Origin of the sequence: Spectribacter hydrogenoxidans (genome assembly GCF_031846275.1) — a bacterium.
In the GTDB taxonomy this organism is placed as follows: Bacteria; Pseudomonadota; Gammaproteobacteria; order Nevskiales; family Salinisphaeraceae; genus Spectribacter; species Spectribacter hydrogenoxidans.
In genome coordinates, this window is record NZ_JAVRIB010000006.1 from 108901 (window position 1) to 165065 (window position 56165).

Genomic DNA, 56165 nt, shown 5'->3' on the forward strand with positions numbered 1-56165 from the left:
CCGACGGTAGGCATCGACGATGGCCCGCCACTGCTCGGGCAGATGCGTACCGTTGGGCCGGTAGCACCAGTCGTTGCAGATCACGGCGAGATCGAACAGCCAGTGGTCGTAACAAGCGTAATAGAAGTCGATCAGTCCGGAGACGTGGCGGTCCTCGAACAGCACGTTGTCGCGGAACAGGTCGGCATGGATCACGCCGCAGGGCAGCGGGGCGTAGTCGAAGGCCTGCTGGAAGGCGATCTCGTCGTCCAGCAGGGCCTTGTCCCCGGCGCTCAGGTGGCCGGCCAGCGTGTCGCGGGTGGCTTCGATCCAGCCCAGCCCGCGGCTGTTGGCCTGGCGGTCGGGGAAGGACTCGCCGGCCCGGTGCAGTTCCGCCACGGTGGCGCCGAGGGCGGCGCAGTGGGCCGGATCGGGCGACACCAGGCTGCGGCCCCGCAATCGGTAGACCAGAGCGGCCGGGCGCCCCGCCAGGTGTGACAGGAAGCCGCCGTCACGCCGGGCCACCGGATGCGCGCCGGGCACGCCCAGGCCCGCGAGGTGGTCCATCAGATTGAGGTAGAAGGGTAGTTCCCCGGGTTCGAGGGCCTCGAACAGCGTCAGCACCCAGCGCCCGAGGGTGGTGTCGACGAAGTAGTTGGTGTTGGTGATGCCTTCGGAAATGCCCTCGAAATATTCCAGTTCGCCGATGGCGTAGTCGCTCAGCAGGCGGTCGATGTCCTCGGAGGTCAGGCGGGTGTAGACCGACATCAGGCGTTGCCGCGCGCCAGCCGCCGGGCGAACACGCGCATCTCCTTGGCCGCCTGGTGGTCACCCCGCGCCTCGGCCACGGCAATGCCCTGCTCGAAAGCGTCTGCCGCCTCGTCACTGCGGCCGGCGTCGGCCAGCGCGCGGCCCAGGCATTTCCAGGCCGCGGAGTAATCCGAGTCGAGTGTCACCGCCTTTTGCAGATGGGTGACGGCGGCATCGGCGTCTCCCTCCTTCACACAGAGTTCGCCGAGGGAAAAGCGCAGCAGGGCGGTGTCCTGCCCGCCTTCCAGCATTGCCTCGAGTTTCGCCCGCATGCCCATGGGGCCGGGATTGTAACGTAGCCGCGCGCCGCCGGTGCCGGCTAGCGCCGCCAGAACGCGGGGGTGAGGATGACCAGCAGCGGCAGGATTTCAAGGCGCCCCATCAGCATCGCCAGGCTGAGCGCCCACTTGCCGATGTCCGGCACGGTGGCCATGTTCGACGCCACTTCGCCGAGGCCGGGACCCAGGTTGTTGAGGCAGGCGGCCACCGCGGAAAAAGCGCTGATCTCGTCCATACCGATGGCCATCAGGATCATGAACACCACCGCGTACACGCCCATGTAAATGCTGAAATAGCCCCACACGGCCTGAATGACCGGATCCGGAATCACGCGGCCGCCGAGCTTCACCGGCATTTCCGCGCTGGGATGCACCTGTCGGTTGACCTCCCGCACGCCCTGCTTGATCAGCAGCATGAAGCGGGCGACCTTGATACCGCTGGTTGTGGACCCGCCGCAACCGCCGACGATGCTGCCCAGAATCAGCATCATGGGGATGAAGCTGGGCCAAAGCGTGAAATCCGCGGTGGTGAAGCCGGTGGTGGTGCCGATCGACATCACCTGGAACGCCGACTTGATCAACGCGTTACCCGGCTGGGTATAGGTGCCGGCGGCCAGTAATGCCAGGGTACAGGCGATGGTCACGCCAAGAGCAAGCAGCGCCCAGCCGCGGAATTCCGGATCGCGCAGATAATGCATGGGGCTGGCACTGCGCCAGGCAACGAAATGCAGGGCGAAGTTCACCGCGCCGATGAACATGAATACCACGGCGATGCCCTCGATCAGCGCGCTGTCGAAATAGCCCATGGAAGCGTCGTGGGTGGAAAAGCCCGCGGTGGAGACGGTGGTGAAGGCGTGGCTGACAGCGTCGAACGCGGTCATCCCGGCCAGCCAGAAAAACAGGGCGCACAACAGGGTGAGGCCCACGTAGATCATCCACAGTGCCCGGGCGGTCTCGCGGATGCGTGGCGTCAGCTTGGAATCCTTGATCGGGCCGGGAGTTTCTGCCCGGTAGAGCTGCATGCCGCCGACCCCCAGCATGGGCAGCACCGCGACCGCCAGCACGATCACCCCCATGCCACCGAGCCACTGCAGCAGTTGGCGCCAGATCAGGATGCCCCGGGGCAGGCCATCCAGGCCGATGATTACGGTGGCGCCGGTGGTGGTCAGTCCCGATACCGACTCGTACACCGCGTCGGTGATCGATAATGCGGGCATGCTGGACAGGTGCAGCGGAATCGCCCCGAACAGCGACAGAACCATCCAGAACAGCACCACCACCAGGAAGCCATCACGCAGTTTCAGTTCGCGCCGGACCGCGCGTACCGGCAGCCACGTGACGATGCCGGCTGCCAGGGTCACACAAAAGCTTATGAAGAAGGTGTCCGCCTCGCCGTCGCGATAGAGCAGGGAAACCAGCGCCGGGATCAGCATGGTGGTGGAGAACAGCATCAGCAGGATGCCGACCAGCCGCTGGGCAACCGCCATGGGGTGATTCATGGTCGGCAACGCCGATGGATGTGTTGGCCGCGGCCCATACGCTCAGATGAACGACACGCCGACCTGGAACAGCCGCTCCAGTGCCGCGGTGTTCTTCTTCTCCACAATGAACATGATCACGTGGTCACCGGATTCGATCACGGTGTCGTGGTGGGCAATGATCACTTCCTCCCCGCGGGCGATGGCACCAATAGTGGTGCCGGCGGGCAGGCGGATCTCGTCGATGCGCCGGCCGACCACGCGGGAGTTGCTCGGGTCACCATGGGCCACCGCCTCGATGGCTTCGGCGGCCCCGCGGCGCAGGCTGTGGACCTGGACCACATCACCCCGGCGCACGTGCGACAGCAGTGCGGATACCGTGGACTGCTGCGGCGAAATCGCGATGTCGATGGCCCCGCCCTCCACCAGATCCACGTAGGCCAGGCGGTTGATCAGGCTCATGGCCTTGCGAGCGCCCAGGCGCTTGGCCAGCATCGAGGACAGGATGTTGGCCTCGTCATCATTGGTGACCGCGCAGAACACGTCCACGCTTTCGATGTTTTCCTCCAGCAACAGGCCCTCGTTGGCCGCGTCGCCCACCAGCACGATGGCCTTCTTCACCTGCTCGGACAGGGCCCGGGCGCGTTCTCGGTCGCGTTCGATCAGCTTGACCTGGCAGTGGTCCTCCAGCGCCAGCGCCAGCCGCAGACCGATGTTGCCGCCACCGGCCAGCACCACCCGCTTGACCGGCCGATCCTGCTTGCGCAGTTCGCTGATCACCTTCTTGATGTGTTTCTTGGCGGCCACGAAGAACACTTCGTCATCGGCTTCGATGACCGTGTCGCCTTCGGGAATGATGGGTTTGCCGCGCCGGTAGATGGCCGCCACGCGGGTATCCACCCCGGGGATGTGTTCACGGATGGTGCGCAGTTCCTGGCCCACCAGCGGTCCGCCGTAATAGGCTTTCACGCCGACTGCCCGGACCCGGCCACTGGCGAAGTCCACGACCTGCAGCGCGCCGGGATACTGGATCAGGCGGCTGATGTAGTCGCATACCAGCTGTTCCGGACTGATGTGCATGTCCACCGGCAGCGCGTCCTGCTGGAACAGCCGCTTTTCCTTGAGGTATTCCGAGGCCCGGATGCGGGCGATCTTGGTCGGGGTGTGAAACAGGGTGTAGGCGATCTGGCAGGCCACCATGTTGATCTCGTCGGATTCGGTGACCGCGATGATCATGTCCGCGTCTTCTGCGCCGGCGGCCTGCAGCACCTCCGGGTGCGCCGCGAATCCCTGAACCGCGCGGATATCAAGCCGGTCCTGCAGTTCGGCGAGCAGATTCGCCTGGGTATCGACGATGGTCACGTCGTTGGCCTCGTCGGCCAGATTCTCGGCCAGTGTGGCGCCCACCTGGCCGGCCCCCAGAATGATGATCTTCATAGCCGCCGAACAGTAGACCTGCGCCGGTCTGCTTGCAAGGACGCCGGGCCTGCGCAAAACGGCGCGGGAACGGCGTAGAATGCGGGCCGGCGAGTCCGACGGCCAGTGGCATGCGTATATGCAGGGGAAAGCAATCGATGAGCGTGGCGAGCGACTGGCTGGATGACGTTGCCTGGAACATGGATGGTCTGGCGCCGGCGGTGGTGCAGGATGCGGCCGGCGGCCGGGTGTTGATGATGGCGTGGATGAACCGCGACTCGCTCACCGAGAGCCTGCAGACCGGGTTTGCCACGTTCTGGTCACGCTCGCGCGGCAGGCTGTGGCGGAAAGGCGAATCGTCCGGTCATCGGCAACGCGTCGTTGACATCCGACTGGACTGCGACGGCGACACGCTGCTGCTGCAGGTCGAACAGGTTGGCGGCATCGCGTGTCATACCGGACGCGAAAGCTGCTTTTATCGACAGCTGACCGATGGCGTCTGGCAGGACGCCGACCCGGTCATCCGCGATCCGGAAGACATTTATGGCTGACAAGGAACACCTGCTGGGCGCCCTTAGTGAGGTGCTCGCCGAGCGGCGCGGTGCCGACCCGGATGCCTCGTATACCGCCCGTCTGCTGGCAGACGGAACGGCCGCGATTCTTGCTAAGATCGAGGAAGAGTCCGGCGAGGTTATCGACGCGGCCGGGGCGGACGACGACGCCCACCTGATTCACGAAATTGCGGATCTGTGGTTCCACACCCTGGTCCTGCTGACACACCGGCGGTTGTCCGCCGACGACGTGCTGGCCGAACTGGGCAGACGCTTCGGCATGTCCGGGCTGGCCGAAAAGGCCGCACGCCAACGACAGGGTTAACGAGGTAGACATTATGGGTATTGGCGGTATCAGCATCTGGCAGCTGCTTATCGTGCTGGCCATCGTGGTGATGGTTTTCGGCACCAAGCGGCTGCGCAACATGGGCGGCGATCTGGGCTCGGCGATCAAGGGCTTCCGCTCCGCGATGAAGGATGGCGGCGAGAAGGACGGTGACGAAGAAGACCAGGACGCCCGCAAGCGTGATGAAGACCCCCAGGTCATCGACCAGTTGGGCGAGACCCGGGCAAACACGGACCCGACCGAAGAGGCGGATAAGCGCCAGGATAAGGCCAAGAAATCCTGATTCGGTCACCGGCGCATCGCCGGTGACACCCTACCTGCAGGCCTGATCGAATGTTCGACATGGGGTTCTGGGAGCTGGTCGTGCTCGGCGTGATCGGTTTGATCGTGCTCGGGCCGGAGCGGCTGCCCACCGTCGCCAGAACGCTTGGCCGCTGGACCGGCCGGGCGCGCTCCTACATGCGCACGCTCAGCACCGAACTGGAGCGCGAGGTCAATACCAAGGATCTGCGACGCACCTTCGAGCAGACCCGATCCGAGATCGACAAGACCCGGAGCGAGTTCGACCAGGGCCGGCGTCAGCTGGAGTCCGAGGTGCGCGGTGACGAGGACCAGGGCAGCACCACGGCTTCGCCGGCGTCGTCCACGGAAGATCCGCCGTCGCAAGAGGCCGCCATGGAAACGCCGGCTGACAAGCCAGCGGGCCGGCGCCTGGAGCGGCAGACCCGGGACGACGAGTCATGAGCGCGGCTCCCGACAAAGAACAGACACTGTTTTCCCACCTGCTGGAGCTGCGTGACCGTCTGCTGCGCGCAGTGATCATGGTGGTACTGGTGTTCATCCCGCTGGCGATCTTTTCGTCGGAGCTGTTCACTTGGCTTTCCGGCCCGTTGCTGGCGCACATGCCGGCAGGTTCCAGTCTGATTGCCACCGAAGTTGCTGCCCCGTTTCTGGCGCCGTTCAAGCTGTCGATCCTGCTGGCGGTGGTGATTTCGCTGCCGTGGATCCTCTATCAGATCTGGGCGTTCGTGGCCCCCGGCCTGTACATGAACGAGCGGCGGCTAGTGGTGCCGCTGCTGGCGACCAGCACCAGCCTGTTCTATCTGGGCATGGCATTCGCCTACTACGTCGTGTTCCCGGTGGTGTTCGGGTTCTTCGTCAGCGTGGCCCCGGAAGGGGTGGCGGTGATGACCGATATCAGCCGGTATCTGGATTTCGTGCTCGGCATGTTCATGGCTTTCGGGATCGCCTTCGAGGTGCCCGTGGCCCTTTTCCTGCTGGTATGGGCGGGCTTTACCACCCCCGCTGATCTGGCCAGCTACCGGCCTTATGTCCTGGTGGGGGCGTTCGCCATCGCCATGCTGCTGACCCCGCCGGACATGATTTCCCAGACCCTGCTGGCGGTACCGATCTTTATCCTCTATGAAGCCGGCATCTGGGGCGCCCGCCTTTTCGTGCCCGGTATCCGCGAAGTCGAGGCACAGAAGGCCGAGCAGAAGCGCGACGAGTAAGCCGCGCACCACGATCCCGGGTTCAGGATTGGTTCAGGCGCCCCGGGACAGAGTGATCCCGTCCGGTGAATACCGGCAACGTTCGATCAACCTCTTCCCCAAGGAGAATGCGATATGCGACTCATTACCGTGACAATGCTTGGCCTGGGCCTCATGAGCGGCCAGGCGATGGCCGATCTGAACTCGCGCACCGGCGCTGGCGCCGGCGTGGGCCTCGGACTTGGTGTGGGCAACCTGGTGCAGCTGGACGCCAACGCTGGTGCCCGGGTCGACCAGGAACTGGAGACCCGTCGTGAAGATCGCCGGGCTGCGCCGCAGGGCCGAGTGAATGCCGAGGCGCAGGCTGCCGGCCAGGCCCGGACGGGCACGCCCCAGCGTGGCGGGCTACTGAACGGGCTCCTCGGCCTCTGATCCGATTCGATGGTTCGTCGAGGCGCGCCGGGTGGCTTGTCCGCCCGGCGCTTTTTTTGCGCAGGAGGCCGGACACAAAAAAGCCCGGCCAGTGGCCGGGCTGGTAATCTCGACATTGGCGCGGATCAGGGGGTTTACTGACCGCCGCCCGGGCCACCGCCCTGGGCAGGCGCCATCGCCTGAAGTTCGCCGCGAAGCTCCTTCATGCGGGCTAGCAGATCGTCTGTCTTGGGATTCTGTTCGCGCATGGCCTCAAGGGTGGCGTCATTGAGCTCCTCGGCCTTGGCCTGGATTTCCGGCTTCTGCATCACCTTCTGCTGTGCCTGGCGCATCTCCTGCTGCTCGGCGCGCAGCTTGCCGATTAGCTCCTTGCGGCGGTCGTCCGCCACGTCTTCGCCGCGCAGTTCGGTGCCCATCTTCTTGATGGAGTCGCGCTTGGCCTCGACGTCATAACCCTCGCTCTTCATTTCGCTGACAACGCGATTGCGGAAGGTTTCCTGCTGTTCGGTGATATCCGGATTCTCGGCTACCGCCTTCTTGCGGATACCCTGCAGCTCGCTGGAAACTTGGCGATATTCCTTGATCACCGACTGCATTTCCGCCTGCTGGGCGGGAGACGCGCCGGCGGGCGCCTGCTGGGCGCTGGCCAGGCCGGATATGGTGGCGCCGGCACCCAGCAGGGTAGCCGCGGCCATGGTGGTCATCTTTCGCATATTCATGGTTAACGTCCTTGAATGAAAAGTGGGCGTTGGGCCTCGGACAGCCTTTCAGGCTATCAGTGCCCCGATGGGGGATCAAAAATGTGTGGCCGAGGCCAGTCGGTCAGCCGCACGGATCGGTTCGGGCAGTCGGTATCGATGCAGACAGGCCATGACCCGGTCAATCGCGGTACGCATATCCAGCCGATGGCCCGGCGACACGAATACTGGTGCGACCCGATTGCGGGTTCGCAGCACGGCACCGATGGCCTCATCGCCGTCACGCAAGGTGGACCAGCTGCCTCGTTCCGCCGGTACTGGCGCGTGCTCGCCAATCAGCCGGGTCTTGCCGACGCCGATGGTGGGCAGATCGGTGGCCAGGCCGATATGGCAGGCCACCCCCATCCGGCGGGGATGGGCGTAGCCATGACCGTCGCAGAGCAGCAGGTCCGGCGGCTGGCTCAAGCCCGCCAGGGCATCCAGAATCGCCGGGACTTCGCGGAACGACAGCAGCCCGGGCACGTACGGAAACCGGGTCGGCTGTCGCACGATCTGTTGTTCCAGCACCGTCAGATCGCCAGCGTCGCATACCACCACTGCTGCGCGGGTGACTCGGCCGCCGTCCTCGAAACCGACATCCGCGCCACCGACGGTGGCGATGTCGGGGAGCCGGTTTTCCAGCCGGATGTGGCCACGCAACTCCCGCTGGAGCTGCACCGCCTGTTTGGGGTTGAGGTCCCAGCGACGTGCGGCAGCCAGCCCCGGCGCGGGCTGGCTCAGAAGCGGTCCCGGGCCCGGGAAATGGCGTGTTTCAGGCTGTCCCAGGCGTGTTCGGCACCCTGACGGATATCGTCGAAGGCGGCCTCGCTGGCGTCCCGTGCCTTGGTCAACTGACTTTCGGCCTTGTCGCGCTGTTCGCGCAAGTCCTTCATGTAATCCTCGTACTGATACCGGACATCATCCGAGGCCTGTCCGGCCTTTTCCTTGAGCCGGTCGATTTCCGCGTTGACCTCGTCGATCTTGCTCTTGATGCGGTTGATCCATTCATCACGTGTGGACATTGCGGTGCGTCCTGTTGTTGAGTGACGCTCGGACGCTGTGGGGCAGCCGCGCGGTTTTCAAGTTTCCGGCGGTGCGTCCCGGGCCTCGACCAGGGCGGCCATCGCGGTCAGAGTCTCGCGGCTGACGTGGTGCTCGATGCCCTCGGCGTCCTGCCGGGCGGCCTGCTCGGGCACGCCGATGGCGCGCAGGAAGCGCAGCACCACCAGATGGCGGCGGCGCGAGGTTTCGGCCATGCGGCGGCCGCGGTCGGTGAGGAAGATGGCGCGGTAGGGTTCGCTGTGAACCAGATCGCGTTCACCCAGCCGGCGGATCATCTTGCCCACCGTGGCCTGGGTAACCGCCATGCGCTGGGCCAGTTCGACGGCACGGGCCTCGCCCTTGGCGTCGATCAGGTCGGCGATCAGTTCCACGTAATCCTCGATCAGCTCGGTCTCGTGGGCCTTGCGTACATGGGCGTGCTGACGGGCGTGGGCCTCCGGGGAGAGCATTTCGCCCGGGCTGTCCGGCGAACTGACGTGTTCCAGCGAGTGCGGCACGGATTTTTCAGCCATGGAAACGGGGCTCGCGAAGACCGTCGCTACCGCGACAATGACCGCCAGTTTGCCATAGCGGACCGTTGTCAGCCGGCCCCGGCCCGTAGCTGACGCAGGACCGGGGCGGTGTCCGGGCGCAGGCCGCGCCAGCGATGGAAGGATTCCGCCGCCTGTTCCACCAGCATGCCGAGGCCGTCACAGGTGGCGGCCGCACCCTGGCGGCGGGCCCAGTCCTGGAAGGCGTCCGAGGCCGCCCCGTAGACCATGTCATAGGCCGTGGCGTCGGCTGCCAGCAGGTTAGGCGGCAATTCCGGCAGAGCGCCCGCCAGCCCGGCCGAGGTGGCGTTGACCAGCAGATGCACCGGTTCGATCCTGGCCAGTCCGGGAAACCCGATACCCCGGACCGGGCCCTGTGTGGCAAAACGCGCGGCCATGGCAACCGCCTTGTCGGGAGTCCGGTTGGCGATGATCAGACTGGCCGGTTCGGCCGCCAGCAGCGGGCCGATTACCCCCTGGGCGGCACCGCCGGCGCCCAGGATCAGCAGGCGGCGACCGACCAGCGGCAGGCCGCGATTTTGCTGCAGGTCCCGCAACAGGCCGGCGCCGTCGGTGTTGTCGCCCTCGATCCGGCCCGCCTCATGCGCGATCAGGGTATTGACGGCCCCGGCCGCATGGGCCCGGTCGCTGAGCCGGTCGGCGAAATCGGCGGCGTCCAGCTTGAACGGCACGGTGACGTTGAGACCGCGCCCGCCCGCCTCGAAGAAGGCCCGGGCGGTGGCGGCAAAGGCGTCGGGTTCGGCCGGCAGGCGGTCGTACTGCATGGCTTGGCTGGTCTGGGCCGCGAACGCGGCATGAATATCCGGTGACAGTGAATGGGCTACCGGATTGCCGATTACCGCGTAGCGGTCGGTCATGGCGCGCCGGCGTCGGCCAGCCACTGGGCCGCGTCGACCGCGAAGTAGGTCAGCACGCCGTCGGCGCCGGCCCGCTTGAAGGCGGTCAGGCACTCCAGCACGGCCTTGCGCTCTTCCAGCCAGCCGTTGGCAGCCGCGGCCTTGAGCATGGCGTATTCGCCGGAGACCTGATACGCGAAGGTGGGCACGCCGAACGTGGTTTTCACGCGATGCACGATGTCCAGATAGGGCAGGCCGGGCTTGACCATCACCATGTCGGCGCCTTCGTCCAGGTCGAGGGCTACCTCGCGCAGTGCTTCGTCGCCGTTGCTTACCGGCATCTGATAGGTGTGCTTGTCGCCGCCGCCCAGATTGCCGGCCGAGCCCACCGCTTCCCGGAAAGGGCCGTACAGGTCCGATGCGTATTTCGCGGCATAGGACAGGATCAGCGTGTTGACGTGGCCGTCGGTCTCCAGCGCGTCGCGGATAGCGCCGATGCGGCCGTCCATCATGTCGGACGGGGATACCATGTCGGCGCCGGCCGCGGCATGGGCGCGGGCCTGGGCCACCAGTTGTGCCACCGTGGGGTCGTTGACCACGTAACCGCTTTCGTCCAGCAGGCCGTCCTGGCCGTGGCTGGTGTATGGGTCGAGTGCGACGTCGGTGATCACGCCCAGCTCGGGGAAGGCCCGCTTGAGCCGGCGGATGGCCTCGGGCACCAGACCGTCGGGATTGGCGGCCTCGGCGCCGTCCGGCGTCTTGCGGGCCGGGTCGATCACCGGGAACAGCACCAGCGCCGGCACGCCGGCGGCCACCGCGCGTTCCGCCTCCGACAGCAGGCCGTCGAGCGTATGTCGCCGTACACCCGGCATGGCGGCCACGTCGACCGGTTCGCCCTCGGTAATAAACACGGGGTAGATCAGGTCATCTGTGGTCAGGCCCTGTTCGCGGGTGAGGCGACGGGCAAAGGCGCTGGCGCGGGTGCGCCGGAGACGGGTCTGCGGGTAGCGTCCGGGAAAGGCCTGGACCATATTGCTTGCTCCTGCGGCGGGCGCGGCGCGAGTATATCAAGGGCGGGTCGGAAACCCGTCCGGTGACAATCGAGGCTTTGATGCGAGATACCCAACCGCTGTTTCAGCAGACCAATTTCCCGGCCCTGCGGCGTACCCGGCTCGAGACGCTGCAGATGAACCTGGGCTACCTGTGCAATCTGGCCTGTACCCACTGTCACGTGGCGGCCGGGCCCCGGCGCACCGAGTTGATGGACCGCGAGACCATGGATGTGGCGCTGGCATTCATCCGCCGCCAGTCCATCGGCACGCTGGACGTGACCGGCGGCTCGCCCGAGATGAACCCGCATTTCGAGTACCTGATGCGCGAGGCCAGCGCACTGGGTACCCACCTGATGGACCGTTGCAATCCCACCATCATCGAGGAGCCGGGCTACGAATGGGTGCCGGACCTGCTGGCCGAACTGCAGGTGGAGGTGGTTGCCTCGCTGCCCTGCTACACCTCCGACAATGTCGATCAGCAACGCGGCAAGGGCGTGTTCGAGGCCAGCATCAAGGCTCTTCGGAAGCTCAACGAGCGCGGTTACGGCCATCCCGGCTCCGGGCTGCAACTGAATCTGGTCTACAACCCCGCCGGCCCCACGCTGCCGCCGCCGCAGGAACAGCTTCAGGCGGATTACAAACAGTTTCTGGGCGACGAGTTCGGTATCGTGTTCAACCAGCTGTTCACGCTGGCCAATATGCCGATCAAGCGTTTCGGCAGCATCCTGCTGTCCAGGGGGCAGTTCAGCGATTACATGGCGCTGTTGCACGAATCCCACCGCGCCGAGAATGCGCGCAACGTGATGTGCCGCAGTCTGGTAAGCGTCGACTATCGCGGATACGTCTACGATTGCGACTTCAACCAGATGCTGGACATGCCGCTGGGCGCGACGAACCGGCCGCGCACCCATCTGCGCGATTTGCTTGACACTGGCTTCGACGGCAAGCCGATCGCTGTGGCCGACCACTGCTACGGTTGCACCGCGGGGCAGGGTTCATCGTGCGGCGGGGCCCTGAACTGATCACCGGCGCGTGACTGCCAACAAAGGAAGACGACCATGAGCACAGCCAGCGTTGTCGAGCGTTACACCCAAGGGGCGCAGGCCCGGGAAGAGGCTTTATGCTGCCCGGTGGACTACGACCGTAGCCTGCTGGAAATGCTGCCGCTCGAGATCGTCGAGCGCGACTACGGCTGCGGCGATCCCTCGCGGTACGTGCAGACAGGGGATACCGTGCTGGATCTGGGTTCCGGTGGCGGCAAGATCTGCTACATGGCAGCCCAGCTGGTGGGCGAGCAGGGCCATGTCATCGGCGTCGACATGAACGACGAGATGCTGGCTCTGGCCCGCCGCCATCAGGCTGACATGGCCCGGAAGCTGGGCGGTGACCGGGTGACCTTCCACAAGGGCCGTATTCAGGATCTCGCGCTCGATCTGGCCGACACCGAGGCCTTTCTCGCCGATCGGAGGGTGGCCGACACCAATGATCTGCTGGCGCTGGAAGCTCATCAGGACCAGCAGCGCCTGTCCCGGCCGCTGATTGCCGATGCCAGCGTCGATCTGGTCATCTCCAACTGCGTGCTCAATCTGGTGGCTGAGCGCGACCGCCGGCAGATGATCGACGAGATCTTCCGGGTACTGCGTCCGGGCGGCCGGGTGGCCATTTCCGATATCGTGGCCGACCGGCCGATCCCCGAGGCGTTGAAGCGGGACCCGCAGCTCTGGAGTGGCTGTATCTCCGGTGCATTCCACGAAGCGGCTTTTCTGGAGGCGTTCGCGGCAGCCGGGTTCCATGGTGTGGCTTATGACAAGTGGCAGAACGAGCCCTGGCAGGTGGTTGACGGCATCGAGTTCCGCTCGGTCACGCTGGTGGCTACCAGGGGCTCGACGCAGGCCGAGCGCGACGCCGGCCAGGCGGTGCTCTATCGCGGCCCCTACCAGGCCGTCACCGACGAGCGCGGCCACACCTTTCCCCGCGGGCGGCGGCTGGCGGTCAGCGACCGCGATTTCGAGCGGCTGACCGGCGGCGCCTACGGCGAGGATTTCGTCGGCATCATGCCGGGTCAGCCGCAGGATGCGCCCTGGACGCTGGTTCACGGCATCGCGCGCCCGCCCGGTCCGGCCGGCAGTGATGGTCATACGGATGGCAAATCGGGGCGCGGCTGCTGTTAAGCTACGCTCCCATGACGGACTCCACTGCCGCCCTGAGCCGGTTCCATGGCTGACAACGCACAGCTAGCACAATGGCTGCAAGCGGTTGGCCGTGGTGACGAACAGGCCTTTCAGAGCCTGTATCGGGCGACTTCCGCGCATCTCTATTCCCTGCTGCTCCGTATGTTGCGCAACGAGGAGCGGGCACAGGATGCGTTGCAGGACACCTTCGTCAAGGTATGGAAGAAATCGCATACCTACTCCCCGGATCGGGGGTCACCGCTGACCTGGCTGTTGTCGGTGGCCCGCTACAGGGCACTGGACATGCTTCGGCGCCAGCGGCCGGAAACCGGCATGCCGGAAGATCCGGACATCGAGGCGCTACTGCTGGTGGACGAGAACTCGCCCGGACCACAGGACGAGAACGTCACCGAGGAGGCGCTGGCGGCGGTGCGGACATGCTTGGGCACATTACAGGCGGATCAGCGTCGTAGTGTCATTCTGGCCTACTACGAAGGGCTGACCCATCAGGAATTGGCGGCACGCCTCGGGGCGCCGCTGGGAACCGTCAAGAGCTGGGTACGACGCGGGCTGATGCGCCTGCGCGAATGCCTGGTGGAAAACCGTTAGATGAGCGATCACGAGCCACAACCCGAGGATACGCGCGCCGCCGAGTACGTGCTGGGCACACTCGACGCCGAGCAGCGTGTGGCCGTCGACATGGCTCTGCAGGCCGGCGACGAGTCGCTGGCGCGCGAGATCGCCTGGTGGGAGCAGCGCCTGGGCCAGCTCGGGCTGGAGCTCGAGCCGGTAGCTCCGCCGGCCTACGTGTGGTCGCGCATCGCGCTTGGCGCCGGCATCAGCCGTCCGTCGGCCGGAGAGCGGCGCCGTCGCGGGCGGCGTCTCTGGCAGGGGCTTGCCACGGCCGCCAGCCTGGCCGCGGTCGCGCTGGCGCTGGTTCTGGTGCTCGGCCCGAATCGGCCGGGGGTCGATCGCGATGCACCGACCTACGCCAGCGTCATCCGTGACGAGCCCACCGGCGCCGGCTGGCTGGTGACGACGGCCGGTGGCGGTGACCGGCTCGAAGTCACCGCCCTGCGCGGCTATCCGACCGACGCCGACCACTCGCTGCAACTCTGGCTGCTGCCCGAGGCGGGTAATCCGATTCCCCTTGGTCTGATGCCGCAGGCCGGGCGCCACGAGATGGGCTTGCCGCCACAAGCGGCCGATGCGCTGTCGGCCGCGGCCAAGCTGGCGGTCTCCCTGGAACCGGCCGGCGGTTCGCCCACCGGACAGCCCACCGGGGAAGTACTCTGGGTCGAACCGCTGACCGGGCAGCCCGGCTAGGCGAGCGGCCATGAGCACGACCGCGTCAGATGGGCGCCGCCCGGTTCGCCCGGCCGACTGAGCGACAGGCCGCCCGTGATGCGTCCCTGCGCCTCCCTCAACGCTGAACCCGGGCAGATATCGGCCTGGCTGCAGGCGGTGGCCGCGGGCGACCAGCGCGCCTTCCGGCGCCTCTACCAGGCCACCGCGCCGAAACTTATGGCTTTGCTGATCCGTATATTGGGGACAGAGGAAGCCGCCGAGGACGCGCTACAGGATGCATTCGTCAAGATCTGGCAGAAGGCGGGCAGTTTCGCGCCGGAGCGCGGATCGGGTCTGACCTGGATGCTTACGGTGGCGCGCTACCAGGCGCTGGACATGATGCGCCGGCGCCGGCCGATGGGATCCATCGACGACGCCTCGGCCGAGACGAGTGCCGCGCTGGCCGAGCGGGCCGCGTTGCAGCCGGAGAACCGCGAGGAAACGATGCAGACACTGGCCCGGATACAGGACTATCTTGGTGATCTGCCCCGCGATCAGCGGCGGGCACTGATGCTGGCCTATTTCCGCGGCATGCCCTATCGCGAGCTGGCCCAGCGCCTGCGGGTGCCCGAAGCCACTATCAAGACCTGGGTACGACGTGGCCTCGCGCGCCTGCGCGAACGCCTCAAGGAGCGGCCATGAGCACCAGCGATCCTGACAGCGAACAGGCCTATCTGGCCGCGGAATACGTGCTCGGCGCGCTGGAACCCGAACAGGCGAGCATGGTGGCCGAGCGTCTCCGGTTCGACGCGGTCCTGCGTGACGAGGTCGCCGTCTGGGAGCACCGGCTGTCGATGCTGGCGCGGGACCTGCCGCCGCATCCTCCGCGGTCCGGCGTCTGGCAGACCCTGGTTGACCGGCTGGGGTTTGATAACTGGCGTCAGCAGCTTTGGTTCTGGCGCGGCATGACCGCCGCCTCGATGATGGCCACACTGGTGCTGGCGGCGGTACTGGTGTTCGCGCCGGGTACCCGACCCGGGATGTCGCCCGCCGACGCGCCGCTCTACGTCAGCCTGATTCGTGACGAGACCCGCGGCGTGGGCTGGTTGGTCACCGCGGGGCCCGATAAGCACGAACTTCGCGTGAAGACCCTGGGCAGCTATCAGGTGCCCGGGCACAAGTCACTGCAGCTGTGGCTGCATAACCCTAGCGGGGAACTGGTATCGCTGGGGCTGCTGCCGACCGACGGCGAACAACGTTTCGTTCTGCCGGCCAACCTGGCCGAAGCGTTGTCCGATCGTGCCACGCTGGCGGTGTCGCTGGAGCCGCCCGGCGGTTCGCCCACCGGCCGGCCCACGGGCCAGACGGTGTCGATCGCGCCGGTCACCGCGGAAACCAGTTAACGAGCCGACGCCGCGTCATTCAGCGACCAGTCATAGCGGTAGCCGGCGATGCCCTCGGCGGCATCCAGGCGGGCTGACAGGGCTGGTTCGGCAAAGCGCCGCAGGTGACTGATGACACCGGTTTCGCTGCCGCCGAAATCGACCTGATACCACTCGTAGATCTTCGACACCAGCAGCCGTCCATCGTCGAAACGCGCCCCGCGCCGGCTGTTGACGTAGGCCCGGGCGTTGTCCCGCAGCTGCTGGTTGACGCGATCCCCGAGATACGCGCTGTCGCGCAGGTTCGGGCAGCCCACCGACGCGCAGTTGACGCCGTAGTGGGTCAGGCCGTCCCCCCAGATGGGCCGCAGGATACGGTGCTCGATATCGTCCAGGCTGAGGGGCTTGCCATCCACGGTGAGCAGTTTCTGCTGCCAGGCGTTGCTGCCCAGTCCGAACAGGCCGCCGCCGATGTCGCGGATGCTGTCTACCGGATATTTTTCCAGAATCAGTCGCACGGTGGCCGCGTTGTACAGATTCAGCCAGTAGGCGCGCTGTACCGGACGGCTGTAATCGGCGATGGCCACGTTTTCCAGCCGGCGGATATAGGTGTCGAGCGCCTTCCGATCCGCCGGACTCACCGCGCCGTAGCGGACCCGATTCAGGCCCAGGGCCGGATCCGGCACCACATGGGCACGCAGGAAATCGCTCCAGGCGGCGTGATCGATGGTAGCGGTGCTGTTCTCGTCGTGAGCGGTCCAGTGTTCCCACAGGTCCGCGCTGGGTGCGGCCTGGGTGGTGGCCGGGAACAGCAGGCAGGTGAGCAGTGCGCCGATGATTCGCATGGGCTGGTCTCTGTCCGTCGTGATTGAGGTTAGGGCGTGTTAACAATTAGCGCGACGCCGCGCCGGCGACCATTTTTCCGCAAGACAAGGCGTCGCGAGCGCAGTGTAGCCAGCCTACTCAAGCGAGCGACAACGCAGGATTGCGGGAAAATGGTCCCGTCCCGAAGGGCTGCGCCCCAAATTCGCCCAGTCGGCGTTGCTCGTCGTTCATTTGGTGAAACCAAACTTCTCTCCTCGCGCCTTGCCTGGCCAAATTTTGGACAGCAACGCGGTGCCGCGGTAATTGTTAACACGCCCTAGAAGACCGGGTCCGATCGTGATTGCTCGCCGGCCTCGCGCTTGACCCGCCGGCGGGGCTTCGGGAAAGCTGCCGCAAAGCCGCCGCCGGAACGGATCATGTCCGCAGTCTATCTACTCGCCATCGATCAAGGCACGACCAGCAGTCGTGCCATCGTGTTCGCCCGTGACGGCAGCATCGTCGGCAGCGCCCAGCGCGAGTTCCGGCAGCACTTCCCGGCCGAGGCCTGGGTGGAGCACGATGCGGATGAAATCTGGCAGGTCACGCTGGCCGTGTGTCGCGAGGCACTCACCGATGCCGGTGTGGCGGCCACTGACATCGCCGGCTGCGGCATCACCAACCAACGCGAGACTACCGTAATCTGGGACCGCGCCACCGGCCGGCCGGTTCACCGCGCCATCGTGTGGCAGGACCGGCGTACCGCCGACTGGTGCCGAGAACACGGCGGCGATGAGCGAGAAGGCTGGTTGCAGGCGCGCACCGGCCTGCTGCTGGACCCATACTTCTCCGCCACCAAGATACGCTGGCTGCTGGACAACGTGGACGGTGTGCGTCAGCGGGCCGAGGCCGGCGAACTGGCCTTCGGCACCATCGACACCTGGCTGCTCTGGCAGCTCACCAACGGTCGCGAACATGCCACTGACGCCTCCAACGCCTCACGCACCCTGCTGTTCAACATCCACAGTCAGGACTGGGACGATGAACTGCTGGCCTTCTTCGGCGTGCCGCGGGCGCTGTTGCCCGAGGTGCATGACAACGCCGCCGATTTCGGCACCATCGACGCCGACCACCTTGGTGCGGCGATTCCGGTGGGCGGCATGGTGGGCGACCAGCAGGGGGCGCTGGTCGGGCAGGCCTGTTTCGAGCCCGGCATGGTCAAGTCCACCTACGGCACCGGCTGTTTCCTGGTGCTGAATCTCGGCCGCGAGGCGGTCACCTCGCGCCACCGGCTGCTTACCACCGTGGGCTATCGCCTGAACGGCGAGACCACCTACGCGCTGGAAGGCAGCATCTTCGTGGCCGGCGCCGCCATCCAGTGGCTGCGCGACGCCCTGCATCTGATCGAGCAGGCGCCGGAAACCCAGGCCATGGCCGAGTCTATCGACGGCACCGACGGCGTGTATCTGGTGCCGGCGTTCACCGGCCTCGGCGCACCCTACTGGGACCCCGAGGCCCGCGGTGCGATCTTCGGGCTGACCCGTGACACCGGCATCAAGCAGATCGTGCGCGCGGCGCTGGAATCCACCTGCTACCAGACCCGCGATCTGGTGGAAGCCATTGGCGACGATGCGGTGACCCCCACCGAGCTGCGGGTGGATGGCGGCATGGTGGCCAACGACTGGGTCTGCCACTGCCTGGCCGACGTGCTGCAGATGCCGGTGGCCCGGCCCGCCGTGATCGAGACCACGGCGCTGGGGGCGGCCTATCTGGCCGGCCTGCAGGCGGGCGTCTACGACTCGCTGGAGGAAATCGGCGCCCTGTGGCGGGCCCAGCAGACCTTCGCGCCGCAGCGCGAGGCCGCGGCCATGCAGGGGCTGTACGACGGCTGGCTGGAGGCGGTTCGCCGGGTCCGCTCGGAGTAGCCGGCCGGGCCAGCTACTGTGCCCGGCGCAGGGTCAGGTTGAGCCGCGCCTCGCCCGCGAACGGGTGTGAGCCCGACCGCAGCGGCGCGATGCCGTGATAGCGCAGCCGGGCAGCCGCACCCCAGACCACCACGTCGCCGTGCTCCAGCGGCAGGCGCAGTGACCGGTCGGCGCGTCGCTCGCCGCCGAACAGGAAGGTGGCCGGCAGACCCAGCGAGACCGACACGATGGGCGCGTCGAAATCCCGCTCGTTCCTGTCCTGATGCAGCCCCATGCGCGCGCCGGGTTGATAGCGGTTGATCAGGCAGGCATCGGGGTCGAAACCGGGAAAGCTGGCCGCTTCGGCAGCGGTCACGGCAATATTCCTAAAGACATCCGGCATGGCCGGCCACGGGTGGCCGGTTTCCGGGTCTTCACGGGTGTAGCGATAGCCGCGCCGGTCGGTGGTCCAGCCAAACTCGCCGCAGTTGCTCATGGCGGCGGACATGCGGTGCCCGCCCGGCGTCTGCATGTGACGGAACGGGGCTGCCGCAGTTACCTGTTCGATGGCGGCAGCCATTTCGGTCTCGTGGTCCCGGGCGAAGCCGCGCAGGATCATCGCACCGGCAGCCAATTCCTCCCAGTGTCCGGCGGGGGCGAACAGGTCTTTGGTGTGACCGGCTGATCCGGTCACGGCCGGGTCTCGCGCGCCAGCAGTGACCGCTTGCGATCCACACCCCAGCGATAGCCGGATAGATTGCCGTCGCTGCGCACCACCCGGTGGCAGGGAATGGCCACGGCCAGATGATTGGCCGCACAGGCCCCGGCCACCGCCCGGACCGATCTGGGCCGGCCGATGCGCGTGGCGATCTCCGTGTAGCTGGCGGTCTCGCCCGGTGGGATCGCGCGCAGAGCTTCCCAGACCCGCTGCTGGAAGGCGGTGCCGCGGATGTCCAGCGGCAGGTCCACGCCGGTGTTCGGAGATTCCACCAGCCCTACCACCCGGGCGACCAGTTGCTCGAAATCAGGGTCGCCGCCCACCAGTTCCGCTTTGGGGAAGCGGTCCTGCAGGTCGCGGATCAGGGTGTCGGGATCGTCGCCCAGATAGATGGCGCAGATGCCGCGCTCACTCGCTGCCACCAGGATCGCGCCCAGCGAACTCTGACCGACGGCGAAGCGAATGGCGGTATTGGTGCCACCGGCACGAAAGTCCCCGGGCGTCATGCCCAGCACCGCGTCGGCCTGGGTGTAGAAGCGGCCGCTGGAACCGTAACCGGCCTCGAAGATGGCCCGGGTCACCGGTACGCCCCGGCCCAGTTCCTGCCGCAGACGCCGCTCGCGATGGGCGGCGGCGTACTGCCGTGGCGTCAGGCCGGTGAGACGCTTGAACAGCCGGTGTAAATGCGACGGGCTGAAGTCCACATGGGCGGCGATTGCATCCAGGCCGGGGGCGATCTCGGCCGTCTCGATGAATCGGCAGGCCGCGGTTACTACCGCCGCATCGGCCCCGGTGGCCGTGGGCTGGTTCGGGCGGCAACGCTTGCAGGCACGAAACCCCGCTGACTCCGCCTGCTCGCTGTCTCCGAAGAAGCGTACGTTCTCGCGTCGTGCCGGTCGCGACGGGCAGGAGGGCCGGCAATACACGCCGGTGGTGATTACCGCGTAGACAAATCGGCCGTCGGCGGCGCGGTCGCGGGTGGCGACGGCGGTCCAGCGCGATGCGTCATCGCGATTGGTTGCGGGGTCGGGTGCAGGCGTGCCCATGGAATGAGTCTCCGTGATTGACGGTCTGCAGCCAAGCGTAGCCACGCCGTCGATCGCCGACACTCCGTATTCTGCCCTCGAAACCGCGCCCATGAAAAAGCCGGCGCGAGGCCGGCTTTTCCAAGTCCGGCCATGGCTTTCGGCTACAGCAGGTTTTCCACCGCGGCGCGTTCGTCGCGCAGTTCGGTTTCGGTGGCGGTCATCTTCTCGCGGGAGAAGTCGTCCACGTCCAGGCTCTGCACGATCTCGTAGCCGCCGTTGCTGCAGACCACCGGGTAGGAGTAGATCACGCCCGGCTCGATGCCATAGCTGCCGTCCGACGGGATGGCCATGCTGACGATGCCGTCGCTGCCGAGCACCCAGTCATGGATGTGGTCGATGGCCGCCGACGCCGCCGACGCCGCCGAGGACGCGCCCCGCGCTTCGATGATGGCCGCGCCGCGCTTCTGCACGGTGGGGATGAAGTCGCTGCGGTACCAGTCCTGATCGACCAGATCGGCGGCGGCCTTGCCGTCGACCTTGCAGTGGGCGATGTCGGGGTACTGGGTGGCGCTGTGGTTGCCCCAGATGATCATGCCCTCGATATCGGTGACATGCTTGCCGGTTTTCTGTGCCAGCTGGGTCAGGGCCCGGTTGTGGTCCAGCCGGGTCATGGCGGTGAACTGGCGCGGGTCGATGTCCGGCGCGTTAGCCGAGGCGATCAGCGCGTTGGTGTTGGCCGGGTTGCCCACCACTAGCACCTTGACGTCGCGGCTGGCGTGGTCGTTGAGGGCCTTGCCCTGTACCGAGAAGATCTCGGCGTTGGCCTGCAGCAGGTCGGCACGCTCCATGCCCTTGCCGCGGGGCCGGGCGCCCACCAGCAGGGCGACGTCGGCCTTCGCGAAGGCCACATCGGGGTCGTCGGTGGCGACGATGTCCTGCACCAGCGGGAAGGCGCAGTCGTTGATCTCCATTACCACGCCCTTGAGCGCATCCATGGCCGGCGGAATTTCCAGCAACTGCAGAATGACCGGCTGATCCGGTCCCAGCATGTCGCCGGCGGCGATGCGGAAGATGAGCGAATAGCTGATCTGACCGGCACCACCGGTGATGGCCACGCGTACGGGGTTTTTCATGGAATCTCCTGCAGCCTCAAAGGCGCGCGATGATAGCCGAAATCGCCCGGGGCGTAAAAAGCAACCGGATTGGCAGCCGATGCGTACATCGGGGATAGTAACGGCCGCCCGGCGGGACGGCCGGGCATTTCCGAAGGAGAATCTATGCGCGTTGCCGTGGTGGGCACCGGCATTGCGGGTCTGGGTGCGGCCTGGCTGTTGCAGCAGGCGCACGAGGTGACGGTGTTCGAGGCGCAGGCCCGGCCCGGCGGCCACACCCATACCGTGGATGCGGGCGACCAGCCGGTGGATACCGGCTTCATCGTCTACAACGAGCCTGCCTATCCGCGGTTGAAGGCGCTGTTCAAGATGATGGGCGTGGCCACGCAGGCCAGCGACATGTCGTTCGGGGTGTCCGTCGATCGCGGCCGCCTGGAATGGGCGGGGGACAACTGGCGCACGCTGTTCGCCCAGCCGAGCAATCTGTTGCGGCCCTCGCACACACACATGATCGTCGACATCCTGCGTTTCAACCGGCAGACGAAGAAGCTGTTGGCCGACGACGCGCTGCCGGATCAGTCGCTGGGCGAGTTCCTGGACGAGCAGGTTTACGGCCAGCCGTTCCGCACCCGCTATCTGCTGCCCATGGCCGCGGCCATCTGGTCGGCGCCGACCGCCAGCATGCTGGCGTTTCCGCTCGCCAGCTTTGTGCGATTCTTCGACAACCACGGCCTACTCAACGTCAGCGACCGGCCGCAGTGGCGCACGGTCACCGGCGGCAGCCGTGAGTACGTGAACCGGATCATCGAATCGCTGGCCCGGCCGCCGCGGCTGGAAACGCCGGTAGCCCGCGTCGAGCGCCGGGCCGACGGGGTGGCGGTGATCGACCATGCCGGCCGCGCCGAGCTGTTCGATCAGGTGGTGCTGGCCTGCCATGCCGATGACAGCCTGACCATACTGGCCGATACCACGCCCGCCGAGCGGGAATTATTGGGCGCCTTCGGCTTCCAGGACAATCACGCCGTGCTCCACAGCGACACCGCGCTGATGCCTCGCCGCCGGGCGGTGTGGTCGTCCTGGAACTATCTGACCGAAGACGATGGCATCTCCGGCCAGCGGGTTGCCGTGACCTACTGGATGAACCGCCTGCAGTGTATTCCCGGGGACCGGACCTATCTGGTCAGCCTGAATCCGTTGCACGAACCGGACCCGGCTACCGTAATCAGGCGCATGGACTATCGCCACCCGGTGTTCGATCGCGCCGCGGTAGCCGCGCAGGAGCGGCTGGGCGAAATCCAGGGCCGCGACCGGGTGTGGTTCTGCGGCGCCTGGTGTGGCTACGGCTTTCATGAAGATGGGCTGGCGGCCGGCGAAGCGGTGGCGCGCGGGCTCGGGGTCACGCCGCCCTGGGAGGCGCGCGTTGGCTGAGTCGGCCCTCTACGACTGCCGCATCGTGCATCGTCGGCCGGCGCCGCCGCGCTATCGTTTTGTCTACCGGGCATTCTATCTGTGGCTGGACCTGGGCCGCCTGGATGCCGATCTGGCGGTGCTGCGTCTGTTGTCGCGCAACCGATTCAACCTGATGTCGTTCCACGACCGGGATCATGGTGCCCGGGACGGCGGTGACCTGGCGGCCTGGGCGCGTGATCGGCTCGCGGATACGGGCGTTGATGCCGAGGGCGGACGCGTGCGTCTGCTGTGCATGCCGCGGATTCTGGGTTACGGCTTCAATCCCATCAGCCTGTACTACTGCGACAACAAGGCCGGGACCCTGGTGGCAGTGATTGCCGAGGTGCACAACACCTTCGGCGAGCAGCACAGCTACGTGCTGCACAACGACGGCGGCCCGCTGGACCTGACCCGCAGTCATGACAAGCCCAAGGCATTCCACGTCTCCCCGCTGCTGGAACGGGCCGGGCGCTATCGCTTCCGGCTGGTGCCGCCGAACGCGCGCATGGCACTGGGTATCCGCCTGCTGGCCGATGACGGCAGCCAGCGTATTGCCACCGCTTTGTCGGGTCACCGGCGGCGGCTGGATGATCGCAACCTTTTGGCCCTGTTCCTGCGTATACCGCTCATGACCGTGAAAGTGACGCTGGCCATTCACTGGCAGGCGCTGAAGATCTGGTGGCGGGGTGCCCGCTTCCATGCCAAACCCGAACCGCATCGACCCAATATTTCCTGATCCCATGTCCAAGCGTGAAGAGTCTCTCCCCCGCGTCAACGAACAGCTGCCCTGGCTGCTGCGGCTGGCGCTGAGTCGCATCGGGCGGCTGCGTTACGGCCGTGTCGAGGTGCTGCTGCCCAACGGCCAGCGGCGCGAGTTCGAGGGCGAGATGCCCGGTCCCAGCGCCACGCTGCGGCTGTGCGGCCCGCGCGCGATGGGCCGGGTGCTCACCGGCGGCGAACTGGGTTTTGCCGAAGGCTTCATGAACGGCGACTGGGATACGCCCGATCTGGCGAATCTGATCTACCTGCTGCATCTCAACGAGGAGTATCTGGTGCCGCAGGTGCCGGGGGTGACGCGGCTGGCTCGCGCCTGGAGCGGTTGGCGACATCGGCGCCGGCGCAATACCCGGCGCGGTTCGCGGCGCAACATCGCCTATCACTACGATCTGGGTAACGACTTCTACGGCCTCTGGCTTGACGAGACCTGGACCTATTCCAGTGCGGTGTTCGACACGCCGGAGGTGGATCTTGCCGGGGCCCAGCGGTACAAGTACCAGCTGTTGCTGGACCGGCTGGAAGTGGGGCCCGGCGACCACATCCTCGAGGTCGGCTGCGGCTGGGGCGGGTTTGCCCGTTATGCAGCACAGGCCGCGGATGTCCGTGTCACCGGCATCACGTTGTCCACCGAGCAGCTGGCGTTCGCCCGTGACCGGGCGGCCGAAGCCGGTCTGGCTGATCGCGTCGACTTTCGTCTGCAGGACTATCGCGACGTGCGGGGGCAGTTCGACGCGGTGGCCTCGATCGAGATGTACGAAGCCGTGGGCGAGGACTACTGGCCGTCGTATTTCCGTGCCATACAGCAGGCCCTCAAGCCCGGCGGCCGCGCGGCGATCCAGGGCATCACTATCGATCACGCCCAGTTTCCGAGCTACCGCGATGAAGTCGATTTCATCCAGCGCTATATCTTCCCGGGCGGCATGCTCGCCTCGCCGGAAATCTTCGAACGGCAGGCACGCGAGCAGGGCCTCATGCCATCCGATGCCCGCTTCTATGGCGACCATTACGCGGAAACCCTGCGGCGCTGGCATCAGGGCACCTGGGCGGCCCGGCAGGCGATTCGCCGGCAGTTCGACGACCGCTTCCTGCGCATGTGGCGTTACTACCTGGCCTACTGCGAGGCGGGTTTCCGTTCCGGTAATATCGATCTGATGCAGATCACCCTGCAGCGGACCTGACCCGCCCGTGCACTCGCCCCGGACGCTTCGGGAGCTGCTCGGTTACGGCGTCCTCGGCCTGCCTCTGGCGGCGCTGGGGCTGCCCCTGGTGGTGTACCTGCCGGCCTACTACGCCACACTGCCGGCTCTGAGCACCGGTCTGGTGGGCACGCTGCTGATTGTCGCCCGCTTCTTCGACGTGGTGTCAGATCCGGCCATCGGCTGGGCGTCGGATCGCTTTCCCACGCGCTTCGGCCGGCGCCGGCCCTGGATCGCTGCCGGTGTGCCCCTGCTGATGGTGGCCGCCTGGTATCTGTTCGTGCCGCCGGATACGGCCGGCTGGGTCTATCTGCTGATCTGGAGCGTGCTGGCGTACCTGGGCTGGACGCTGATCTATCTGCCCTACACCACGCTTGGGGCGGAGCTTTCCGATGACTATGACGAGCGTTCCCGCGTCACCGCGTTTCGCGAGGGCTTCTTCGCGCTAGGCACGCTGGTAGCGATTGCACTGCCCGCACTGATCGCCGGCGGCCAGGGCGGCGATGCCGCCGGGCTGGCGGCGGTGGCCGTGTTCCTGCTGGTAGGACTGCCGCTGGCGGCCGGGGCCTTCCTGTTGCTGGTGCCGGAGCCGGTCCATATCCGCCGACAGCCACCTGACTGGGCGCGCGGATTGCGCCTGCTGGCAGGCAACGCGCCATTCCGGCGGCTGCTGATCGCGTATCTCCTCAACGGCGCGGCCAACGGTCTGCCGGCCGCGCTGTTCATGTTCTTCGTGCTGCATGTGCTGGGTGGCGATCAGACCGTGGCCGGCGCCTTTCTGGCGGTCTATTTCCTGTCCGCCATCGCCGGGCTGCCGGTATGGCTGTGGCTGGGGCGCGGCTGGAGCAAGCATCGGCTGTGGTGTACCTCGATGCTGTTCGTCTCGGCGGTGTTCGCCTTCGTGCCACTGCTGGGAGAGGGGGATTACCTCGGCTACGCGCTGATCTGCATTCTGGGCGGCAGCGTGCTCGGCATCGACCAGGCCATTCCGGCGTCGATCCAGGCCGATGTCATCGACGAGGACACGGCGGGTGGCGGTGACGGCCGGGCCGGTCTGTATTTCGGGCTCTGGGGCATGGCTACCAAGCTGGCATTCGCCCTGTCGCTGGTGGCGTTTCCGATTCTCGAATGGTCGGGCTTTGACGCATCGGCTGAGGCTAACAGCGAGTACGCCCTTACCGTGCTGGCGCTGCTCTACGGGGTGCTTCCCGTTGCGGTCAAGGTAGGCGTGGTGCTGCTGATGTGGCGTTTCCCGCTGGGGCGGGAGCGGCATGCGCAGCTGCAGGCGAGCATCGGATCGCCGTCATAAATTGGTAACCGTTTCGTCGCAAAAGAAACACTGTGCCGACATGTCCCGGTGACACGCTCCTCGGCTGGAAGCATTCACCTAGGGAGATATGTCGATGTCACTGTTTCGAATTGCGGGGATCGCGCCCCTGCTGGTTTTCCTGTTGGCTGCCGGTTGCGGTGGCGACAATAACGGTTCGGCCGGCGGCAACGGTGCACCGTCCGTGTCAGCCAATGCCGTTGCGGTTGCACCCGGACCGGAATGCCCGGCCGGCGGCGTCGAGGTGGAAACCGGCATCGACGAGAATCTGAACGGCCTGCTCGATGACGAGGAAGTCGACGAGTCGGCCGTGCTTTGCAGCGGCGAGGCCGGAGCCGACGGCCTGTCCTTGGCCGTTCTGGTGGACAATCAGGTCGGCGACGCCTGTAACGCTGCCGGCGTGCGGGTGCGTGTGGGGCAGGACGACAACGGCAACGGCACGCTCGATGCCCCGGCCGAGGTGGACGATACGGCGATCGCCTGTGGTGCGGGTACGACGGGTCTGCGTCTGGCGCAGATCGGTCGTTATGAATCAGGTATTTTCGACGAAAGTGCAGCGGAAATCGTGGCTCACGATCCGGATTCTCAGCAGCTGTTCGTGGTCAATGCGAATGATGCGGCGCTGGATGTCCTGGATATTGCCGATCCGACCACACCGGTGCTGGCCGCCACCATCTCCGCGGGCGACAACTGGGTGGACGCCGGTGGCATCAACAGCGTTGCGGTGGCCGATGGTCTGGTGGCGGCTGCGGTGGAGAACGACGACGGCACCGCCAATGGTCGCGTGCAGTTCTACGATGCGGGCTCACTGGCCTTTCTGGGCCAGGTCGAGGTCGGCAACCTGCCGGACCTGGTGACCTTTGCCGGCGCCGATACGGCGCTGGTGGCCAACGAGGGCGAGCCCTGCAGCGACTATAGCTGTGACCCGGAAGGCTCGGTCAGCGTCATCGACGCCAGCGACCCGAGCAATCCTACGGCCATGACTGCCAGCTTCGCCGACTTCAATGCCGGCGGGCCCCGGGCCGCCGAAGTGCCGCCGGAACTTCGCCTGTTTGGCAACTTCGGGCGAACGGCGCTCACGGTCACCGATACCGATCCGGCCACTTTGACGGTCAACGACGCCAGCGGTCTGGCGGCGAACGATTTCTTCACCCTGGCCAGCAGCGAGGGCGATCCCATTCTCTACCGGGTGGCCTCGGTCAACGGCAACGTGATCACGCTGACCGACGAGTTCGACGGGGATTCCGAAGTCGGCGATCCCGCCACCGTCCTGACCGCGTACCTACATGATGGCCAGTCCAGCGTGGCACAGGACCTGGAGCCCGAGTACATTGCGGTTTCACCGGACGGGAACAAGGCCTGGGTGACCCTGCAGGAGAACAACGCGGTGGCCCAGATCGATATTGCCACGGCCTCGGTCGATGCCCTGATCGCGCTGGGTTTCAAGGACCACAGCATCCCCGGCAACGAGCTGGATGCCGGCAACAACGACGATCGCGTCAACATCCGCAGCTGGCCCCTGATGGGCATGTACATGCCCGATGCTATCGCTTCCTTCGAAGTGGGCGGGCAGACCTACTACGTCACCGCCAACGAGGGTGATGCCCGGGAATATGACGCCCTCGTCGAGGAAGTGAAGGTCGAGGACGTGGGCATCGACCCGGATATCTTCGCGGACGCAGCCTTCCTGGAAGACGACGTCAATGTGGGTGACATCAATACCAGCATCGCTCAGATCGGTGACGTTGATACCGATGGCGACGGCCTGCTGGACGATATCCGCGTGTTCGGCGCCCGCAGCTTCAGCATTTGGGCTGCCGACGGCACCCGCGTGTTCGATAGCGGCAGCGATTTCGCGGTGGAAACCGCCAACCGCTACGGGCTGGATTTCAACAACGACAACGCCGAATCCGACGGCGACGGTCGCAGCGACAACAAGGGCAGCGAGCCGGAAGCGGTCACCGTGGCCGAGTTCAATGGCCGTCAGTACGCGTTCATCGGCCTAGAGCGCATAGGCGGGATCATGGTCTACGACGTGACCAATCCGGCCTCACCGACGTTCGTGCACTACGACAACAACCGGAACTTCGCCATCGATATCGAGGATGAAATCGATGATGGTGGTCTGGCGGCCGGCGCCGCCGGTGATCTCGGTCCCGAGAGCATCGTGTTCATCCCCGCCGCCGACAGTCCCCTGGGCGACGGTGTGCCGCTGCTGGCGGTGGGCAACGAGGTTAGCGGCACCACCACGATTTACCGGGTGATCGGCAACTAGCGGATCATGCCGTCGTGACTTGACCCCGGCAGCTTCGGCTGCCGGGGTTTTTTCATGGTGCCGATGCCAGCATCCGGCTCAGATCCGCCGCCATCTGGTCGGCGGTAACGTCCTGATTGAACAGCAGCCTTGCCCGCCCCTGCCGGTCGAAGGCGAAAACGGCGCTGCTGTGGGAGACGAGGTAGAAGCCGTCCTCGTCGGGTTCGCCGTAGCCGTAGGTCACGCGGAATCGCTTGTGCAGCGCCTTGAGCTGTTTCTGGCTCCCGGTTAGACCGATCACCTGATCGCCGAAGCCACTGGTGTAGTCCCGCAGTCGCGCAGGATCGTCGCGATCGGGATCGACGCTAACGAACAGCACTCGCACCTCGTCGCGTTGCGCCGCCGGCAACTGCTGCAGAGCGGCCTGGATGCGGGCGAGGGTGATGGGGCAGATATCGGGGCAGTAGGTATAGCCGAAGAACATCAATCGCGGGTGATCGGCCTGGGCGGCCTCGGTCACCACCTCGCCCGATTCGTTAGTAAGTTCGTAGGCCACATCCGGCATGACCCCGGCGATGTCATGGCCGTTCCATTCGGGTTCACCGCCGCTGCAGGCGGCCAGCAGGCTCGCTCCCAACGACAGCGCAATCAGGTGTCGGCGTGGCATGGGCATCAACTCGTCGCGGATAGAGGGGCGGCGCCGGACGCGGTCTGCCGGCGCTCGTGGTTGAACAGGAACCGGATCAGGATCAGAGTCGAAATCACGCTCATCATCGCTGCGGGTATCCAGGTGACCAGGCCGCCCAGTTGCTGGTCCAGCAGCGGTGACACCGGCCAGGCGCGGCCGCATACGGCGTAGACATCGAATATGACGTCGGGGTTCAAATAGATCCAGGCGCCCAGCGCAATCTGCGGCACCATCACCGCCCAAAGCACTAGTACCCGCAGGCCGATGCTGCGGGTCACCGGGGTGGCGCCAGGCGGCCGCGGATCGAGCATGAACCACCAGAACAGCAGTCCGTCCACCGCCATGCTCAGGTTCATCAGCCAGTACAGCCGGGCACTGAGCATAGCGTCGAAATGGATCGACGGCGTCAGCCAGTAGAAGATCAGGCCTACGAACAGGAAGCCCGCGATGAACGGCTGCTGCAGGATGCGGTAGAGCAACCGAATGGGTGGGCTTGCCACGATCAGCGCGCCCAGCCGCCTCAGCCAGCCCGGCGCCCCGGCCGCCAGCACTGCGGAAGGCATCGACAACGCGATCAGGAACGGGCCCAGGTGATGCAGGATCAGGTGCTGGATGCGATGGATGAAGAACATGTACTGGGCGTAGTAATCCACCCCGGTCTGCATCACCACGTACATGCTGCTCAGCCCGATGCCGAAGGCCAAGGCGGCCGGCGCATCCCGCCATCGCCGCCGACGGACCAGGCCGCGCGCATAGCACCAGGCGGTCAGCGCGAACAGCGCAATCAGCCACCACTGGGTTTCCCAGGGTAGCAGCAGAAAGGCCCAGTCGGTCATTGCGTTATTGGTTGCGGGTTACCAGTCGACAGGTTTCTGATAGCGAAGCAGCGCGCCGTTTGGGCCGTCCGCCGGCAGGAGAACGGCATGCGCCAGGTCAGCGGCGGCCTCTGCCGCGGTGCGCGGCGCGGTCGGTCCGCCCATATCGGTGGCGACCCAGCCTGGATCGACGGCGTTGATTTTAACCTCCCCGCGGGTTTCGTGCGCGGCGATGCGGGTCAGCGCGTTGACCGCGTTCTTGGCCACCCGGTAGGCGGTCATGCCGGGCCCCGGCGGCATTCCACCGTATCCGGAAGTGAGATTGACGATCCGCCCGAATCCCCGTTCGTTCATGCCCGGCAGCAGACCGTGCACCAGCCGCCAGGCGCCGAGGAAATGCACCTCGAAGGCGCGGCGGATGGCGGCCTCGTCGACCTCGAAAAAGCCCGCGCTCAAGTCATCGAATATCCCGGCGTTGTTTACCAGCGCGTCGACGCCTGCCGGATCGGCTACGATCTCGTCCAGCAGGCGCTGGCAGGCCGCCGCGTCGGTCACGTCGAGTGCCCGGCCGGTCACGCTCGTGCCGGTGTCGGTCTGCAACCGCCGCGCTTCGGCGGCGATACGGGATGCATCGCGGCCGGTCAGCAGAATCTCGTGGCCGGCGCCGGCCAGCAGACGGGCGGTGGCCAGCCCGATACCACGGTTGGCGCCGGTCAACAGGATTTTCATGGTAGTGGCCGGGCGGCAAATCGCGCCTGCAGTGCGAACGCCCGTCGGTTACCCGCCTCGATGGAAACCGTGAGGTCGAGTTCGGCCTGCCCCCGGTCGGCGAAGTCCGCCGCGAATCGACCCTCGTCGCGACAGCGGGCCGTGGCCAGCAGGTCCTGTCTGACCGGGCGCCGATAGTCGGCGTCGGCGTGCTGGACCACCACCATGCCCCGACCGTCGAGTTTCATGCTGGCCAGACCCCAGCCGGCCACCAGCGCCACCGTATACAGGCTGCCGCCGAAGGCGGTGCCATAGTGATTGGCATTGGCCCCCAGCGGGGCGGTGACGGTCAGCATGTCGTCACCGGCATCAGCCAGCGTGATCTGCATGGCCGCCGCCAGCGGAATATGCTGGTCGAGCAGTACCTGCAATGCCTTGCGTTGCTCGTCGGTCATGGGTCGACGACCGTGATCGGGTCGCCCACGGTCAGGCCCAGCTGATCCGCGGCGCTGCCCTGATTGACCGCGACTTCCGCCAGGCCCAGCGAATTGACGTACCAGAAGGCCTCGCCCGGGGCGACCGCGCCGAAGGTCTCGGCCCGCGGTAGGCGACGGTCCGCTGTGATCAGCTGGGTCTCCGCCGGCCAGGTCCGTGACCGCAGACCGGTCATTGCGTTGCCGTAGGCGTCAATGTAGATCACGGCCGCCCGATCCGCGTCCGCCACGGCTGCCGCCGCGCGCGGCGCCAGGCGTTGCGCCGGATCACCGCCGCCGGCGAGGTGGCCGGCCACCGGCGCGAACAGGTCGCGGCCGTGAAAGCTAGTGGACAACCGATCCGGCCGCCAGGTGATGTCGTACCAGCTGGCCTGTTCGGCACGCGCGGCGACCACGTCGAACAGGCCGTTGTCGGGGCCGACGTACCAGCGATCATCCGCCTGCAGGGCGACGGGGGCACGGTGGGTGCCCACGCCCGGGTCCACCACCCCGAGCAGCACGCTGGCCCGCGGCAGGTCGGGGGTGAGTGCGGCCAGCAGGTGGGCGGAGGCCGTCGGGTCGAAGGCCGGGGCGTCGTTCAACAGATCGACCACCGGGCAGTCAGGGGCGCAGCCGGCGAGCACCAGACGCATCTGGCCCAGGTAGGGGCCGTGCGGGCCGAAGTCGGTGAACAGGGCAATCAACGGGAGTCTTCGTCCCGGTCCCATTCGTCCTGGCTCAGATCGCGCAGCTTGCTGCGGTCGACGTGTTCGAGTTCCTCGCGGGTACGCCGGATGTGGGCTCGCACGAAGTGGGCGATCCCCAGCCCGATCAGGACCAGCAGCAGGGTCAGCAGCAGCATGCGCATCAGTTCGTTTCCCGTTTATCAGCGTCGGCCATGCGCTGGGTGATTTCGGCGTCGCGCGCCGCCCAGAGTTCGTTCAGCCAGGCCCGGAAGCGTTCGGCATAGTCCGGGTCGTTCTCGTAATCGCCCCGGCGCAGGGCCTCGGGGATGTCCAGCCTGTGCAGCACCGCATGCACCTGCGGGATGCGGCCGCAGGCATAATCCCAGGCGCTGGGGTGGTCAGTGCCCGAATAGGTGACCATGAGTTCCACCACCCCGTCCAGCACGTCCCCCATGGCATTGAGCATGAACGCAGTACCGCCGGCCTTGGGCCGCAGCATGGTCCGGTAGGGGGATTGCCGGGCCGCCCGCTTGGCCGGAGTCGAGCGGGTGCCCTCCGCGTAGTTGACCACGGTGACCGATTGATGGCGATAGATCTCGCAGGCCCGCCGCGTGGTGTCCATATCGCGTCCGGCCAGCGCCGGATTGCGTTCGATCTGCTCACGCGTGTAACGGCGCATGTAGGGGAAATCCAGCGCCCAGGTGGCGAAGCCGATGAAGGGCACCCACAGCATCTGGCGCTTGATGAACCAGCGGGGGAAGGGCAGCGTCCGATCCAGGGCGCGGATCAGCACCGGGATGTCGGCCCAGCTCTGATGATTGCCGATCAGCAGGTAACGACCATCGGTGTCCGGCGGAATGTCGATATCGACCATCACCGGCTGGCAGGAGATGTAATCGGTGGTCCAGGTGATGGTGCGCACCCAGGCGCGGCAGAACCACAGCATGTAGGCGACACAGGCGCGTCGGAACCCCGCATGCGGCACCAGCAGCTTGGCCACGGCGCCGGGCAGGAAGCCGGTGAACAGCACCATCAGCGACAGGCTCACGACCAGAGCCGCGAGCACGCCTCGAATTGTCGGGGGCAGGGCCACCATCATCGCCGGTCGGAGTGGCCGCCGGCCAGCCGGGTCGTCGTGTCCATGGGCCGGATTTTACACCGGCCGCTGACAACGTTTCAGTGGTGGTCGCTGGCGCTGAGCTCGTGCACGGCATCGACCAGGGTCGCCACGTGGTCGGGATTCACCTCGGGCGTGACGCCGTGCCCGAGGTTGAAGATGTGGCCCGGGCCCGGGCCGTAGTCGGCCAGAATCTTGCCGACCTTGTCCCGGATGACGGCCGGGTCCGCGTAGAGCGCGGCGGGATCGAGATTTCCCTGCAGTGCTACCCGATCGCCCACCCGTTGCCGGGCCGATCCGATATCGACGGTCCAGTCCAGTCCCACGGCGTCGCAGCCGGTATCGGCAATCGCCTCCAGCCAAGCCCCGCCGCCCTTGGTAAACAGGATCACGGGCACCCGATTGCCCTGCGGGTCCGGCCGCAGTCCGGCCACGATGCGCTGCATGTAGGCCAGCGAGAACTGGTGGTAGCCGGCGGGCGTGAGCACGCCGCCCCAGGTGTCGAAGATCTGCACCGCCTGGGCGCCGGCCGCAATCTGGCCGTTGAGGTAATCGGTGACGGCATCAGCCAGCAGACCCAGCAGTCTTTCCAGCGTGGCCGGATCGTCATAGGCCATCGCCTTGATGCGGCGGAAATCCTTGCTGGGCCCGCCCTCGACCATGTAGGTGGCCAGCGTCCAGGGGCTGCCGGCGAAGCCGATCAGCGGCACCCGGCCGTCCAGTTCCCGCCTGATGGTGCGCACCGCGTTCATGACATAGCCGAGATCGTCCTCGGCATCCGGTTTGCCGAGGCGGGCGATGGCGGCCGCGTCCTGCACTGGGTGCTCGAACTTGGGCCCCTCGCCGGGGGTGAAGTACAGACCCAGGCCCATGGCTTCCGGAATGGTCAGGATGTCCGAGAACAGGATGGCCGCGTCCAGATCGAAGCGCCGCAGCGGCTGCATCGTGACCTCGCAGGCCAGCTCGGCGTTGCGGCACAGGTCCATGAAACTGCCGGCCTGATCCCGCGTGGCCCGGTACTCGGGCAGGTAGCGCCCGGCCTGGCGCATCAGCCAGACAGGTGTGCGGTCCACCGGTTCACGGCGCAGGGCTTTCAGCAGTCGATCATTTTTCATAAGGCGAGCGGAACCGCAAAGGACGCAAGGAGCGGACAGGGCCATCATGGACAGGCACGGCCTTTGTGCTCCTTGCGGTTAATGGCTTTTCGACAGGGCGCCAGCGATCTCGGATTGAATGGCTTGCGCCGCTGCTACCGGGTCTTCGGCGTCGCGGATGGGCCGTCCCACGACCAGGTAGTCCGATCCGGCCCGGATCGCCTCACGCGGCGTCATCACTCGCTTCTGGTCGTCGTCGTTATCCACCGGGCGGATACCGGGCGTGACCGCAATCAGCCGGTCCGGCGCCTCGGCGCGCAGGGCGGCAACCTCCATGCCGGAGGACACCACGCCGTCGCAACCGGCCGCCAGCGCCCGTCGCGCGCGGGACAGCACCAGGGATTCCACGTCGCAGGCGAAGCCGAGATCGTTCAGGTCGCCGCGATCCAGGCTGGTGAGAGCTGTCACGGCGAGAATTTTCAGCGGCCCGCGCGTGGCTTGGGCGGCCGCTTCCATGATGGCCTGATTGCCGTGCACGGTGGCGAAGTCCACCTCGCGCTCGGCCAGCCGCGCCACCGCGCGGGCCACGGTGGCCGGCACGTCGAACAGCTTGAGATCGACAAACACCTTCTTGTCGCGCTCTCGCAGCCAGTCGATCAGGTCCAGAAAGCCCTCCGACAGTGCCAGTTCGAGTCCGATCTTGTAGAACACCACCGTGTCGTCAAGCTGCTCGACCAGCTGCCGGGCGGCGATGTGGTGCGGTACGTCGAGTGCGACGATGAGACGCTCGCGGGCAGGAATCGTGGTCATCAAGTGCCTGTCAGCAGGAAATCGATGGCGCCGAAAATGGTATCGCGTTCGGCGGAAAGGTCGGCCACCCAGTCACACAGTTCCCGCGCTGGCAGGCCGGCGAGGTCAGGCGACGCCAGGATAACGCGTCGGTCCGCGACGATGAACGCCGGGTGCAGACGGGTCAGGCGGGGGCCGAACACCTCGGCATCGACCAGCGGTGCCACCAGACGGCTATCGATGGTCACGATATCCGACTGGAGATCGAGCAGGAACGGAACCTGCTCCGCGCTTGGTCGCGGATTGCGATAGGCCTGATACTGCGCCATTCAGAAGGAAACTAGGTCCCGGTTCCAGAGCCCGTCCCGCTCGATGCGCTCATTGTAGGCCCGGATGGCCTCCCGGTTTTCCTCCTGCCAGCGCAGCGCTCGCATTTCCCGATTGCGTTCGACGAGTGTCTGTTCGAACAGCTGCGACAGGTTGACGTTCAGCGCACGCGCGTCGCGCAGCACCGATTCGTCCACGGAAAGATTGATTCGCGCCTTGGACATGCGTGCAAGTATGCGCATGAATCATGCGCACGGCAAGCCCTACAATTTGGAGGGTGTGCGTCCGTTTCGTTTAACCGCGAAGGTCGCCAAAGACGCAAAGGTTCTCTTGATAAATATCCTTTGCGCTTCTTTGCGTCCTTCGCGGTTCAAGACCCGCTTGCCAACACCTCAAACGCCAAGGTAGTCGAGAATGCCCTGGCCGGCCTCCCGCCCCTCGAACACCGCCGTGACCACGAGGTCCGAGCCACGGACCATGTCCCCGCCGGCAAATACCTTCGGGTTGGAGGTCTGGAAGCGGAATTCGCCGTCGCCGGCCGCGATCACGCGGCCGCCATCATCCACGTCGATGGTGTGGTCGTCGAACCAGTCCTGCGGGTTGGGCCGGAAGCCGAAGGCGATGATCACCCGGTCGGCCGGGATCACTTCCTCGGTGCCGGGCACCGGTTCGGGTCGCTGGCGGCCGCGGGCATCCGGGGCGCCGAGCTTGGTGGTCACTACCTTCACGCCCTCAACCTTGCCGTCGCCCACGATTTCCACCGGCTGACGGTTGAACTTGAACTTGACGCCTTCTTCCTTGGCGTTGGCCACCTCGCGAGCGGAGCCGGGCATGTTTCCCTCGTCCCGACGGTAGGCGCAGGTCACGCTTCTCGCCCCGTGGCGGATCGAGGTGCGGTTGCAGTCCATGGCGGTGTCGCCGCCGCCGAGGACGACCACCCGCTGGCGCTGCATATTGATGAACTGCCTGGTGTCGGTTTCCAGGCCCAGTTCGCGGTTGATGTTGGAGACCAGGAAAGGCAGGGCCTCGTATACCCCTTCGAGCTCCTCGCCGGGGAAGCCGCCCTTCATGTAGGTGTAGGTGCCCATGCCCATGAACACGGCGTCGTGCTGGTCTAGCAACTGTTCCATGGACACGTCCTTGCCCACCTCGACGCCGAGGCGGAATTCCACGCCCATGCCTTCCATGACTTCGCGCCGGGTCTCGACCACTTCCTTTTCCAGCTTGAACGGGGGGATGCCAAACGTCAGCAGGCCGCCGATGCGCGGGTATTTGTCATACACCACGGCTTTGACGCCGCTTCGGACCAGGATGTCAGCGGCACCCAGGCCGGCTGGCCCCGCACCGATCACCGCCACCTTCTTGTCGGTCCACTTCACGTGGGATACGTCCGGCCGCCAGCCCTGCTTGAAGGCCTCGTCGGTGATGTACTTTTCCACCGAGCCGATGGAAATGGCCCCGAAGCCGTCGTTCATGGTGCAGGCGCCCTCGCACAGACGGTCCTGTGGACAGATGCGGCCGCAGATTTCGGGCAGCGTGTTGGTCTGGTGCGAAAGCTCCGCTGCCTCGAACAGATTTCCCTCCTCGACCAGCTTCAGCCAGTTGGGGATATAGTTGTGTACCGGACACTTCCACTCGCAGTACGGGTTGCCGCATGAAATGCAGCGTCCGGCCTGCTTGGCCGCCGTTTCCTTGTCGAATTGTCCGTAGATTTCGGCGAATTCATGGATGCGCACCGAGGCCTCGACCTTGGGCGGATCCTGCCGCGGCATTTCCAGGAATTGCAGGTTGTTCTTTGCCATGAGCGAGCTACTGAATAGATTGGCGACCCGCAGAGGACGCAACATGCATGAATCGTTGCGTCCTCTGCGGCTCTAGATATCCGGCGAGGGCTGGGCCGCACCGTTCGAATTAGGCTGCCCGGTTCAAAGTGTCGAGCACGGTGTTGACGTCCTCGGCCTTGGGCTTGGCCAGCCAGAACTGTCCGACGTAATCGCGGAAGTTGTCGAGGATCTGTTGACCCCAGGCGCTTCCGGTCGCCTCGACATAAGCGACGATCAGCGACCGCAGGTAGTGTCGGTGGGCCTCCATGTTCTCGGCCACCACGCGATGGATGTCGATAAGTTCATGGTTATAGCGGTCCACGAATTCACGTTTCTCGTCTAGCACGTAGGCCATGCCGCCAGTCATGCCGGCGCCGAAGTTGGTGCCGGTGTGGCCCAGCACGACGATGCAGCCGCCGGTCATGTATTCGCAGCCGTGGTCGCCCACACCTTCCACCACCGCGTGGGCGCCGGAATTGCGCACGCCGAAGCGCTCGCCGGCCAGGCCGGCGGCGTACAGGGTGCCGCCGGTGGCGCCGTACAGACAGGTGTTACCGATGATGGTGGCTTCGTTGGTCTTGTAGGCCACGCCGGCTGGCGGGCGGATCACGATGCGGCCGCCGGCCATGCCCTTGCCGACATAGTCGTTGGCGTCGCCGGTCAGGTCCAGGTGCAGGCCGCCGGCATTGAACACGCCGAAGCTCTGGCCGACGGTGCCGGTCAGTTTGAGCGTGATCGGGGCGTCGGCCATGCCCTGGTTGCCGTGGCGCCGCGCGATTTCGCCGGACAGGCGCGCCCCGATGGAGCGGTTGTTGTTCTGCACGCGGTAGCTGAACTCGCCGCCGCGCTGGTGCTCGATGACGTCGAGCGCGTCCATCACCATCTGTTCGGCCAGCTCGCCCTTGTCGAAGGGTTCGTTATGTGGCTCCAGGCAGTAACGGGGCACGTCGTCGGCCAGGCCGCCCTTGGACAGAATGGGCGACAGATCCAGGTGCCGCTGCTTGTCGGTGTCGCCCGGGAGCAACTCGAGCAGATCGGTACGCCCGATCAGTTCCTCCAGCGAGCGCACGCCCAGGCCGGCCATCAGCTCGCGGGTTTCCTGGGCCACGAAGCGGAAGAAATGCTGCACCATTTCCGGCAGCCCGATGAAGTGCCGGGTGCGCAGGGTCTCGTTCTGCGTGGCCACGCCGGTGGCGCAGTTGTTCAGGTGACACACTCGCAGGTACTTGCAGCCCAGGGCCACCATCGGCGCGGTGCCGAAGCCGAAGGATTCCGCCCCCAGGATGGCGGCCTTGATCACGTCCACGCCGGTCTTGAGGCCACCGTCGGTCTGCACCCGCACCTTGTCGCGAAGGTCGTTGGCGCGCAGGGTCTGGTGGGTCTCGGTCAGGCCGAGTTCCCAGGGTGTTCCCGCGTAGCGAACGGAAGTCAGCGGCGAGGCGCCGGTGCCGCCATCATACCCGGAAATGGTGATCAGGTCGGCATAGGCCTTGGCCACGCCGGCCGCGATGGTGCCCACGCCGGGGCCGGACACCAGCTTCACCGAGACCAGCGCCTGCGGATTGACCTGCTTGAGGTCGAAGATCAGCTGCGCCAGATCCTCGATCGAATAGATGTCGTGGTGCGGGGGCGGGCTGATCAGCGCCACACCCGGCTTGGAATAGCGCAGGCTGGCGATCATCTCGTTGACCTTGTGGCCCGGCAGCTGGCCGCCCTCGCCGGGCTTGGCGCCCTGGGCGACCTTGATCTGCAGCACCTCGGCGTTGACCAGGTAGTGCGGGGTCACGCCGAAGCGGCCGGAGGCCACTTGCTTGATCTTCGACATCTTGTCGGTGCCGAAGCGGGCGCTGTCCTCGCCGCCTTCGCCGGAATTGGAGCGCCCGCCCATGCGGTTCATGCCCTGGGCCAGGGCTTCGTGGGCCTCGGGCGACAGGGCGCCCAGGCTCATGCCGGCGGAGTCGAAGCGCTTGGTGATTGCCTCGATCGGTTCGACATCGTCGACCTTGATCGGGTCGATGTCGTCGCGCAGCTTGAACAGGTCGCGCAGCACCGTGACCGGGCGGTTCTGGACGATGTCGGCGTAGATCCGGTACTTGTCGTAGTCACCCGTCTGCACGGCGTCGTGCAGGGTGGCGATCACGTCCGGATTGTAGGCGTGGTATTCCTGCCCGTGGACGAACTTGAGAATGCCGCCCTGGTTGATGGCCACCCGCGGATTCCAGGCAATGGCGGCCAGGCGAGCCTGATCACCGTGCAGGTCGGCGAACATCGCGCCCTGGACCCGGCTGGTGGTGCCGGTGAAGCACAGATTCACCACCTCGTCGTGCAGGCCGACGATCTCGAACAGCTGGGCCCCGCGATAACTGGTGATCGTGGAGATGCCCATCTTGGACATGATCTTGTACAGGCCCTTGTTGATGCCCTTGCGATAGGTCGAGCACAGCTCCTGCGCGGGCGTGCCCTGGATCTGCCCGCAGCGGGCCAGATCATTGAGGCATTCATAGGCCAGATACGGATGCACCGCGGTGGCGCCGTAACCGATCAGGCAGGCGAAGTGGTGGGAATCCCGCGCGGTGGCGGTTTCCACCACCAGGTTGGCGTCGCAGCGCAGATTCTCGTGCACCAGTCGATGATGTACTGCGCCCACGGCCAGCAGCGCGTGAACCGGCATCCGGTCCTGCTGGATGTGGCGATCGCACAGCACAAGAATGGTGGTGCCCTCGCGCACCGCGGCCACGGCCTCGTCGCAGATCCGTTCGACGGCCGCCTGCAGCCCGCCATCGGCCCGGCTTTCGTCCGGGGTGTACTGGAGGTCGATGAGGGTGTGCGCGTAATCCGCGTCGTCAAGCGCCAGCAGTTGCCGGAACTTGCCGGTGGACAGTACCGGGGAATCCACCACCAGCCGCTTGGCCCGTTCGGGGCCCTCGTCGAACACGTTGCGTTCCCGGCCGAAGCAGGTCTCCAGGCTCATCACGATGCGTTCGCGCAAGCTGTCGATTGCCGGATTGGTCACCTGGGCGAACTGCTGCCGGAAATAGTCGAACAGCACCCGGTCGACGCGTGACAGTACCGGGAACGGCGTGTCGTCGCCCATCGAGCCAGTGGCTTCCTGGCCGGCTTCGGCGAGCGGCCGCAGCACTTGGTCGCGTTCTTCGAACGACACCAGGAACAGCTTTTCGTAAACCTTGACCTGGTCGCGTTCCAGCCAGTCGTCGAGGTCATCGCCGTCCAGGCGTGATTCCAGCTCGCGGGCGTGTTCCTTGAGCCATTGCTTGTAGGGCGCGCGGCTGGCAAGGCGTTTGTCGATCTCACGCGGCTGGATCAGCTCGCCGGTATCGGTATCCACGGCAATCATGTCGCCGGGCTTGAGCCGGCCCTTGGCCACCACCTGCTCCGGCTGGTAGTCCCAAACGCCGATTTCCGAGGCCAGGGTGATGTGCCGGTCGTTGGTGATCACCCAGCGCGCCGGGCGCAGGCCGTTGCGGTCCAGGCAGCAGGCGGCATAGCGGCCGTCGGTGAGCACGATGCCGGCCGGGCCGTCCCAGGGCTCCATGTGCATGGAGTTGTATTCGTAGAAGGCGCGCAGGTCCGCGCTCATGTAGTCCACGTTCTGCCACGCCGGAGGCATCATCAGGCGCATGGCGTAGAAGATGTCCATGCCGCCGGCCAGCAGTACTTCCAGCATGTTGTCCAGGCTCTGGGAGTCCGATCCCTCCATCGACACCAGCGGCTGGATCGAGGCCATGTCCGGCAGCTTGTCGGAGGCGAACTTGCCCGCCCGTGCGGTGGACCAGTAACGGTTGCCCATGACCGTGTTGATTTCGCCGTTGTGGGCGAGGTAGCGGAAGGGCTGGGCCAGGCGCCACTGGGGCAGGGTGTTGGTGGAAAACCGCTGGTGGAATACGCACAGCGAGGTTTCCAGCCGCTCGTCGGCCAGATCCTGGTAGAAGTCGGGCAGGTAGGCCGGCATCACCATGCCCTTGTACGAGAATACCCGGGCGGACAGCGACGGCACGTAGAAGGTGTCGTCGTCGGGCAGGGCGTTTTCGGTGCGCCGGCGCGCGAACACCAGCTTGGCCTCGAACAGGTCACCATCCATGTCGTCGGGGGCGTTGACGAATACCTGCTCGATGACCGGAAGCGTCTCGGTCGCCTGGGCGCCGCAGACGCCGGAATCGGTCGGCACCACGCGCCAGCCGGCTACCGCGAGTCCTTCGCGTTCCAGTTCCCGACCCAGCGCATCGCGTGCGGCGTCCGCCAGGGTTTCGTCGCGATGCAGGAAGACCAGCCCCGAGGCGAAGCAATCGGCGAGTTCGATGCCGGCTTCCTTGGCAATGGTGCGCTGGAAGGTCGCGGGCTGCTTCATCAGGATGCCGCAGCCGTCGCCGGTCTTGCCGTCGGCCGCGACTGCACCGCGGTGTGTCAGCCGCTCCAGCGCCTTGATGGCGGTGTCCACCAGCCAGTGGCTGGGGGTGTCGTCCATGTTGGCGATCAGGCCGAAACCGCAGGCGTCCTTTTCGAACTCGGGACGGTAGAGTCCCCCGGTCATCTTGTGCATAGCGTCATCCTCGGTGCCGCGGTCGCCGCCGGCACCTTTCCCGCGGGCGGCAGGATCAGGAACAAGCGGGAACGCGCCGGTTTCAGGGCCGCCCGTTGTGGATGGTGGCGGCCGCGGCGATAGCTGCGAACCCCCGAGTATAGCGGTTCGATTGCCGGCGGGCAATCGGGCGAGGATGGCCGGATGCTGCAAATAACGCGCTAAATCAGCGCGTTAGGGGTGCGCGGCTATTCCGCTCGGGCGTTCCCGACCAGGGTTCGGGACAGCGTGTCGGGGCTGAAGTCGCCGGTCACCACCGCCTCACCCAGCGCCCGGAGCAGCACCAGCCGCAGCTGTCCTGCGACCACCTTCTTGTCGCGGGCCATCAGCGCGCGCATGTGTTCGGGCGTCAGACCGCGCGGCGGACGGGTCGGAAGGCCCGCCCGCTCGATGAGGTGTACCGCCCGGGCGCGATCGTCCTCGCCGAGCCAACCCAGCCGGACCGACATGTCGGCGGCCATGCACATGCCGGCGCCCACCGCCTCGCCGTGCAGCCACTCGCCATAGCCCAGACCGGCCTCGATGGCATGGCCGAAGGTATGCCCCAGATTCAGTAGCGCCCGCACGCCGCCTTCACGCTCGTCCGCGGCCACCACCTCGGCCTTGTTTCGGCAGGAACGGGCAATGGCTTCGGTCAGCAGTGCCGGCTTCCGCGCGCGCAGGCCGTCCATGTGGGTCTCCAGCCATTCCAGGAATCCGCGGTCCCGGATCAGGCCGTACTTGATGATCTCCGCCAGCCCGGCCGACAGTTCGCGGTCCGGCAGGGTGGCCAGGACGTCGGTGTCGGCAATCACCGCCCGAGGCTGATGAAAGGCACCGATCATGTTCTTGCCCAGCGGGTGGTTCACGCCGGTCTTGCCGCCGACCGAGGAGTCCACCTGCGCCAGCAGCGTGGTGGGCACCTGGATGAAATCGATGCCGCGCTGGTAGATGGCCGCCGCGAAGCCGGCCAGGTCACCGATCACGCCGCCACCCAGCGCCACCAGCGTGCCGTCGCGGCCGAAACCGGCACGCAGCAGCCTGTCCAGTACCTGTTCGGTCCGGGCCAGGGTCTTTTCCGCTTCGCCGTCGGGCAGCACCAGCGTTTCGGGCTCGCCCAGGGCGGCCACGATCCGATCCAGGTAAAGCGGCGCCACACAGTCATTGGTGACGACCAGAATCTGGCCGCTACCGCGATGGCGTTCATACAGTTCGGGTTGTGCCAGCAGCCCCGGCCCGATGTAGATGGGGTAGGTCCGCTCGCCGAGGTCGACGGCCAGCTGTTGCATTGGGCCCTCTAGATCTCGGCCGTGCCGATGCTCTCCAGGCGCTCCACGATCTCGCGCGCCAGGCGTCGGGCCGGCTGGTCGCCGGTCTTGACGGTGAGATCCGCAATGCTCCGGTAGAGCGGGTCGCGCTCTTCCATCAGCTGGGTCAGGGTGGCCTCGACGTCATCGCTGCCTTCCAGCAGCGGGCGATTGCGGTTGTTGCGGGTGCGTGCCAGCTGCTGTTCTAGCGAGGTCTCCAGATAGACCACCACGCCACGCGCGGAGAGCAGGTCACGATTGGCCGACTCCAGAATCACGCCCCCGCCGGTGGCCATGACCGTATTGGTCTCGTTGACCAGCGTGGCGATCATGTCGCTTTCGCGCTTTCGGAAGCCGTCCTCACCCTCCATGTCGAAGATGAAGGAGATGTCCACGCCCGTGCGTTTCTCGATTTCCTGATCGGAATCGATGAACTGCATGCCCTTGATTTCGGCAATCCGGCGACCGACGGTGGTCTTGCCGGCGCCCATGGGGCCGATGAGGTAAATGTTCGGGTTGGCTGCCATGAAACCTACTAGGTCGTCTCCAAAGGCGCATCGTCGAGAAACATGCGGGCGCGTGTTTCTGCTCGATTCAGCAAACGACGCGCAGCCGGGATTCTAGAGCAAATGGCGCGAATCTTCGACTCCTGCTGGCTGCTGGGATTGGAGAGTGATGTCGGTCACGGCGCGGCGGTAGTGTTTACGGTGGAGATGCCCCGGCTGATCACCCCGCTTGGACTGGTCGCCTCAATGCGGAATACGCCACTTTCCGGTTCATCTCCGGCCTCGACACGGAATGTAGCGGTAAAAGGCAGCCCACTCGGCGGGCCGGTGCGGTTGGGTACGACGAAAGAAGTCGGGCCTTCCAGCGTGCCCACCGAGGTTGTGCCGGTTACGGTGGTGTTGGCGGCAGGAATTTGCCCGTTGGCGTCCTGTACGGTCACGTTCACCGTGCCCGCACCCTCTACCGGAATTTCCAGCGGATCGGGTGAGATGTCCACGAAATAACTCGAACCCGACATCACTATGACGATATTGCGGCGCACATTGAGCGTGTTGGCGTCATCGCAGACCGCCGGATCGTTGCACAGTAACCCGGTGAAATTGCCGCTGGGGCCGGTGTAGCTCCCGTCGTTATTAAAGTCCACAAACGGTTCGTTCGTATCACGCACCCCGTTTTCGTTGTCATCGCGGAATGCTTCGGGGAGGTCCATGAAGGTTTCGCCGGCGTCAAAGCGGCCGTTTGAGGGATTGGCGTCGGTAAAGCTTTCTTCCCCGATGGTGGTGACCCGTACGGTGGCGCGGCCGTTGGTCGGGCGTGGATTCTGGCTGACAAATTCCACCGTGCAGTTGCCTCCGGTGGTTTCGCAGCTGCCGGGGATCGAGCCGCCCTCGGTGAGGAAGTTAACGGCGGTGCCGTCGGGGACCGGATTATTGAACCGGTCAGCGGCCCGGACGGTGATGGCAGTCGTGGTGCCATCGATGTCGAAGCCCTCGATATTCAGGGTATCCGCGCTAACCGAGAAGCTGTTGTTGTCCGGGATGCCGGTCGTTATCGCCAGACCGTTGGATTGTGCGGTGGTGGTTACCCCGTCGCGGGTCGCGGTGGCAGTGACCTGAACGGTTGCGGCCTGCGTGCCGCTGCTAATTGTTGTTTGCGCGATACCCTCTGGTCCGGTGGTGGCTTGCGCATTGCTCAAGCTGATGCCGCCCACGGTGGTATTGAGCTCGAAGGTCACGAGTTGATTGGGGACCGGGCCGCCACTGTTGTTGGTGACCGCGAACGTCACTGTCGACTGGCCGGGTAGCGCCCCCGAACCTTGAATGCCGATGAGAGGATTGCTGGCACCCTGGAACTGGATCGCGCCCAGTGGTGCTTGTTCCGTCTGCAGCGTGACGGTGGCCTGCAGTGAACCGCCGTCGACATCGGTGCGGGCAGTCACGGTGTCTGCACCGCTACAGCCGCGGGCGGTGTAGGTGGTCGTCACATTGCCGCTTTCGTTCGCGACCACAGCGGGGTCGATTTCGGCGAGACTTGATTCTGCGCATGCCGAGGTGAAAAACACGTCGGAGCCATCTGTTACCGGATCGCCCTCGCCGTCAATCAGGCGGAGGCTGAGTGTTGCTCTCTGCCCGGCTTGCAGCACGGTCTGGTTGCTACCGATCACGCCTTCGTTGAAATTGCCGCCATTATCGACGGAACCGATTCTTACCGAGTCATCGACCGGCCCATTATCCGGGTCACCATCGCCATTATCGTTATCACCCTGCCCGGATGTGGTGCCGCCACAGCCGGTTGCCAGGGTGACGAGCCCGGCGATTAGAAGGAGTCGGAAGTCGAACTTGTGCATGGCTTTCTCGGTCATTGGCGGGTCTCGGACTGGCTCAGCAACTGAATCGGTATCAGTTAATGCGCAATCCTTCCTTGAGAATCTTGGGCGTGACGAACAGCAGCAACTCGCGCTTGTCGCGCTGCTTGGAAGTGTTGCGGAAGAACGCGCCCAGCAGCGGGATGTCGCCGAAGACGGGTACCTTGTTGACCACGTCGCGATCCTCCTGCTCGTAGATGCCGCCCAGCACCACGGTTTCGCCGTTTTCGACCAGCACCTGCGTGGTCAGGCTGCGGGTGTTGATCGAGGGCACCTGGCCGCCGCCCTGGACGTTGATGGAATCGCCCTGGGTGTCCTGGGTGACGAACAGGTCCATGATCACGCGTTCGTCCGGGGTGATCTGGGGGGTGACGGTGAGACTGAGCACTGCTTCCTTGAACTGCACGGTGGCGGCGCCGGATGAGGCGGCCTCCAGGTAGGGGATTTCCACGCCCTGTTCGATCTTGGCTTCCTTGGCGTTGGCTGTGATCACGCGGGGCGAGGAGATCACTTCGCCGCGGTTTTCCGATTCCAGCGCGGAAAGCGCCAGATCCAGATTGAACGTGTTGCCGATGATGCTGGTGGTCAGTGTCCCGGCCGGGCCGGCTACCGGCAGGTTGACGGCGAAGCCGGTATCGGCAGTGTAGTTGCCGTCGCTGGGGGACTCGAAGGCGGCGTTGTCGGTGGCGCTGGCGGTCACGCCCAGATTGCGGGCGAATTCGCGGTTGGCGACCACGATGCGGGATTCGATCAGCACCTGGCGTACCGGGATGTCCAGCCGGTTGATCACACGGCGAATCTCCTCGAGCTTGGCGCGGGTTTCATTGATCAGCAGGGTATTGGTGCGCTCATCCACCGTTACCTGGCCGCGGGACGACAGCAGCGACACTTCGCCGGATTTCAGCAGCGCGGCGAAATCCCCGGCCCGGGCGTAGTTGATCTGGATGATCTCCGAAACCAGCGGGGCGGAGTTGCTGGTGGCCTGCTGGGCCTCGAGTTCGGCCTGTTCGCGGGTGGCGATTTCCGGCAGCGGGGCGACTAGGATGACGTTGCCCTGACGGCGCATGCCAAGACCCTCGGATGCCAGGATGATGTCCAGCGCCTGGTCCCAGGGAACGTTGTCCAGTTCCAGTGCCATGGCGCCGGATACGCTTTCCGATACCACCATGTTCACCCCGGCCACGTCCGCCAGAATCTGCAGCACGGCGCGCACGTCCACGCTCTGGAACGACAGCGAGATGCGTTCGCCAGTGTATTCCGGCTCGCGGCTGCGCTGCTCCTCGGCCGTGACCGGCTGCAGTTCGATGACGAAGGTGTCGTCGGACTGGTAGGCCACCTGCTCGAACTCCGCGCCTTCAATGGGCGTGATCGCCAGACGCGTTGCGCCGTTCCGGGCCAGCGCGTCGATGTATTTCACTGGGGTGGCAAAGTCGATCACGTCCAGGCGCTTTTCCAGATCGGCCGGCAGCTGCACGCCGCTCAGGGTGGCGACGATGCGCTGGCCTTCGTTATTGACGTTCACCGGGCCAGGCGTGCCGCTCAGTTCGAGCGTGACCCGGCCGCCGCCGGATTCTGTCCGGCGAAAATCGATGTCGGTGATGCGCTGGCCGGAGGTCGGGGCCGGCCTGTCGCTGGCGGCCGTCGTTTCGCCGGTCCCCTGACCCAGGCGGACCAACACCCGATTGCCCTCGCGGCTCAACTGGTAGGGCACGATCCGCGAAAGCTCGAGCACCACCCGCGTGCGGTCGCCGCCCTCGGCCAACGCAATGGCCTGCAGATTCCCGGCGTCCACGCGCCGATAGCGCGGTTTGGCGGCCAGTGTGGTGCCCGGCAGGTCGAGTGACAGGCGGGCCGGCTGGTCCACGGTGAAGGCGCTGGCCTGCGGTGCCGGGCCAGAGAGGGTGAGCGTGACCAGCACCTGGTTGCCGGCCAGCCGGGCGTGTTCCACCGATTCCAGTTCCGTAGCCGCGGCCTGGGCCGAGAAACTGCCTGCCAGCATCAGCCCAGCGAGCAGGGCAGTCCAGCGACCGGCGGGGCGGTTGAGACGCTGTTTCATGGCATGCATTCCGTTCAAACCCGTTGATTGCCGCGGCTGGCGGCTATTGTTCAAGCGCGATGCTGGCATCGCGTTTCATGTAACCACCAAGCCCGTCGGGCACGATCTCCACCAGCCGGATGCCGGTCTTGTCGATGGCCACGATCTCGCCGAAATTCTTGCCCATGTGGTTGCCCACCGTCACCCGGTGCACCACGCCGTCCGGAGCGCTGACCAATGCATAGTGCGTGCCGGCGACTTTCAGGGTGCCGGCCATGCGCAGGGCGTCCAGCGGGAATTCCTCCAGCGGCTCGCGATTGCGGTTGAAATCGGGCGAGATGCCGGAGTTGCTGCGGCGCTGTTCCTGTTCGGTTCCCTCGGTAAAAGGCACGAAGGGCTCGCGTCGGTCGTCCGGTCGGTAGGCAAACGGCTCGTAGGCGCGCATCTGGGGTATCGGCTCGATGTCGTCGGACTTGCGCGCCTTGATCTCGGCGGCATAGGTGCGCAAATCCGACATGTCCTCGCTGCAGCCGGCCACCGCCGCTGCCAGGCCCAGCAGAATCAGCAATCGCGCGGCGCGGCGTCCGATCACTGGTCGTCCTCCGTGGTCCCGGCGGTTTCGTCGCCATCCAGATAACGATAGGTGTTGGCGACCACACTCATGCGCAATTCCTGGCCCTGGCTGTCCTCCGCGGGCTGGATGCTGACGTTGTCCAGGGTGACGATGCGCGGCAGCGCGGCCACGCCGGAAACGAACGCGCCCAGTTCGTGATAGCTGCCGGTGACCACCAGATCGTTGGGCAGCACGGCATAGAAGTCCTTGACCAGTTCGGGGCGCGGTTTGAACAGTTCCTCTTCCAGCCCGCTGGCCAGGCGCGTCTGGGAGATGTCATTGAGCAGGTTGGGCACCTCGGTCTGACTGGGCAGTTGCCGCAGCAGATCTCCGAATGTCTGGCGCATCTCCGCCAGCTGTTCCTTGTAGGCGTCGAGGTTGGCCACTTTCTTCTGCTTGCGTTCGAACTCGGCGCGCAGCGAGGTTTCCTGCTGGCGGGCACGGTCGAGCTCGTCGCCCTTGGGCAGCACGAAATACCAGCTGCCCAGCCCCAGCAACACGGCGGACAGGATCACCACCGCTCCGACATAGGCCCAGGCCGGCCAGCTGCCGACATTGTGCTGGTCCAGTGCCCGCAGTTCGTCGAAGAATTCGTTGACTCTCATGGCGCCTCGGCCTCCGACTGGCCGCCCTCGTCATCCGGTTTCTGCGGGTTCACGGTACGGAAGTTGAGCGTGAACTCGGCCGCTCGCTGGGAACCGCCGCTAGTGCCCTTGATCACCACCAGCCGCGGATCGTCGAACCAGGCGGAAGCATCCAGGTTGACCATGTAGGCCGAGACCCGCCCATTGGATTCGGCAATGCCATTGACGGTGGTGGTCTTGCCGTTCTGCTTCAGCGAGGTGAGGTAGACGCCCTCCGGCAGCGTTTCCACGATCTGGTCGAAGTAGTGGACGATCTGGGAGCGTGACTGCTGCAGCTCCTCGATGATGCGCATGCGGGTGATCAGGTTGTCCCGGGTTTGCTCCAGCGCTTCGATTTCCGCGATCTGCTTGTCGATTTCGGCGATCTCGGCCTGGAGGAAACGGTTGCGCGCCTGCTGGCTGTCGATGGCGCTGTTGTAGGCGAAAACCCCGAGCGCCACCAGGCCCAGCGCCCCGAGGGCGGCCACCCCGAGGGCGGTCAGGAACTGTTTCTTGCGCTGTTCGCGACGGGCCTCGCGCCAGTCCAGCAGGTTGATGCGAATGAGTGTCTGCATGATATCGGTCAGCCCAGTGACCGCAGCGCCAGGCCGGTCGCCACCATCAGGGCCGGGGCTTCCGCATCCACACGGCTGCGCCGGGCGCCGCCGCTGGCCTTGAGGCCGGCCAGCGGGTTGCCCGAGGCGGTGGCGATTTCCAGCGTGCGGCCGACGTGGTCGTCCAGCCCGGGAAACAGGGCGCAGCCGCCGGTGATGATGATCTGATCCACGCTCTCGATTTCGCCCGATTGCGAGAAGAACAGCTGCAACGAGCGGTCGATCTGCTGGGCCAGCTGTTCGGCAAACGCCGGCAGGATGGACGCCAGGTAATCGGCCGCCAGTTCGCCGCTGCGCAGGCGGGCCAGCGCGGCATCGGATGAATCCAGCCCTTCGTGACGCTGGATTTCCTCTACCAGCTGGCTGCCGCCGAAGGCCTGTTCACGGGTGTAGATGGTTTCGCCGCTGTGCAGCACGTTGACGGCCGTGGTGGTAGCGCCCACGTCGACAACCGCCACCGTGCGTTCCGCGCCCTTGTCCGGCATCTGTTCGATCAGCAGGCCGCAGGCGTTCTGCAGCGCATAGCTTTCAACATCCACCAGTCTGACCTTCAGACCGGCGATCTCGACCGCCGCGACCCGCATCTCCACGTTGTCGCGCCGGCAGGCTGCCAGCAGCACCTGCTGCATGTCGCTGTCGCGGGGCGAGGGGCCCATGATCTGGAAGTCCAGGCTGACTTCCTCGATGGGGTAGGGGATGTAGGCATCGGCTTCGAAGCCGATCTGCTGTTCGATCTCGTCCTCGGTGAGGGTGGCGGGCATGTCGATTAGCTTGCTGATCACCGCCGAGCCGGACACGGCCACTGCCGCCTGACGCTGCCGGCAGCCCGATTTCTGCATCGCGCGGCTGATGCTCTGCGCCACCAGTTCGGGCTCGACGATCTGGCGGTCCTGGACTGCATCGGGGGACAGAACTTCGCTGGCGAATGCCTGGATATGGGGCGTACCGAGGCTGCCCCCGAGTTCGAGCAGCTTGACCCGGCCGGCGCTGATGTCCAGCGCCACCAATTCCGGAGACTCGCGCCCCGTGATCGAATCCAGCAGACCCATCAAACTCCCCCAGTACCAAGGCCGGCGGTCAACGGCGCGATTCGCCCCTTACCCCCAAGGCTTTCTGCAAGCCGCTGACTTGTAATCAATATCCTGACCCATCCAGCCTGAAAGAACCATCGCAGAAGTTATCGGCGCCGACAAGCTGCCCTGAAGCGCCAACGCCAGAGGCTGCAGGTCGTACCGGGCCCCGGTATCATGGCACTTGGTTTTTTCGCGTGCGTGCCGCCGGTGCCACGCACGATACTCCAAGTGGAAGCTTACATTGCCGCGTGCGATCAAGGTTCTTGTGGTTGTTCTGGCGGGCATGCTGTCCGCGTCGCTGCTTGCGGTGGGCGTGGTCGGCGGGGCCTATCTGTATTTCGGCCCGCAGCTGCCCGAGCCGGGCGAGATCGGCGAGGCTCAGCTCAATGAGCCGCTGCGAGTCTATACTGCCGACGACCAGCTGATTGCGGAATTCGGCACCGAACGGCGGTTGCCGGTCACCTTCGAAGACATCCCGCCGCGGGTGATCCACGCCTTTCTGGCGGCGGAGGACGACCGTTTCTTCGAGCATCCGGGGGTGGATTATCAGGGCCTGCTGCGAGCGGCCTGGAATCTGCTTCTCACCGGCGAGAAGACCCAGGGTGGCAGCACCATCACCATGCAGCTGGCCCGCAACCTGTTTCTGTCGCGCGAGCGCACCTACACGCGCAAGATCAAGGAAATCTTTCTGGCATTGCGCATCGAGGCGGCACTGTCCAAGAACGAGATCCTCGAGATCTATCTTAACAAGATCTATCTGGGCAATCGTGCATACGGCGTTGGCGCGGCGGCTGAGGTGTACTACGACAAGACGCTGGCGGAACTCTCGGTGGGCGAGGTGGCGACACTCGCCGGCCTACCCAAGGCCCCGTCGCATTACAATCCGGCGCGCTATCCGGAGCGTGCCCGCAGCCGGCGTGATTACGTGCTTGGCCGGATGGTGGCACTGGACTACATCACCCGGGACGAGTACGAGACCGCGGAGTCGCAGCCGGTGGAGACCGCTACGCGGGTGGCGGACAGCCGTTACGAGGCCGATTACGTGGCCGAGATGGTGCGCCAGGAAGTGGTGGACCGTTTCGGCGAGGATGCTGCCTACACCGCCGGCTACAAGGTCACCACTACGCTGCTCAGCGAGCGCCAGCGGGCCGCCAACCGCAGCCTGCGGCGGGCATTGCTGGCCTATGACGCCCGGCACGAATGGCGCGGTGCGGAAGCGGCGATGCCGGCGGCCGAGGTGGGTGATGCCGAGGCCATGAACGACGCCCTGGCCGGGCGCCCGGACGCCGGGGGGCTGGTGCCGGCGGTGGTGCTGTCGGTCGGTGCCGACAACGCCAATCTCTACACCGAACCGCATGGCGAAGTGACCGTGAATCGCGGCCGGGTCGCCTGGTTGAATGACGGCGATTCGCTCGCCAGCCTGATCAATCGTGGCGATATCGTGCGTCTGGCCTACACCGGCGACGACGAGCAGACCTGGTCGCTGGTGCAGATTCCCGAAGTGCAGGGGGCGCTGGTCGCGCTCGACCCACGCGACGGGGCGATCCAGGGCCTGACCGGTGGCTTCGACTTCAGCCTGAGCAAGTTCAACCGGGCAGTGCAGGCCCGGCGCCAGCCGGGCTCCTCGTTCAAACCATTTCTGTACGCCGCTGCCTTGGACAATGGCTTCACCCCGGCCAGCATCATCAATGACGCGCCGGTAGTGTTCGATGCCCCCGGCCTGGGTCGCGACTGGCGGCCCGAGAATTACAGTGGCCGCATTCACGGGCCCACCCGGCTGCGCGAGGCCCTGATCCATTCTCGCAATCTCGTGACCATCCGGCTGCTGCGCTCGGTTGGCATCGACACCGCCATCGACTACATCAGCCGCTTCGGGCTGCCGGTCGACCAGATGCCGCGGGATCTGTCGCTGTCACTGGGTAGCGGCACCTTCAGTCCGCTGCAGATGGCCCGCGCCGATGCCGTGTTTGCCAACGGCGGTTTCCTGGTGGAGCCCTACTTCATCCGCGAGATCCGTGACGGACGCGACGAAACGGTTTACCAGGCCGAACCGCTCACCGCCTGCCCGGAATCCTGCAGCGGGGCCGACCAGCCGTTCGCGCCGCGCGTGATTCCGGCGCAGACCGCCTGGCTGATGAACAGCATGATGCAGGACGTGATCCAGCACGGGACCGGGCGGCGGGCCGCGCAGCTGGGCCGCCAGGATCTGGCCGGCAAGACCGGCACCACCAACGAGCAGCGCGATGCCTGGTTCACCGGGTTCAACGCCGATCTGGTTGCGGTAGCCTGGGTGGGCTTCGACAAGCTCGAGCCCCTGGGTGCCGGGGAAACCGGCGGGCAGGCGGCGTTGCCGATGTGGATTGACTTCATGGGCTCGGCCCTGGCGGATCAGCCCGAGCACAGCATGGCGCGGCCTTCCGGACTGGTCAGCGTGCGTATCGACCCGGAATCCGGGCGGCTGGCCGAGGGCGGCGCCGACGGCGTATTCGAGATCTTTCGCGAGGAGAACAAGCCCGAGGCCGGCGCACCCGGTCAGGACGGCGGTACCGAGGAAGTCGAACAGCTGTTCTGATCACGCCGATCCCGGCATTGATCAACCAGAGGGTTCCCGGCGATGGCCAACGGCAAACGGGTAGAGGCGATGCGTCAGCAGCTGGCGCAGACCGCAGCGCAGATGATCCAGGAGCAGGGCATTCGCGACTACCGCCTGGCCAAGGAAAAGGCTGCGGCCCGGCACGGGGTCGACATCCGTCGCGGGCCACTGCCGCGCAATACCGAGATCGAGGCGGCGCTGGCGGAGTATCAGCGGCTGTTCGCCGGGGCGGATGCGGTCGGCCAGGTGGCCGAGTTGCGGCGCGCGGCCCTGCAGGCCATGCGTGAACTCGAGGCGTTCCAGCCACGACTGGTGGGGGATGTGCTAAGTGGTCTGGCCACCCCGCACAGCGATGTCCAGCTGCATGTGTTCGCCGACCACTCGGAGGCCTTCGATTTTCATCTGCAGGATCGCGGCATTCCGTTCGAACTGATTGAGCGCCGGTTCCGTTATGGCCGAGGCGGCTACCACCACTACCCGGCATTCCGTTTCGCTGCTGGCGGGGTCGGTTTCGAGGCAGTGCTGTTCCCGTTGACCGAGCTGCGCCAGGCGCCAAACAGTCTGGTCGACGGCGCACCGCTGGCCCGGGCCAAGATCGAGGAGGTGGCGCGGCTGCTGGCCGATGATGTCGCCGGCATCTGAGAAACCCTTGGTCGGCGGTCGCTGGCCGGCCACTCTGACCGTGCTGATGGGGACCATTTCGGTGGTCCTGACCACCACCATCGTGAATGTGGCCGTGCCCGGCATCATGGCCGACTTCGACATGAGCCAGCTCCACGCGCAGTGGCTTTCGACGGGTTTCCTGGCCGCCATGACCGCCACCATGCTGGCCAGCGCCCGGGTGGTGGAGCGGCTGGGCCAGCAGCGCACCTTCCGCATCACCCTGTGGCTGTTCGTGGCCGCGTCGCTGCTCGCGGCGGCGAGCTGGAGCACGCCGGTCATGATTGCGGCGCGCATTCTCCAGGGGGCGGTGGCCGGTATCATCCAGCCGCTGGCGCTGGTGGTGATCTTTCAGGTGTTTCCCGATGACGAGCGCGGCCGGGCCCTCGGCCTGTACGGTATGGGTGTGGTGTTGGCGCCAGCGGTGGGCCCGGCCGTGGGCGGCTGGCTGATGGATGTATCCAGCTGGCGCGCGGTGTACCTGGCGGCATTGCCGTTCTGTGCCGTCGGCCTTTGGGGTGCCGGACGCACGCTCGACAATCAGCGCGCCGAGACGGTGGTTGCATTCGACTGGTGGGGTATGGTCCTGCTGGCCGCAGGGCTGGCGCTGTTGCTCGGCGGGCTGGCGGAGCTGGGGCTGGCGCAGGCGTGGATTCCGCCGGGCTGGCTGATTGCCGGCGGCCTGGGATTGCTGGCCGGATTCCTCGCCCTGCAGCGGCGGCGGGCCTCACCGCTGGTCAACCTCGACGTGTTCCGCCGGCCAGCGTTTGCCCTGGCCTTCGTGCTGGCGCTGGTCTACGGGGCCGGGCTTTTTGGCTCCACTTATCTGCTGCCGCTGCTTGTGCAGGGGGTGCAAGGGTTGTCCGCCACCATGACCGGGCTGGTGCTGATGCCCGCGGGGCTGGCGTTGGCGATGGTGTTTCCGGTATCCGGCCGCCTGAGCGATCACTGGCCGGCGCATCGGCTGATCATCGCCGGGCTGGTGCTGGTGGCGCTGGCGTTCTTCGCCCTGGCGACCACCGGGCCGGCTACCGGTTTCGTGGTGCTGGCGGCGTTCATCCTGCTCGGCCGCATCGGGCTGGGGCTGATTCTGCCGGCGCTCAATCTGGATGCCCTGCGCGGGCTGCCGGACGGCCTGATGCAGCAGGGCTCCGGCGTGATCAACTTCGCGCGGCAACTGGGCGGTGCATTCGGCGTCAACCTGTTCGCGTTGCTGCTGGACTGGCGCGTGCGCCAGCATCTGCACGCGCAGGGCGAGTCGTCGCTGACGCTGCACAACCTGTATCAGCCGGGTGCGGCCGACCCGGCCGGCCTGCAGGCATTGACGCGGGGCTTCGCAGAGACTTTCATGGTGCTCGGTTCGTGTTTCGTCCTGGCGGTGATTCCGGCGGTGGCGATGGGAGTGCGGCATGCGCGAGTTCGAGCGAATTCTTTTGGCCTATGACGGTAGCGAGCGTGGTCGGGTGGCCCTGCGCGGGGCGCAACCGCTGCTGAAACTGCCCAAATCGGAGGTTCATCTGCTGGCGGTGGTGCCGCTGGCCAGCGCGGTGGCCGCGGCGGAGGGCTTCTACACCGAAGCCATGTACGAGGCCGAGCGTGATCGGGTGGAGCAGATACTCGCCGAGGGCGTCGAAATTCTGCGCGAACTCGGGGTCGAGGCGCGCGGCCATCTGCGGGCCGGCCTGCCGGCCCAGGAAATCGCCGAACTGGCGGAATCGCTGGAGATCGACCTGGTGGTGGTCGGTCATCAGCAGCGCGGGCCGCTGACGCGCTGGTGGCAGGGCTCCGTGAGCGCCTCGCTGCTGGACCGGCTTACCTGCGCCATGCTGGTGGTGCAGGCCTGCGATCCCGCCCTGTCGGAAGATGGGACTCCCTGACTTGTTTTCGCTCGGCCTGCGCCGGAGTCCCTTGCAGGGGCCGCCGGCGGCGCGGATCATGCCGGCATGGTTGACTCCCATCGCAAACCCGTCGCCGATCTGACCTGGGAAAATCGCTTCCAGGCCCTGGGCACGGCCTACGGCCGGCCTCAGTCGCCCACCGAGCTGCCCGGGCCCTTCCGTATTGCGGTCAGTGACGAGGCTGCAGCGCTGATCGATCTGGATACCGATGACCCCGCATTCGTGTCCACGTTTGCCGGCAATCGGACGCCCGCGGGCAGCCAGCCCTTCGCGCATCGTTACGCCGGGCATCAGTTCGGTATGTGGGTGCCCCAGCTCGGCGATGGCCGCGTGGTGTCACTCGGCCAGGTCCGCAACCGCGCCGGCAAGCTCTGGGACGTGCAACTCAAGGGCGCCGGCAAGACCCCCTATTCACGGCACGCGGACGGCCGGGCGATGCTTGCGTCCACGGTGCGGGAATACCTGGTCAGCGAGGCGATGGCCGGCCTGGGCATTCCCACCACCCGGGCGCTGTGCGTGATCGGTTCGACCATGCAGGTGGCGCGCGACACCTGGCACCCGGCCGCGGTACTGACGCGGCTGGCACCGACCCATGTGCGGTTCGGCAGCTTCGAGTATCTGTTCTATCGTTCGCAGTTCGATGACCTTGCGCCGTTGGCGGATCATGTCATCGAACTGGAATTTCCCGATCTCGCGGACCAGGCGGCCGGGCCGGCGCGTTATCAGGCTTGGGTGGCCGGCGTGATCGAGCGCACCACCGACTTGATGGCGGCCTGGCAGAGCGTGGGCTTCGTCCACGGTGTGATGAACACCGACAACATGTCGGTGGCCGGCCTCACGCTGGATTACGGGCCCTTC

General features: G+C 66.0%; 58 protein-coding genes (2 of these 58 only partly in view). 23 read left to right on the plus strand and 35 right to left on the minus strand.

Annotated elements, in window-relative coordinates; all coding sequences use genetic code 11:
* The 4 genes in view from RM532_RS07335 to trkA are tightly spaced (at most 42 nt apart) and all read right to left on the minus strand, a layout consistent with a single transcriptional unit that may run on beyond the window.
* Positions 1-747, minus strand: partial view of a homoserine kinase gene (locus RM532_RS07335; protein ID WP_311652578.1) — the 5' portion only. 195 nt of this gene lie to the left of the window's left edge; only the first 747 of its 942 coding nucleotides appear in the window; it begins with the start codon at positions 745-747; its stop codon lies off the left edge, out of view.
* Complete coding sequence (locus tag RM532_RS07340; protein ID WP_349255282.1) at positions 747-1067, minus strand: tetratricopeptide repeat protein; 321 nt, start codon at positions 1065-1067, stop codon at positions 747-749. Before RM532_RS07340 ends, RM532_RS07335 begins: the two co-directional genes overlap by 1 nt.
* A 41-nt stretch (positions 1068-1108) precedes the next feature.
* Positions 1109-2566 (minus strand): TrkH family potassium uptake protein, encoded by a 1458-nt coding sequence (locus tag RM532_RS07345; protein WP_311652581.1) that lies wholly within the window; start codon positions 2564-2566, stop codon positions 1109-1111.
* A 42-nt stretch (positions 2567-2608) separates the two neighbouring features.
* Positions 2609-3982, minus strand: coding sequence for a Trk system potassium transporter TrkA (trkA, locus tag RM532_RS07350; protein WP_311652582.1), 1374 nt, complete (start codon positions 3980-3982; stop codon positions 2609-2611).
* Positions 3983-4119: 137 nt separating this feature from the next.
* Here trkA and hisI point away from each other — a divergent pair, with 137 nt between their 5' ends.
* The 6 genes from hisI to RM532_RS07380 all read left to right on the plus strand — a co-directional run bounded on the left by hisI (position 4120) and on the right by RM532_RS07380 (position 6780).
* Positions 4120-4512 (plus strand): phosphoribosyl-AMP cyclohydrolase, encoded by a 393-nt coding sequence (gene hisI, locus RM532_RS07355; RefSeq protein WP_311652583.1) that lies wholly within the window; start codon positions 4120-4122, stop codon positions 4510-4512.
* Complete coding sequence (locus RM532_RS07360; RefSeq protein ID WP_311652584.1) at positions 4505-4837, plus strand: phosphoribosyl-ATP diphosphatase; 333 nt, start codon at positions 4505-4507, stop codon at positions 4835-4837. The genes hisI and RM532_RS07360 overlap by 8 nt, the downstream gene beginning before the upstream one ends.
* 13 nt (positions 4838-4850) lie before the next feature.
* Positions 4851-5141, plus strand: coding sequence for a Sec-independent protein translocase subunit TatA (gene tatA, locus RM532_RS07365; RefSeq protein ID WP_311652585.1), 291 nt, complete (start codon positions 4851-4853; stop codon positions 5139-5141).
* Positions 5142-5200: 59 nt separating this feature from the next.
* A complete protein-coding gene (gene tatB, locus RM532_RS07370) occupies positions 5201-5602 on the plus strand; it encodes a Sec-independent protein translocase protein TatB (RefSeq protein WP_311652586.1) in 402 nt (133 codons plus the stop codon).
* Entirely contained in the window at positions 5599-6369 is a 771-nt protein-coding gene (gene tatC, locus RM532_RS07375) for a twin-arginine translocase subunit TatC (protein ID WP_311652587.1), read from the plus strand. The genes tatB and tatC overlap by 4 nt, the downstream gene beginning before the upstream one ends.
* Before the next feature lie 114 nt (positions 6370-6483).
* Entirely contained in the window at positions 6484-6780 is a 297-nt protein-coding gene (locus RM532_RS07380; protein ID WP_311652588.1) for a hypothetical protein, read from the plus strand.
* A gap of 134 nt (positions 6781-6914) precedes the next feature.
* On the opposite strand, the gene RM532_RS07385 is transcribed toward RM532_RS07380, so the two are convergent.
* The 6 genes from RM532_RS07385 to hemB all read right to left on the minus strand — a co-directional run bounded on the left by RM532_RS07385 (position 6915) and on the right by hemB (position 10997).
* On the minus strand, positions 6915-7499 hold the full coding sequence (locus RM532_RS07385) for a hypothetical protein (protein ID WP_311652589.1): 585 nt from the start codon (positions 7497-7499) through the stop codon (positions 6915-6917).
* A 75-nt stretch (positions 7500-7574) separates the two neighbouring features.
* Entirely contained in the window at positions 7575-8195 is a 621-nt protein-coding gene (gene nfi / locus RM532_RS07390) for a deoxyribonuclease V (RefSeq protein ID WP_311652590.1), read from the minus strand.
* Between the two features lie 59 nt (positions 8196-8254).
* The gene (locus RM532_RS07395) at positions 8255-8539 is read right to left on the minus strand and encodes a sll1863 family stress response protein (RefSeq protein WP_311652591.1); all 285 of its coding nucleotides are present in this window, start codon (positions 8537-8539) and stop codon (positions 8255-8257) included.
* Positions 8540-8596: 57 nt separating this feature from the next.
* Positions 8597-9091, minus strand: a complete 495-nt coding sequence (gene mntR / locus RM532_RS07400) for a manganese-binding transcriptional regulator MntR (protein WP_311652592.1) — start codon at positions 9089-9091, stop codon at positions 8597-8599.
* Positions 9092-9159: 68 nt separating this feature from the next.
* Positions 9160-9987, minus strand: a complete 828-nt coding sequence (aroE, locus tag RM532_RS07405; protein ID WP_311652593.1) for a shikimate dehydrogenase — start codon at positions 9985-9987, stop codon at positions 9160-9162.
* Positions 9984-10997 carry a porphobilinogen synthase gene (gene hemB / locus RM532_RS07410; protein WP_311652594.1) on the minus strand — a complete coding sequence of 338 codons (1014 nt, stop codon included), beginning with the start codon at positions 10995-10997 and terminating at the stop codon, positions 9984-9986. The genes aroE and hemB overlap by 4 nt, the downstream gene beginning before the upstream one ends.
* Before the next feature lie 80 nt (positions 10998-11077).
* Between hemB and arsS the strand changes: the two genes are divergently transcribed.
* The 6 genes from arsS (at position 11078) to RM532_RS07440 (ending at position 15879) form a co-directional block, all read left to right on the plus strand.
* Entirely contained in the window at positions 11078-12040 is a 963-nt protein-coding gene (arsS, locus tag RM532_RS07415; protein WP_311652595.1) for an arsenosugar biosynthesis radical SAM (seleno)protein ArsS, read from the plus strand.
* A 36-nt stretch (positions 12041-12076) separates the two neighbouring features.
* Positions 12077-13189: a methyltransferase domain-containing protein gene (locus RM532_RS07420; RefSeq protein ID WP_311652597.1), complete on the plus strand. Its 1113-nt coding sequence runs from the start codon at positions 12077-12079 to the stop codon at positions 13187-13189.
* A gap of 45 nt (positions 13190-13234) precedes the next feature.
* Positions 13235-13798, plus strand: a complete 564-nt coding sequence (locus tag RM532_RS07425; protein WP_311652598.1) for an RNA polymerase sigma factor — start codon at positions 13235-13237, stop codon at positions 13796-13798.
* Positions 13799-14515 carry an anti-sigma factor gene (locus RM532_RS07430; protein WP_311652599.1) on the plus strand — a complete coding sequence of 239 codons (717 nt, stop codon included), beginning with the start codon at positions 13799-13801 and terminating at the stop codon, positions 14513-14515. It abuts the gene before it with no gap.
* A 78-nt stretch (positions 14516-14593) separates the two neighbouring features.
* Complete coding sequence (locus RM532_RS07435) at positions 14594-15178, plus strand: sigma-70 family RNA polymerase sigma factor (protein WP_311652692.1); 585 nt, start codon at positions 14594-14596, stop codon at positions 15176-15178.
* Positions 15175-15879, plus strand: a complete 705-nt coding sequence (locus tag RM532_RS07440; RefSeq protein ID WP_311652600.1) for an anti-sigma factor — start codon at positions 15175-15177, stop codon at positions 15877-15879. Before RM532_RS07435 ends, RM532_RS07440 begins: the two co-directional genes overlap by 4 nt.
* Here RM532_RS07440 and RM532_RS07445 read toward each other — a convergent pair.
* Positions 15876-16703, minus strand: a complete 828-nt coding sequence (locus RM532_RS07445) for a DUF547 domain-containing protein (RefSeq protein WP_311652601.1) — start codon at positions 16701-16703, stop codon at positions 15876-15878. The two genes, RM532_RS07440 and RM532_RS07445, sit on opposite strands and share 4 nt — an antisense overlap.
* A 396-nt stretch (positions 16704-17099) precedes the next feature.
* On the opposite strand from RM532_RS07445, the gene glpK reads away from it, so the two are divergent.
* Entirely contained in the window at positions 17100-18584 is a 1485-nt protein-coding gene (gene glpK, locus RM532_RS07450) for a glycerol kinase GlpK (RefSeq protein ID WP_311652602.1), read from the plus strand.
* Between the two features lie 13 nt (positions 18585-18597).
* Here glpK and alkB read toward each other — a convergent pair whose 3' ends face one another.
* The 3 genes from alkB to RM532_RS07465 form a co-directional block, all read right to left on the minus strand.
* The gene (gene alkB / locus RM532_RS07455; RefSeq protein ID WP_311652603.1) at positions 18598-19257 is read right to left on the minus strand and encodes a DNA oxidative demethylase AlkB; all 660 of its coding nucleotides are present in this window, start codon (positions 19255-19257) and stop codon (positions 18598-18600) included.
* Entirely contained in the window at positions 19254-20327 is a 1074-nt protein-coding gene (ada, locus tag RM532_RS07460) for a bifunctional DNA-binding transcriptional regulator/O6-methylguanine-DNA methyltransferase Ada (protein WP_311652604.1), read from the minus strand. The genes alkB and ada overlap by 4 nt, the downstream gene beginning before the upstream one ends.
* Before the next feature lie 143 nt (positions 20328-20470).
* On the minus strand, positions 20471-21442 hold the full coding sequence (locus RM532_RS07465) for a malate dehydrogenase (RefSeq protein WP_311652605.1): 972 nt from the start codon (positions 21440-21442) through the stop codon (positions 20471-20473).
* Between the two features lie 144 nt (positions 21443-21586).
* Here RM532_RS07465 and RM532_RS07470 point away from each other — a divergent pair, with 144 nt between their 5' ends.
* The 5 genes from RM532_RS07470 (at position 21587) to RM532_RS07490 (ending at position 28445) form a co-directional block, all read left to right on the plus strand.
* On the plus strand, positions 21587-22849 hold the full coding sequence (locus RM532_RS07470) for an NAD(P)/FAD-dependent oxidoreductase (protein ID WP_311652606.1): 1263 nt from the start codon (positions 21587-21589) through the stop codon (positions 22847-22849).
* A complete protein-coding gene (locus RM532_RS07475; protein ID WP_311652607.1) occupies positions 22842-23606 on the plus strand; it encodes a DUF1365 domain-containing protein in 765 nt (254 codons plus the stop codon). The genes RM532_RS07470 and RM532_RS07475 overlap by 8 nt, the downstream gene beginning before the upstream one ends.
* A 4-nt stretch (positions 23607-23610) precedes the next feature.
* Positions 23611-24825 (plus strand): class I SAM-dependent methyltransferase, encoded by a 1215-nt coding sequence (locus RM532_RS07480; RefSeq protein WP_311652609.1) that lies wholly within the window; start codon positions 23611-23613, stop codon positions 24823-24825.
* Positions 24826-24832: 7 nt separating this feature from the next.
* Entirely contained in the window at positions 24833-26152 is a 1320-nt protein-coding gene (locus RM532_RS07485; RefSeq protein ID WP_311652610.1) for an MFS transporter, read from the plus strand.
* A gap of 94 nt (positions 26153-26246) precedes the next feature.
* Positions 26247-28445: a choice-of-anchor I family protein gene (locus RM532_RS07490; protein WP_311652612.1), complete on the plus strand. Its 2199-nt coding sequence runs from the start codon at positions 26247-26249 to the stop codon at positions 28443-28445.
* Positions 28446-28497: 52 nt separating this feature from the next.
* Here the strand turns inward: RM532_RS07490 and RM532_RS07495 are convergent, their stop codons facing one another.
* The 21 genes from RM532_RS07495 to pilM all read right to left on the minus strand — a co-directional run bounded on the left by RM532_RS07495 (position 28498) and on the right by pilM (position 50132).
* The gene (locus RM532_RS07495) at positions 28498-29091 is read right to left on the minus strand and encodes an SCO family protein (protein WP_311652613.1); all 594 of its coding nucleotides are present in this window, start codon (positions 29089-29091) and stop codon (positions 28498-28500) included.
* A gap of 5 nt (positions 29092-29096) precedes the next feature.
* A complete protein-coding gene (locus RM532_RS07500; protein ID WP_311652615.1) occupies positions 29097-29948 on the minus strand; it encodes a cytochrome c oxidase assembly protein in 852 nt (283 codons plus the stop codon).
* Positions 29949-29966: 18 nt separating this feature from the next.
* Complete coding sequence (locus tag RM532_RS07505; RefSeq protein WP_311652616.1) at positions 29967-30656, minus strand: SDR family NAD(P)-dependent oxidoreductase; 690 nt, start codon at positions 30654-30656, stop codon at positions 29967-29969.
* Positions 30653-31090, minus strand: a complete 438-nt coding sequence (locus RM532_RS07510; protein WP_311652617.1) for a YiiD C-terminal domain-containing protein — start codon at positions 31088-31090, stop codon at positions 30653-30655. The genes RM532_RS07505 and RM532_RS07510 overlap by 4 nt, the downstream gene beginning before the upstream one ends.
* Complete coding sequence (locus tag RM532_RS07515; protein ID WP_311652618.1) at positions 31087-31812, minus strand: SAM hydrolase/SAM-dependent halogenase family protein; 726 nt, start codon at positions 31810-31812, stop codon at positions 31087-31089. Before RM532_RS07515 ends, RM532_RS07510 begins: the two co-directional genes overlap by 4 nt.
* Positions 31809-31976 carry a hypothetical protein gene (locus RM532_RS07520; RefSeq protein ID WP_311652619.1) on the minus strand — a complete coding sequence of 56 codons (168 nt, stop codon included), beginning with the start codon at positions 31974-31976 and terminating at the stop codon, positions 31809-31811. The genes RM532_RS07515 and RM532_RS07520 overlap by 4 nt, the downstream gene beginning before the upstream one ends.
* A complete protein-coding gene (locus RM532_RS07525) occupies positions 31976-32893 on the minus strand; it encodes an acetyltransferase (RefSeq protein WP_311652621.1) in 918 nt (305 codons plus the stop codon). Before RM532_RS07525 ends, RM532_RS07520 begins: the two co-directional genes overlap by 1 nt.
* Positions 32894-32970: 77 nt before the next feature.
* Positions 32971-34026 carry a uroporphyrinogen decarboxylase gene (hemE, locus tag RM532_RS07530; RefSeq protein WP_311652622.1) on the minus strand — a complete coding sequence of 352 codons (1056 nt, stop codon included), beginning with the start codon at positions 34024-34026 and terminating at the stop codon, positions 32971-32973.
* A 78-nt stretch (positions 34027-34104) separates the two neighbouring features.
* On the minus strand, positions 34105-34815 hold the full coding sequence (pyrF, locus tag RM532_RS07535) for an orotidine-5'-phosphate decarboxylase (RefSeq protein ID WP_311652623.1): 711 nt from the start codon (positions 34813-34815) through the stop codon (positions 34105-34107).
* On the minus strand, positions 34815-35123 hold the full coding sequence (locus tag RM532_RS07540) for a CcdB family protein (RefSeq protein ID WP_311652625.1): 309 nt from the start codon (positions 35121-35123) through the stop codon (positions 34815-34817). Before RM532_RS07540 ends, pyrF begins: the two co-directional genes overlap by 1 nt.
* Entirely contained in the window at positions 35124-35363 is a 240-nt protein-coding gene (locus RM532_RS07545; RefSeq protein WP_311652627.1) for a type II toxin-antitoxin system CcdA family antitoxin, read from the minus strand.
* A 150-nt stretch (positions 35364-35513) separates the two neighbouring features.
* Positions 35514-36923 (minus strand): FAD-dependent oxidoreductase, encoded by a 1410-nt coding sequence (locus RM532_RS07550; protein WP_311652628.1) that lies wholly within the window; start codon positions 36921-36923, stop codon positions 35514-35516.
* A gap of 109 nt (positions 36924-37032) precedes the next feature.
* Positions 37033-41502 (minus strand): glutamate synthase large subunit, encoded by a 4470-nt coding sequence (gene gltB / locus RM532_RS07555; protein WP_311652629.1) that lies wholly within the window; start codon positions 41500-41502, stop codon positions 37033-37035.
* Between the two features lie 227 nt (positions 41503-41729).
* Positions 41730-42809: a 3-dehydroquinate synthase gene (gene aroB / locus RM532_RS07560; protein WP_311652630.1), complete on the minus strand. Its 1080-nt coding sequence runs from the start codon at positions 42807-42809 to the stop codon at positions 41730-41732.
* An 8-nt stretch (positions 42810-42817) separates the two neighbouring features.
* Entirely contained in the window at positions 42818-43354 is a 537-nt protein-coding gene (gene aroK / locus RM532_RS07565) for a shikimate kinase AroK (protein ID WP_311652631.1), read from the minus strand.
* A gap of 155 nt (positions 43355-43509) precedes the next feature.
* Positions 43510-45195 (minus strand): Ig-like domain-containing protein, encoded by a 1686-nt coding sequence (locus RM532_RS07570; protein ID WP_311652632.1) that lies wholly within the window; start codon positions 45193-45195, stop codon positions 43510-43512.
* 37 nt (positions 45196-45232) lie between these two features.
* A complete protein-coding gene (locus RM532_RS07575; protein ID WP_311652633.1) occupies positions 45233-47254 on the minus strand; it encodes a type IV pilus secretin PilQ in 2022 nt (673 codons plus the stop codon).
* A 43-nt stretch (positions 47255-47297) separates the two neighbouring features.
* Positions 47298-47825 (minus strand): pilus assembly protein PilP, encoded by a 528-nt coding sequence (locus RM532_RS07580; RefSeq protein ID WP_311652634.1) that lies wholly within the window; start codon positions 47823-47825, stop codon positions 47298-47300.
* A complete protein-coding gene (locus tag RM532_RS07585; protein ID WP_311652635.1) occupies positions 47822-48451 on the minus strand; it encodes a type IV pilus inner membrane component PilO in 630 nt (209 codons plus the stop codon). The genes RM532_RS07580 and RM532_RS07585 overlap by 4 nt, the downstream gene beginning before the upstream one ends.
* Positions 48448-49044, minus strand: a complete 597-nt coding sequence (locus RM532_RS07590) for a PilN domain-containing protein (protein WP_311652636.1) — start codon at positions 49042-49044, stop codon at positions 48448-48450. The genes RM532_RS07585 and RM532_RS07590 overlap by 4 nt, the downstream gene beginning before the upstream one ends.
* An 8-nt stretch (positions 49045-49052) precedes the next feature.
* Positions 49053-50132 (minus strand): type IV pilus assembly protein PilM, encoded by a 1080-nt coding sequence (pilM, locus tag RM532_RS07595; RefSeq protein ID WP_311652637.1) that lies wholly within the window; start codon positions 50130-50132, stop codon positions 49053-49055.
* 265 nt (positions 50133-50397) lie between these two features.
* Between pilM and RM532_RS07600 the strand changes: the two genes are divergently transcribed.
* The 5 genes from RM532_RS07600 to RM532_RS07620 form a co-directional block, all read left to right on the plus strand.
* A complete protein-coding gene (locus RM532_RS07600; RefSeq protein ID WP_311652638.1) occupies positions 50398-52728 on the plus strand; it encodes a penicillin-binding protein 1A in 2331 nt (776 codons plus the stop codon).
* A 42-nt stretch (positions 52729-52770) separates the two neighbouring features.
* Complete coding sequence (locus RM532_RS07605) at positions 52771-53391, plus strand: hypothetical protein (protein WP_311652639.1); 621 nt, start codon at positions 52771-52773, stop codon at positions 53389-53391.
* 7 nt (positions 53392-53398) lie between these two features.
* Positions 53399-54853, plus strand: coding sequence for a DHA2 family efflux MFS transporter permease subunit (locus RM532_RS07610; RefSeq protein WP_311652640.1), 1455 nt, complete (start codon positions 53399-53401; stop codon positions 54851-54853).
* The gene (locus RM532_RS07615) at positions 54819-55286 is read left to right on the plus strand and encodes a universal stress protein (RefSeq protein WP_311652641.1); all 468 of its coding nucleotides are present in this window, start codon (positions 54819-54821) and stop codon (positions 55284-55286) included. The genes RM532_RS07610 and RM532_RS07615 overlap by 35 nt, the downstream gene beginning before the upstream one ends.
* Before the next feature lie 66 nt (positions 55287-55352).
* Positions 55353-56165, plus strand: the 5' portion of a protein-coding gene (locus tag RM532_RS07620) for a protein adenylyltransferase SelO (RefSeq protein WP_311652642.1). The gene runs 666 nt beyond the window's last position; 813 of the gene's 1479 nt are visible here — the first part of the coding sequence; it begins with the start codon at positions 55353-55355; the stop codon falls past the right edge of the window.

Coding starts and splice junctions, on each gene's coding strand:
- RM532_RS07490 (WP_311652612.1), top strand. CDS start 26,247: ATGTCACTGTTTCGAATTGCGGGGATCGCGCCCCTGCTGGTTTTCCTG.
- pyrF (WP_311652623.1), bottom strand. CDS start 34,815: ATGACCACGATTCCTGCCCGCGAGCGTCTCATCGTCGCACTCGACGTA.
- glpK (WP_311652602.1), top strand. CDS start 17,100: ATGTCCGCAGTCTATCTACTCGCCATCGATCAAGGCACGACCAGCAGT.
- ada (WP_311652604.1), bottom strand. CDS start 20,327: ATGGGCACGCCTGCACCCGACCCCGCAACCAATCGCGATGACGCATCG.
- hisI (WP_311652583.1), top strand. CDS start 4,120: ATGAGCGTGGCGAGCGACTGGCTGGATGACGTTGCCTGGAACATGGAT.
- RM532_RS07510 (WP_311652617.1), bottom strand. CDS start 31,090: ATGACCGACGAGCAACGCAAGGCATTGCAGGTACTGCTCGACCAGCAT.
- RM532_RS07525 (WP_311652621.1), bottom strand. CDS start 32,893: ATGATGGTGGCCCTGCCCCCGACAATTCGAGGCGTGCTCGCGGCTCTG.
- RM532_RS07440 (WP_311652600.1), top strand. CDS start 15,175: ATGAGCACCAGCGATCCTGACAGCGAACAGGCCTATCTGGCCGCGGAA.
- hemB (WP_311652594.1), bottom strand. CDS start 10,997: ATGGTCCAGGCCTTTCCCGGACGCTACCCGCAGACCCGTCTCCGGCGC.
- RM532_RS07605 (WP_311652639.1), top strand. CDS start 52,771: ATGGCCAACGGCAAACGGGTAGAGGCGATGCGTCAGCAGCTGGCGCAG.
- RM532_RS07340 (WP_349255282.1), bottom strand. CDS start 1,067: ATGGGCATGCGGGCGAAACTCGAGGCAATGCTGGAAGGCGGGCAGGAC.
- RM532_RS07360 (WP_311652584.1), top strand. CDS start 4,505: ATGGCTGACAAGGAACACCTGCTGGGCGCCCTTAGTGAGGTGCTCGCC.
- RM532_RS07590 (WP_311652636.1), bottom strand. CDS start 49,044: ATGCAGACACTCATTCGCATCAACCTGCTGGACTGGCGCGAGGCCCGT.
- aroK (WP_311652631.1), bottom strand. CDS start 43,354: ATGGCAGCCAACCCGAACATTTACCTCATCGGCCCCATGGGCGCCGGC.
- RM532_RS07575 (WP_311652633.1), bottom strand. CDS start 47,254: ATGAAACAGCGTCTCAACCGCCCCGCCGGTCGCTGGACTGCCCTGCTC.
- RM532_RS07615 (WP_311652641.1), top strand. CDS start 54,819: ATGCGCGAGTTCGAGCGAATTCTTTTGGCCTATGACGGTAGCGAGCGT.
- RM532_RS07545 (WP_311652627.1), bottom strand. CDS start 35,363: ATGCGCATACTTGCACGCATGTCCAAGGCGCGAATCAATCTTTCCGTG.
- aroB (WP_311652630.1), bottom strand. CDS start 42,809: ATGCAACAGCTGGCCGTCGACCTCGGCGAGCGGACCTACCCCATCTAC.
- RM532_RS07420 (WP_311652597.1), top strand. CDS start 12,077: ATGAGCACAGCCAGCGTTGTCGAGCGTTACACCCAAGGGGCGCAGGCC.
- tatA (WP_311652585.1), top strand. CDS start 4,851: ATGGGTATTGGCGGTATCAGCATCTGGCAGCTGCTTATCGTGCTGGCC.
- RM532_RS07520 (WP_311652619.1), bottom strand. CDS start 31,976: ATGCGCATGCTGCTGCTGACCCTGCTGCTGGTCCTGATCGGGCTGGGG.
- RM532_RS07505 (WP_311652616.1), bottom strand. CDS start 30,656: ATGAAAATCCTGTTGACCGGCGCCAACCGTGGTATCGGGCTGGCCACC.
- RM532_RS07500 (WP_311652615.1), bottom strand. CDS start 29,948: ATGACCGACTGGGCCTTTCTGCTGCTACCCTGGGAAACCCAGTGGTGG.
- hemE (WP_311652622.1), bottom strand. CDS start 34,026: ATGAAAAATGATCGACTGCTGAAAGCCCTGCGCCGTGAACCGGTGGAC.
- tatC (WP_311652587.1), top strand. CDS start 5,599: ATGAGCGCGGCTCCCGACAAAGAACAGACACTGTTTTCCCACCTGCTG.
- RM532_RS07385 (WP_311652589.1), bottom strand. CDS start 7,499: ATGAATATGCGAAAGATGACCACCATGGCCGCGGCTACCCTGCTGGGT.
- RM532_RS07550 (WP_311652628.1), bottom strand. CDS start 36,923: ATGGCAAAGAACAACCTGCAATTCCTGGAAATGCCGCGGCAGGATCCG.
- RM532_RS07380 (WP_311652588.1), top strand. CDS start 6,484: ATGCGACTCATTACCGTGACAATGCTTGGCCTGGGCCTCATGAGCGGC.
- RM532_RS07480 (WP_311652609.1), top strand. CDS start 23,611: ATGTCCAAGCGTGAAGAGTCTCTCCCCCGCGTCAACGAACAGCTGCCC.
- RM532_RS07540 (WP_311652625.1), bottom strand. CDS start 35,123: ATGGCGCAGTATCAGGCCTATCGCAATCCGCGACCAAGCGCGGAGCAG.
- tatB (WP_311652586.1), top strand. CDS start 5,201: ATGGGGTTCTGGGAGCTGGTCGTGCTCGGCGTGATCGGTTTGATCGTG.
- arsS (WP_311652595.1), top strand. CDS start 11,078: ATGCGAGATACCCAACCGCTGTTTCAGCAGACCAATTTCCCGGCCCTG.
- RM532_RS07585 (WP_311652635.1), bottom strand. CDS start 48,451: ATGAGAGTCAACGAATTCTTCGACGAACTGCGGGCACTGGACCAGCAC.
- RM532_RS07470 (WP_311652606.1), top strand. CDS start 21,587: ATGCGCGTTGCCGTGGTGGGCACCGGCATTGCGGGTCTGGGTGCGGCC.
- trkA (WP_311652582.1), bottom strand. CDS start 3,982: ATGAAGATCATCATTCTGGGGGCCGGCCAGGTGGGCGCCACACTGGCC.
- RM532_RS07425 (WP_311652598.1), top strand. CDS start 13,235: ATGGCTGACAACGCACAGCTAGCACAATGGCTGCAAGCGGTTGGCCGT.
- RM532_RS07435 (WP_311652692.1), top strand. CDS start 14,594: ATGCGTCCCTGCGCCTCCCTCAACGCTGAACCCGGGCAGATATCGGCC.
- mntR (WP_311652592.1), bottom strand. CDS start 9,091: ATGGCTGAAAAATCCGTGCCGCACTCGCTGGAACACGTCAGTTCGCCG.
- RM532_RS07570 (WP_311652632.1), bottom strand. CDS start 45,195: ATGACCGAGAAAGCCATGCACAAGTTCGACTTCCGACTCCTTCTAATC.
- aroE (WP_311652593.1), bottom strand. CDS start 9,987: ATGACCGACCGCTACGCGGTAATCGGCAATCCGGTAGCCCATTCACTG.
- RM532_RS07395 (WP_311652591.1), bottom strand. CDS start 8,539: ATGTCCACACGTGATGAATGGATCAACCGCATCAAGAGCAAGATCGAC.
- RM532_RS07445 (WP_311652601.1), bottom strand. CDS start 16,703: ATGCGAATCATCGGCGCACTGCTCACCTGCCTGCTGTTCCCGGCCACC.
- RM532_RS07430 (WP_311652599.1), top strand. CDS start 13,799: ATGAGCGATCACGAGCCACAACCCGAGGATACGCGCGCCGCCGAGTAC.
- gltB (WP_311652629.1), bottom strand. CDS start 41,502: ATGCACAAGATGACCGGGGGACTCTACCGTCCCGAGTTCGAAAAGGAC.
- pilM (WP_311652637.1), bottom strand. CDS start 50,132: ATGGGTCTGCTGGATTCGATCACGGGGCGCGAGTCTCCGGAATTGGTG.
- RM532_RS07495 (WP_311652613.1), bottom strand. CDS start 29,091: ATGCCACGCCGACACCTGATTGCGCTGTCGTTGGGAGCGAGCCTGCTG.
- RM532_RS07345 (WP_311652581.1), bottom strand. CDS start 2,566: ATGAATCACCCCATGGCGGTTGCCCAGCGGCTGGTCGGCATCCTGCTG.
- RM532_RS07465 (WP_311652605.1), bottom strand. CDS start 21,442: ATGAAAAACCCCGTACGCGTGGCCATCACCGGTGGTGCCGGTCAGATC.